Genomic DNA, 55,311 nt, shown 5'->3' on the forward strand with positions numbered 1-55,311 from the left:
ATTCGCGCAAAAAGGTCGCTTTGACAACTAGCAGCTGCTGTCCGCAGATTGGGTAGAGAAATCGACCAAGCTTCATCATCGCGGCTTGATGCACTATGAGCCGCCGATTTATGGCGGATACGGCTATCATTGGTGGCATTCGCCTGAAAGCCATAATGGGCGGTGCGAATGTTATTTTGCTTTTGGCCATGGCGGTCAATATTTGTTGATTGCCCCAGAGCAGGAGCTTGTCGTTGTCATCCGAAAGCAAGTGACGAAGCGCAATGATGCGATATGGTCGAGACAGCTCTTGTTCGAGCATATTATACCTGCAAGCATGGCTAATAAGCAGCCAAGCCAAGCGTAAAGTACGCCTAGCTTGAAAGTCGTAGGCATCGATCAATGATCGATGCCTTTTTTTGCGTATTCAATGTTATATATGTGTTAGGAATGGACAAAAAACAAGCTTTTGCATATAAATATTTCATGAAACGTCTTGCCTAACTTATCTTTCTGCATTATGATGTTAGATAAACTTACACATCGAAAGCGAAAGCGCGCATTTCCTTTCTGTTTGGCTGGATGGGCTTTCACTTGGTGAACAGATGCTTTAAGCGATTTGAGCGGAAAATCGGCGCATAAAGATAGATATGGAGCGTAGCTTTCGGGTAGTGCCATAAGTAATAGATCTTATGAATCCTTTTAAATATCAGAATATTTAGTTAATTAATGGGGCAATCAGAATGGATATATGCATGAGGGGGAGAGAGTTATGACGACGATACTTATTCAAAACGCCGTAGTGATGACGATGAATGCGGAGGATCACATTTTTACTGGCGATGTATTAATAGAAGGCAATCGAATTGCGCAAATGGGAGAGCGGCTGGAGACGAGCGGGGTTGATCGAATAATCGATGCGGGCGGCAAAGTGCTGCTGCCTGGCTTTGTACAAACGCATATCCATCTTTGTCAAACGCTTTTTCGCGGGAGAGCCGATGATTTGTCGCTTATTGAATGGCTTAAAGAAAAAATATGGCCGCTCGAAGCGGCGCATAGCGAGGATTCTGTTTATTACTCCGCCATGCTCGGAATTGGGGAATTGATTCGGAGCGGAACGACGACGATTTTGGATATGGAGACGGTGCATTATACGGAGTCTGCTTTTCAAGCGATTAAGGAAAGCGGCATTCGCGCTCTCTCAGGCAAAGTGATGATGGATCATGGTACCGAGGTGCCGCTTGCCTTGCAGGAAAATACGGAAAAATCGCTTCAGGCCAGCGTCGATTTATTGGAAAAATGGCATGGAGCGGAGAATGGAAGAATTCAGTATGCGTTTTGCCCGCGTTTTGTGGTTTCGTGTACAGAGGAGCTGCTTGTTGGCGTTCGTGATCTGTCCGCGGAATACGGCGTAATGGTCCACACGCACGCTTCGGAAAATTTAGGCGAGATCGCAATGGTAGAAGCGGAACGCGGGATGAGAAACGTTGTTTATTTGGATCATATTGGGCTTGCAAAGCCAAATTTGATTCTAGCGCACAGTATCTGGCTTGATGACGAGGAGAAACGGATTATTCGAGAGCGGGGCGTTAAAGTAACCCATTGCCCGGGCTCCAACATGAAGCTTGCGTCGGGCGTAGCCGAAATTCCGCTCTTGCTGGAGCAAGGAATAGATGTGGGGATCGGCGCGGATGGCGCTCCATGCAATAACAATCTCGATATGTTCCAAGAAATGCGATTGACTGCCTACATGCAAAAGGTGAAGCATGGACCGACGGTTATGAATGCCAAGACAGTGCTGCGGATGGCGACGATGGGCGGCGCTAAGGTCGTTGGTTTGGAGAAGGAGATCGGCAGCATCGAGATCGGCAAGCTTGCGGATTTGCAGCTTCTGGATCTTGAAGACTTTCACGTGTATCCGTCATTTGATGCCGACTGGTATTCAAGAGTCGTCTATGCAGCCACAAGAGGAGATGTCGATACCGTCCTAATCGATGGCCAAATCCTCATGGAGGGCAAGCTTGTAAGAACAGTCGATAAGAAAGTCGTATTAAAGGAAGCGGATCGTTCTTTGCGCAAATTAATTGAAAGACTTTAATAGGCGTTTCAACCTTGTTGGGCGATTGCTTGGGGAGGGATAACGGATGGATATGCATGATGTGTTGTCTGCGATAATGACTGACGGCGAGCAGGGCATGCTGGCGACGATCGTTTGCGTGGAGGGCCATTCTTACCGAAAAGCGGGAGCGGCCATGTTGTTTAGGCAAAGCGGTGAGCAAGTTGGGACGGTAAGCCCGGGCTGCTTGGAGCATGATCTGTTCGAGAGGGCTGCGACTGTTGCGGCTTCCGGCCAATTCGAATTTATCGACTATAACTTGAATTCGGAAGAGGATGTGATTTGGGGGGAGGCTGTCGGCTGCGGCGGGAAAATACGATTGCTGGTTGAGCCCGTAACTGGACGTTTGTTTTCTGTTCTAATGGAAGCAAAAGAAAAGAACGAGGCGGGCAAGCCGGTAAAGCTCATTCGAAGCTGGGATGAGCAAGCAATGCGTTATGAGCTGCTTGATGAAGAGGAAACAGAGCTCGAATCTTCTTGTGCGGAAGGCGACGAAACCAATTATCTGTCTATCTCGATTAAGCCAAAGCCAAGATTGGTGTTGTTTGGAGCCGGCAAGGATGCTGAGGCGATTTATTCACTTGTCAAAAGCTTGGGTTTCCATATCGTGGCAGCGGATTGGCGTCCCTCCTTATGCACGAAGGAGCGGTTTCCCGAAGCGCAATGCGTTATTGGTTCGCCGGGACAAATCGCGGAGCAAATCGGGCTTCGAGCCTCTGACTATCTAATCGTGTGCAGCCACCATTTGCAGCAGGACAAGGAAATGATTCGACTCGCGCTGCCGCTCCAGCTAGTTTATATCGGTATTATGGGCTCGAAGAAGCGGATTCGTATGCTGTTTGAGACGTTTCTAATACCATCGAATGTGAGGGCGCCTATCGGACTTTCAATTGGCGCGGATGGTCCCCTTGAAATAGCTGTTAGTGTCGCTGCAGAGCTGATCGCTATCCGTGCGGGCAATAAAATGGCTCCAAGGAGGGAGATGGTGAGGAGTGGTTATTTCGGCCCTTTATTTAGCAGCAGGTCTAAGCAAGCGGATGGGGATGAGGAAACAGGCACTTGAGCTGGGCAAAAACAAACCGATCGCAAGCATGGGACTTCATGCTCTTTTGGGAAGCCGTCTTAAGAGCGTGCTGGTCGTCGTGCATCCGGAGGATCCGTTAGAGTGGCTTCCGGAGCATCTGCGTGGAGCTGCTCCCCTTGCTAAGCCAGTCTATATCGAAGCGTGTGCCGACGCTTCGCAAGGGATGAGCCGTTCGATCCGTCATGGCGTTCAAAAACTTATGAGCCATGAAAAGGGGCTTGATGCTATTGTGGTTACGCTCGCGGATCAGCCCTTTATTACGTCTGCCATGGTAGATGAGCTTATTGCTTATTGGCTTGCGCAGCCGGAGCTCGACTTTGTTGCTGCAGCCTTGCAGGACGCAAAAGGCGGGAAGGTTGTGTGGATGCCTCCTGTTGTTATGTCTTCATCCATGTTCGAAGCGCTTCTGAAGCTGGAGGGAGATGCGGGTGCCCGGAAATTGTTCACCGATCCAAATTATAAAGGTTATGGATTGTTAGCAGTAGATGAAAAAGTGATGTTAGATGTTGACACTCCTGATGATTTTGAAACAGCGAAAAAACATTTTTTAGGCTTTTTTACGGAGTGTTAGATGAATTTAATGTTAATATATATGACACATAATATAGATATTTAGCGAAATTTCAAGAGATAAGCTATGCATATTCCACTATTTAACTAATTTGTGTTATATATATTGACGTAAAGGTAACGTGGATATATATTGAGATTACGTTATTGGTTTAATCCAAAACGAGCGAAATAGACAGATGCTTTTTTTTAGAGAAGGCATGCCGCAGTCATTTCGTGCCGAGTCAGCGACAGCGTACAATTGCTAGACTTGTACCTTGTCAGCTTTCGAGAAAAAAATAGAGAGTCGGGGAGGAACGGTATGAAAAAGCACAAAAAAGTATGGTCGGCAAGTTTGGCAATTCTCTTAGCACTTGTTTTCGTCATTAGCGGCTGCTCAAGCAGCAAAACAAACGATTCGAATGCGGGTACAGCAAGCCCGGCTACAGAAGCTCCAGCAGGTGAAGCAGCAACGGATGAACCGGCGAAGCTGCCGCGAGTCGCATTCGTTTATATCGGGCCTCCGGGTGATGGCGGTTGGACCTTCGAGCACGACAAGGGCAGATTGTACATGGAAGAGAAGCTGGGCATCAAAGCGGATACGGTCGAAAATGTACCGGAGAGCGCGGATGCGGAACGGATCATTACCGAGCTCGCGCAAAACCACGACATCATTTTTACGACAAGCTTCGGCTATATGGATTACACCCTCAACGTCGCTAAAAAATTTCCAAAAGTAAAATTTCTTCATACCGCAGGCTACAAAATAAACGACAACATGGGCACGTTCTTCGGTAAAAACTTCGATGCCAGCTATTTAAGCGGCATTGCAGCCGGGAAAATGACGAAGAAAAACGTCATCGGCTATGTTGGCGCATTCCCTATCCCAGAAGTGATTTATAACATAAACGCCTTTGCGCTTGGCGTACAAAGCGTCAACAAGGATGCGAAGGTCAGCGTCGTATGGACGAATACCTGGTATGATCCGACGACGGAGCGCCAAGCAGCGGTAAGCTTGCTCGATAAAGGAGCGGATGTGCTGCTCGCTTATCAGGATTCTCCGGCAACGCTGCAAGCAGCGGCGGAGCGGGGCGCAATGGCTGGCGGCAATGATTCGGATATGACGCGATTCGCGCCGGAAGCATACTTAACGAACCCGATTTGGAACTGGGGGCCTTATTATACGAAGACCGTTCAAGCCGTAATCGACGGCACTTGGAAGAGCGAACAGTATTCTGGCTCACTCGCTGACGGCATGGTTGATATTGCGCCGCTTGGACCAAGCGTGCCAGAGGACGTTAAGACTTTGGTCAACGACGCAAAAGCGAAGCTCATTAGCGGTGAAGTTAGCGTATTTACCGGCCCGATCACGGATGCGTCCGGTGCTGTAAAGGTTGAGGAAGGCAAAACGTTGACGCTTGAGGATATTTTAGTCATGGACTGGTTCGTAAAAGGGGTAGAGGGCACGATCCCGAAATAAGCGGCTTTAGCCATATGGATAAATCAACAAATCCCTGAAATTTAGGGATTTGTTGATTTATTCACAGCTATTTCGGTAAGCAACCTTAAGCCAATGCTTACGAAGTAGGTTGCTACGCAACCTTAAGCCAATGCTTACGAAGTAGGTTGCTACGCAACCTTAAGCCAATGCTTACGAAGTAGGTTGCTTCGCAACCTTTAAGGAGGGTCAAAATGAACGAAAAGTATTCGGTAGAAATGCGCCAAATCGTAAAGCATTTTGGCTCGGTCGTGGCGAATGACTTCGTTGATTTCCGAGCGAAGCGCGGAGAAATTCATGCGCTGCTCGGGGAGAACGGGGCGGGGAAAAGCACGATGATGTGCATGTTGTCCGGTGTATACCGTCCGACCAGCGGTGACATTTTTATTCATGGGGAGCCTGCGAAGATTCGTTCGCCGAAGGATGCCATGAAGCTTGGCGTTGGCATGGTCTTTCAAAACTTCCGGCTCGTTCAAACGTTAACCGCAGCCGAAAATATCGTGCTGGGCGAGAAATCGTCGTTTTGGCGAGGTGCGAGATGGATGAGCCGTAAACAGCAGCAAATTGAAGAGATCGCAGACCATTTCGGCTTGCCGTTTCCGGTTAACCGTCCGATCTGGCAGCTCTCGGTTGGGGAGCAGCAGCGAGTGGAGATCGTCAAAACGCTGTACCGCGGCGCGGATCTTATTATTTTGGATGAGCCAACCTCGGTGTTGACGCCCGGCGAGGCCGAGCAGCTGTTCGCGACGCTGCAGCGCATGAAATCGGAAGGGAAAACAGTCATTCTGACTACACACAAGCTGAAGGAAGTGATGGCTGCTTCGGATCATATCTCGGTCATGCGCAAGGGCAAGCTGATTCATTCCATGGCTAAGACCGAAACCAATGAACGCGAGCTTGCGAAGCTCATGGTCGGCAAAGAGCTTGGCGAAAGCCGTCCATTTCTCTCCCGTCCGCGGGGGAAGCGGCTGCTCGCCGTGCAGCAGCTTGATGTGTATGCCGACCATGGCAGAAAATCGCTTGATCATTTCTCGCTGGAAGTGAGAGAAGGCGAAATTGTCGGAGTTGCCGGAGTGGCTGGGAACGGGCAGAAGGAGCTTGCCGAGGTGCTTACGGGACTGAGGCCGTGGAAGCGCGGAACGATTCTTTTTAACGGCAAAGAGCTCACAAATGGATCCGTTAGGGCGGCGATCGAAATGGGCATCGCCCATGTGCCTGAAAATCGGATGAAGAGCGGTCTCGCCGGAAGCCTCGGCATCGTCGACAATTTATTGTTTAAATCGTATCGAAGCACGGAGCGCTCACGCTTTGGGTTCCTGCGGATCGGCGCCAATCGCACATGGTCGAATGAGCTGGTTAAACAATTTGATGTTAGAACGGCTGGCCTTGATACGCCTGTTCAGCAATTATCGGGCGGAAACCAGCAAAAGCTGCTTTTTGCCAGAGAGGTGAATCAAGAGCCTTTGCTTATGGTAGCTGTGCATCCGACGCAGGGCCTCGATGTTGGAGCGACGGAGGGCGTACATCGGCTCATGGCAGAGATGCGGGATTCCGGCAAAAGCGTTTTGCTCATTTCGGAGGATTTGGATGAGGTTATCCAGCTATCGGACCGTATTTTGGTTATTTTTAACGGTCAAATCGTAGGAGAAATGGCAAGGGAGGAAGCGGATCGGGAGAAGATCGGCCTGTATATGGCAGGCGTTCACGCTGCGGAGGAGGAAGCGGGATGAGCGAGAAAAAGCCTGTACTAACGAAAGGCGGGACGCTTTCTATCGAAGCCGTTCAAGCCTCTGGCAAATGGAAATGGCGATCCTACCGAATAGAGATCGATAATGCGAAGAAGGGCAGCTCGTGGTGGATTCCGTTTGTATCCGTGCTGCTGGCACTTGCAGTATGCGGCATTTTTATTGCAGCGAACGGAATGAATCCCTTTCCGGTGTATAAAAAAATGTTCACTGGCGCCTTCGGCACTTCCTACGGATTGACCGAAACGCTGGTAAAGACGATTCCGCTGCTGCTTTGCGGGCTTGGCGTTGCGATTGCTTATCGCATATCCGTCTGGAACATCGGCGCAGAGGGACAATTTGCAGCCGGGGCGATGGCCGCGACTGCGGTGACGATTTATTTTCCGAATATGCCCGGCATTCTCATTATTCCTGCGATGATCGTGTTCAGCGTCGTTGCTGGCGGCATATGGGGGCTGTTGACGGCAATTCCGCGCACTTATTTCCAAGTCAATGAGCTGGTCACGTCCCTCATGCTCAATTACGTTGCTTTGCTCGCGATGGATTATGTTGTGTTTGGACCTTGGAAGGACCCGAAGGGGATGAATTTTCCGGGGACGCCGATGTTTACGGAAGCACAATCGCTACCCGTGCTAGGTGACACAAGGCTGCATCTCGGACTATTATTTGGCATCATCGCGATCGTTCTGTATGGCATTTTCGTTAAATACACGCGCTGGGGCTATGAGCTGAGGCTGATTGGCGCCAATCCCGAAGCCGCCAAAAATGCGGGCATACGGATAAGCCGGCATATCCTGCTGGTTATGCTGATAAGCGGCGGCTTAGCTGGTCTTGCGGGAATGGCTGAGGTATCCGGCGTGACGCATCGCTTGATGTACGGCATCTCGCCGGGGTACGGATACACCGCTATTATAGTGGCATGGCTCGCTAAGTTGCATCCAATCGGTCTTGTCGTATCCTCATTTTTATTCGGCGGACTCATTGTTGGGGGCTATAGCGTACAAACGATCGGCTTGCCGTCATCGATCTCCGAAATGCTCCAAGGAGCGATCTTGTTTTTCCTGATTGCGGGCGGCACTGTCAGTAAATTCCGCCTTCGCAGAATTCGTTGAAAAGGGGCGTTTAAGCGATGGAAATCGTGTATCAAATGCTGCTTGCCGCCATATCCTCTGGTACACCGCTCTTGTTCGCAACGCTAGGCGGCATATTGATCGAACGCTCAGGCATCATCCAGCTTGGGGCGGAAGGACTTATGCTGATGGGCGCCGTTACGGCGTGCCTCACTTTCCTCCAAACCGGGAGCTTGGCGATTACACTGCTTGCCGTTTGCGGCATAAGTATGCTGCTTGGCGGCATTCACGCTTTTCTCAGCGTATCGCTGCGGGCGAATCAAATCGTATGCGGGCTGGCGATGACCTTGTTCGGTGCCGGATTGAGCGCTTATTTAGGCAAACCGATTAGCGGGCTTCCCGTGCCAAGAGCGGTACCGAAGCTTAATATGCCATGGCTTGAGAGCGTACCGTTCATTGGACGGATTTTTGCCCATCTTGATCTATTAACTTGGTTCAGCTTCCTGCTAGTTATTTGCCTACATCTCTTCATTCATCGTACATCGTGGGGGCTTCACCTGCGGGCAATGGGCGACAACCCGGCTACGGCAGATGTAATGGGCATACGCGTTCAAGCGTTTCGCTACGGCTGCATCATTGTTGGCTCGATACTCATCGGCATTGCCGGCGCTGATTTGCTGCTCGTATACTCGCCGACTTGGACGGAAGGGATGACGACGGGGCGGGGCTGGATCGCGGTTGCTTTAGTTATTTTTGCCAGGTGGAATCCGATTCGCGCGCTCTTATGCGCTTATTTCTTCGGTGCGCTCGACATGCTGGGCTTCCGCATCCAATTGATTGGCAGTGAAATACCTTCTTATTTCTTGAAAATGATTCCTTATGTAGTCACGATTCTAGTCCTCATGTTCCTTGGCTGGCGCAATCGCAACAAGCCTTCCGGCTCGCCGGAATCGCTTGGCGTACCGTACATTCGGGAACAACGGTTTTAACGATTATGGGAGGGGAGAACGATGGGCATGAACGTACAGGAGACCATGGCGTCTCCTCTTGTATGGCATCCTCAAACGGCTGCGGAGGCGTGGCAGCTTAAACAAACGTATGCAGCAGATAGCATTTATATTTCCGGCGGAACGCTGCTTCGCACTCACTGGGAATCCGGTATAGCGGCGATGCCAAAGCATCTAATCGATTTGAGCGCGGTACGAGGATTAAATGAAATGAGAATTGGCGAGACAGGGCTTCTCATCGGCGGTCAAACGAGCTTGCAAGCCTGCCGGACTAACGCTTTATTGCAGCGGCATTTTCCACTGGTGAGCGAGGCGACTCGTACGATAGCGGCGCCTTCGGTTCGGCACTTGGCGACACTTGGAGGGAACGTTGCTTCAAATATAGGCGATTCAATTGCCGCGCTGCTCGCTTATGATGCCGAAGTGCTCTGGTATAACGGGGTAACAGAGCAGCTGGCGCCATTATCGGAATGGTTAAGCGCCGCAAGTGATCAAGGTCGGTCAAATGAGCGATTGCTGCTGAGCATACAGCTTCCTTTCGAGTCAACGGAGGAAGAGGCGGCAAGGGATACGGATGATCGAACGGATTCGATTTTGAAAATGAAGCGTTTTGGCGCTTATCATAAAATTGGGCGCCGCGAAGCGTTCACCCCTTCTGTCGTAACGGCAGCGATTAAGGGGGCTATATCGAATAACGGCAATCTTGAACATATTCGAATAGCGCTTGGCGGCGGTCAGACGATTCCGCAGCGACTTGAACAGCTGGAAATGGAAATCGTCGGAGCAGCAGTGGATGCCAAGCTGCTGCAGCATGTTTACGACCGGATTCCAGAGCTATATGAACCGCGCGAGGATTTATTCGCATCAGCTGCATATCGGAAGGCCACGGCTGCAAATGTCATCGTTGCAGAGCTTTGGAAGGTTGCAAGACATTAATAGCAATCGGGGAGGATGAGGCATATGCTCTTAAACCGCGTAAGCAGCGCGGGACGATGGCGAATTCGTCCTGACGGGCTAGGCAAGGTAACTGGCAGCTTGGCTTATTTAACGGATATGGCTAGGGAAGATATGTTATACGGTCTTGTGCTGCGAAGCGAGCATCCGCATGCACGGATCGTATCCATCCAGACGGATGCGGCAAAGCAATTGCCGGGCGTTCATGCGGTGCTCACCTATCTGGACGTTGCAGGCTTGAATGCTTTTGGGATCGCTCACCCGGATCAGCCCGTTCTGTGCGAGGACCGCGTCCGATATGTGGGGGATGCGCTGGCGACGGTAGCGGCTGACAGTATCGCGATAGCCCAGCATGCGATTGAATTAATCAAAATCGAATACGAGATTTTACAGGTTGTTGATGATCCCGAGCAGGCGCTGCTAGCGGATTCGCCGCAGCTGCACCCTAAGGGGAATGCGATGCATCATACAACGTTCAGCAGAGGGAATGCGGAGGATGGATTCAAACAGTGCACTCATATTATAGAAGAAACTTATTATACGCCGCGTCAAATGCACACGTATATGGAAACGGAAGGCGGCTTGTTCGTACCTGAGGAAGATGGCCGGTTGACGGTCTACTCGCCGACGCAGCATGGCTTCATGGACCGGATGCAGCTATCCCGAATTTTGGCGAAGCCGCAGGAAGAAATACGAATCGTTTCAAGCCCGATCGGCGGCTCGTTCGGGGGCAAGGATGAATTGAATGTGCAGCCATACGGCGCGCTGCTGGCTATGCATACAGGAAAGCCTATTAAAATGCATAATTCCAGACAAGAATCGGTTCGCGCAGGCTTAAAGCGTCACCCTATGAAAATCAAGATGAAAACGGGCACGGATGCGTCAGGCAAGCTGCTCGCGCATCAAGTGAGCATTATTTCTGATACGGGTCCTTACTCCACGCTTGGCGCAGAGGTGCTTAATTTCGCGACGGAGCATGTCATTGGTCCTTACAGGTATGAGCATTTGGATGTAAAAGGGGTCTCCGTGTTCACGAATAACGGCATGTCCGGCGAGTTTAGAGGCTTCGGCGGCAATCAAGCGATCTTCGCGCTAGAGGGTCAAATGGATCGGCTTGCCGAGCTGCATGGCATGGAGCCTTGGCACTTTCGCAGACTGAACATGCGCCAGGTGGAGGATCTTGGACCGCTCGATCAGCCCATCGCGATGACGGACGGTGCCGAGCAGGTATGGGCAGCCATAGCCAAATGCCCATTGTGGCAGGAGAGAGCAAGCATGGCTGATGCAGGCTTGACCTGCGAAGAGCCTTGGATAAAGAGGGGGATCGGCGCTGCCTTCACGATGCATGGGGCGGGCCTTGGCGTTGGCATTCCTGATCCGGCCGGCGGACGCTTGGCGCTTGCGGCTGATGGGAAAATCGAGGCGGTATTCGGTTATGAGGAATTTGGCCAAGGCTTGATCGCGACGCTTACGCAAATGCTGATCGAGCAGTTCGGTTTGGCGGAGGAGGATATTCGAATCATTATCGGGGATACGGATGTCGTACCCGACAGCGGTTCAACGACGGCATCGCGCGCCACCGCCATGATGTGGAAATCGCTGCAACGATTGAAGAAGCCTTTTACGGAGCAAATGCTGCTGAAGGCAGGTGTTCGCCTTAAATGTTCGGAAGATCGGCTTCGGCTTGGCGAAGGCGGGATTCGGGAGACATCTAGCGGCGAGCTAATGCTAACTTATGAAGAGCTGGCAAGAGCGGAAGGCAGTCCCATCCGCTGCGAAACGTCTTTTGCGTTTCCCACATCGCCAACTGAACGCGTAGGCGCACATTTTATGTACACGTATTCTGGCGTTGCCGTCAAGGTTGAGCTGAACACGTTGACAGGGCGAGTCAAGGTGCTTCAGCAATATCACGCAGTGGCGGCTGGACCGGTCATCAATCCGCAGGGCTTTCTCGGACAAATCGAAGGCGGAAGCAGCATGGCGCTTGGTTTTGCCCTTATGGAAGATGCCCTTATGGATAAAGGCCATTATATAACGCGAAACTTGGACACGTATCTAGTACCAACGATCGTCGATCAAAGCGGCTTGGTAGAGGTCGAGGCGATTGAACAATTGCCTGAAAAGGATGACTACGGCCCTCGCGGCATCGGTGAGGTTGGTTCCGTGACGCTCGCTCCTGCTATTGCGGCAGCCATTCGGCAGGCAAGCGGCAAATGGGTTGCGAAACTGCCGGTAGAGCCTAGCTTTTTGCAGGAAGCGCCATTTTTTCTGACAAAGGAGTGAGAGGGAATGACGGATAGTGCTGCAAAGGCTGGAACGGGATTTGCATTGCAATGCTCCATAAATGGTGGAGAGAAAACGATCGAAGCAGCGCCATCAACACGCTTGCTTACGATACTAAGAGATGATCTAGCGCTGACGGGAACGAAACGCTCTTGCGAAATAGGACGGTGCGGCGCCTGTATGGTGCTGATGGATGGCAAGGCGGTCAATTCTTGCTTGACGATGGCTTACCAATGCTCAGGCTCACAAATTACAACGATTGAAGGCGTAGCGCCAGGAGTGATCGATCCGATCCAGCAAGCGTTTCTGGAGGAGGGGGGCTTTCAATGCGGCTATTGCACGCCGGGCATGGTCATTTCCGTCAAAGCGCTGCTCGATGAGCATCCAGATCCTGCCGAGGATGAAATAGCGGAGGCTTTGTCAGGCAATATTTGCCGCTGCACGGGCTATGGGGGAATATGGCGAGCGGTAAAACGAGCGATCGAAGGGAGGCGAGAAGCGAGATGACAAATACGGATAAGCATTTATTTTATTTATGGCGCAGCATTGAAGTGTCGCGGGAGGCGAGACAGTCGGGAAATACGCCATTTGGCGCCATTCTTGTGAATGCAGAGGGCGAGATTGTGCTTGAGCAAGGCAATGCGGAAATTACGGAATCCAATTGTACCGGTCACGCAGAAAGAACATTGATGGAGGAAGCCTCCAAACGTTACAGCAGAGATGAGCTTTGGCATTTTACGCTTTATACGACGGCCGAACCTTGCGCGATGTGCGCAGGCGCTATTTATTGGGGCAACGTTGGCACAGTCGTTTACGGCATTTCAGAGAAGCGATTAGCCCAGCTAACAGGAGACGATGAGCAAAATCCGACGTTAGATTTGCCTTGCCGCATCGTATTTGCGCAGGGACGCAAACCAATTCAAGTAATCGGCCCGTTTCCAGAGGTGGAAGAGGCGGCGATTGCGGTTCATGAGGGGTATTGGAAATGAAGATAACGATTGAACAAATAAATGAAAGCACCCGTGAGCAATTTGTCGAGCTGCTAGGCGAAATTTTCGAGCATTCCCCATGGATCGCCGCTTCCGCTTACGCGGCGCGTCCATTCGTTACGGTTGAAGCCCTGCATGCAGCTATGATCAATGTCGTTCGTGAGTCTAGGGTAGAAACGATAGTAGACTTGTTCCGCGCACATCCCGATTTAGGCACTCGGCTTGCCGTTGCCGAGTATTCCGCTCAGGAGCAGCAGGGAGCGGGGCTGAACCAGCTAACAGCCGAGGAATATAACCAGTTTTACGGCTTGAACCAAACGTATTTGAAAACCTTCGGTTTTCCGTTCATTTTAGCGGTGCGAGGCAAGAAGAAGGAAGACATATTGGCAGCGATGGAAGCTAGAATATGGCATACGGCCAGCGAGGAAGCGGAGCAGGCGCTGCTGGAAATCGAGAAGATATCCGGCTTTCGCTTAAAAGATCTCATCATAGAGTAGAGAAGGGATGGATGGTCATGCTAAAATTACGCAGTGGTCGAACGCTTTATTATGGTAAAGGGGATGTGCTCAGTTATCGAACTTACGCTGCCCCGCTTGTGGTCAAAGCGATACCGGAATCACCATATAAAGGCGATAGCAACGTTATTTTCGCCCATAACATAACCTTTTCGGTGAGCAGCGAGGTGCTCTTAACCTCCTTCACGGAAGGGGACAATACGCAGGTCGTAGCTACGGACTCGATGAAAAATTTTATTTTGCGCCAAACGGCAAATTATGAGGGAAGCACGACAGAAGGACTGCTCGCTTTCATCAGCCAAAGGTTTCTGGAGCGTTATCCGCATATCGATGCCATTGAGATTAGTGCCGATCGGCTGCCGTTTAGCTCAGTCACCGTAGCGGTAGGCAGCGAGTGGAGCGATAGTCAGCTCGTCTTCCGACGGTCGCATAATGAGCATGCCAGCGCAGCTCTGAAATGGATTCGCACGGCTGATGGCGCAGCGCTTGCTGAGCAAGAAAGCGCTTTGTCGCATATTCAGCTAATTAAGGTTAGCGGCAGCTCCTTCTATGGTTTCGTTCGTGATGAGTATACAACTTTGCCTGAGAGCTTTGATCGGCCATTATTTATTTTCCTTGATATTTTTTGGACGTATGCGGATGCAGAGGATGCTTTCGATAGCACGCGCGGCGCCTATGTGCCTTCCGAGCAAATTCATGATCTCGCACATACGCAGTTCCATTCGGAGAACTCGCCGTCGATCCAATATTTGATTTACCGAATTGGGAAAAGCATCTTAACGAGATTTCCGCAGCTTGCGGAGGTTCGCTTCGAATCGAACAATCGGACATGGGAGACGATCGTCGAGCCGGATCACGCTGCAGCAGCCGGCGTATACACGGAGCCGCGCCCGCCTTACGGGTTCCAAGGCTTCACGCTTACGAGAGCTGACCTTGATGAAGGGACAGAGCCGTCATGAGCGGGCGAATCACGACTCATGTTCTTGATCTGGCAGGCGGGAAGCCGGTTATCGGCATCGCGATTGAGCTTTGGTATTTGGGCGAGACAGCCGCAAATGCGGATGGCTTGCCAGCACCGAAGTTAATTGGAGCTTATAAGACAAATAATGACGGGCGCGTTGATCATCCTCTGCTTGAGGGAGACGATATTAAGCCTGGCATATATGAGCTGATTTTTGCGGCTGGCGAATTTTTTCGGCGGTCGGCGCATCTCGCTGCGATTGAGGGAAGCATCTTTGAATGGATTCCGATTCGTTTCCATATTAATGATGCAAACTCGCATTATCATGTTCCGCTGCTAGTCGCGCCAGGCGGGTACAGCACCTATCGCGGAAGCTAGCCTTCGCTTCATGCAAGATGTATACAAGCTATTACGGATGTGTATGATTAGGTATTATAAAGGGGGACTTGGCGATGACGTTAACAAATGAACAATCGGCAGCAGGAAAGGCGTTATTGCCGCAGCTGCCAAAGGTCGATTTGCATGTGCATCTGGACGGAAGCGTAAAGCCAGACACGTTAAAGGAGCTTGCTCGCGAGCAAGCGCAGCCTTTGCCAATAGGCTCGGATACCGAGCTGCAAGACCATATGCGAGTAGGAGAGCAGTGTGAGAGCTTAAAAGAATATTTAAGCAAATTCAGCTTCGTATTGCCTTATTTGCAGACGGGAGCAGCATTAGAGAGAGTGGCATTCGAGGTTGTTGAACAAGCCGCAATGAACAATGTGAAATATTTGGAGGTGCGCTTCGCGCCTCAGCTGCACCGCGAGCTAGGGTTATCCGCACATGAGGTTATTCATCATGTAATCGTAGGCTTGAAGCGCGGCGAGCAAGCCTTCGGAACGGCAGCGAGGGCGATCATTATTTGTTTGCGAAGCCATTCTTATGAATGGAATAAGGAAGTAATCGATGAAGCGGCCCTTTTTTATAAAAAAGGAGTCGTTGCGGTTGATTTGGCCGGTGATGAAGCATCGTTTCCAGCTAAGCTGTTCCGTCAGCTGTTCGAAAGCGCTCAGCGGCTTGGCTTGCCTGTCACCATTCATGCGGGTGAAGCCGCAGGCGCAGAAAATGTTCGCGAAGCGATTACGGCTCTTGGCGCCGTTCGAATCGGCCATGGCGTAAGAATGCTGGAGGACCCCGCTGTTGTAGCGCTTGTGAAGGAGCGGCAAATCCCTCTTGAGATGTGTCCGCTTAGCAATATTCAGACGAAGGCCGTTTCGGATTGGGATGCTTATCCGCTGCGCCGTTACATGGAGCTAGGGATTGTCGTTACGGTGAATACAGACAATATGACCGTATCCGATACGACGCTTCTGAAAGAGTATGAGCTGCTGATGGAGCATTGCGGCGTTACGCTGAACGAGATCGTGATGATCATTATGAACGGCGTTAAGGCAGCATTTGCGGAGGAAGCGGAGAAGCTGGCATTGATAGCAAGATTCGAGAGTGAGTTCGCAGCGCTTGGCATACAAATCTAGCTGCCGAGTGTGGCTTTGATCAATTAAAGGCTTTGCGCCTAGTCATAGGCGTGGAGCCTTTCTTTGTATTTATGCTGGTAATTCCTCTGAAATCAGGCGATGACGGGATGGATGATGTTTCCAAATGCTGCTAGCGTTGGTATACTGGTAGGAGCGATAGCCGATTTTACGCTAAAATGGAGGTTACCATACGATGACTAAAGTACGCGATGGTATACTTGGACTTTGCGTTGGAGACGCGCTTGGCGTCCCTGTAGAGTTTCGTTCCCGCAGTGCCTTGAAGAACAGCCCTTTGACCGATATGATCGGTTTTGGCACGCATTCGCAGCCGGCCGGCACATGGTCAGACGACAGCTCGTTAGTATTTTGTTTAATGGAAAGCGTTGCTGCGTTTCCTCAATTGGATCTTTATGATTTGGCCGAACGGTTTGTGCAATGGTTAAAAAAGGGGTATTGGGCCCCTCATGGCATCACATTTGATGTGGGGATCGCTACGGCAGATGCCATTAACCATTTTCGATATAACTGCATTCGGCCAGACTTAGCCGGCGGTTCCGATTTGTACAGCAACGGGAATGGGTCTTTAATGCGTATTTTGCCGCTGGCTTTCTTATTAAAGGAAGAAGCGATTGAGGATCGATTGACGCTTGTAACGCAGGTATCTTCGCTTACCCATCGGCATCAGATCTCCATTATCGCCTGCGTTATCTACGTGGAGCTTGCGATACATTTGATGAATGGCCTAAACTTGGAGGATAGCATCGCACAAATGAGACTAACCATTCATGATGCCTATCAGGATGCTGGTGCGGATGAGCATTTAAAACCATTTGATCGTGTGTTAAACGACGATATGAGCAAGCTTGCAGAAGAAGATATTCAGTCTTCGGGTTATGTAGTCCATACGCTGGAAGCGAGCATTTGGAGCCTGCTGACTACGGGCAGCTACAGCGAAGCGGTGCTGCGTGCAATCAATTTAGGCGAGGATACCGATACGACGGGCGCGGTAACCGGTGGATTGGCGGGTCTCTATTATGGCTTAGATGCGATTCCGGCAGGTTGGGTGAATCAGCTGGCAAGGCTTGAAGAGATTAACCATCTATGCAGCAGATTTGAAGCAGCGGCAAACCTATAATATTTACAGATCAAGGCGGCGATAAGTTGGATCAACAAGCACAAAGAGCAAAAGAGCTGCTCACCTCCTATTATGGGAGTTATTTTCAGATGCACCGTGATGGAAAGTACGAAGAATATAAAACCTACGATGTGGCAAAAGAAACCGAAACCGAATGGCTTGAGGAGTTAATTGTCAAGTTTGCCGGCGAGCTGTCCATAAGGAACTGGGATGCGGTTATCCAGCTATGGTCTTTAGCGAAAAACTTTCCGGACAGCCGGATTTTGGACCATGTGATCGCTTTTACGGACAGACATCTTATGTCTTCGGACAGCATCGTTAAGCTTATGTATGCCGAGCATATTATTTTGATCATTAAGCTGGTAAAAGATAAAAGTTCGACTGAGCAGCTGCACAACGCTTATAAAGTAACGGCACTCCTATTGGAGGACATTATTGCGAAGCCGCTCATTATCGATCCCGGACATGAGCTGCAGGACTTCCAGATCAAAGATAAAAAATCTTTGAATAATCGGGCGGCCAAGAGCATTGAATTGATCAAGGAGATGCTTCATTAAGCGAGATAGGGAGTGATTGGGATGAACAAGTTTCATCGATTATCCATTGCTTATTTATTCGTTGGCGTCGTATTTGTCATAGGCGGCATGTCGTTAAAATCAGCTCTGGCCTATTCGCCATTAATTGGGTGGATTTTAGGGCTGGCCTCTTTTCTCACAAGCACCTACTATGCATCTAAAGCAAAGAAGGACGAAGACTAGAAGAATTATAGATTTTGAGAATAGCATTGATTATGCGGAAAAGCTTTTTGGAGGATCTTATGAATAAGCGGAGTAAAATAATTTTTTTTATTGGATTGCTGGTCTTAATGCTGGCCTTTTTTAGATGGAATCATTATGCGACTTTAACAACGTCGCAGGTGAAGGTAATTGAGGTGAGTACGGATGAAATTGTCGTTGAGAAAATGAGCGGAGACCGCGAAACCGTCCAAATACCAAAGGGCATTTATAAATTGATCGAAGTAAATCAGGAATACTCAATCAAATACGAGCATCGAAAATGGGAAAAGCCGACACTGGTATCCATTGAGCCATAATGGGAAAATTGACTGTTTTAGGCGGAGTTTAAACTTACTATCATCTTACCCAACAAGAGGAGAAAACCATATGCAAAAGGTTACATTAAACGTCGTTACCCCTCAGAACGAGGATTTACAAATGCTGATCCGTAAGCTCGATGAGGATTTGCTGGAGCGTTATCCTGCGGAAGAAATTTTCGGGCTCGATTTTACGGATGAGAAGGTCAAGGACATTTTATTCCTCGTTGCTTATGATAACGAGATCCCGGTAGGCTGCGGCGCGATTAGACCGTTGGACGAAGAGTCAACAGAGCTGAAGCGTTTTTTCGTGGACGAAAGCTATCGAAATAGAGGCATCGCGAAGCAGATTTTATTCGAGCTTGAGGCGAAAGCAAAAGCGATGCATTTTCGCAGCATCAAGCTCGAAGCAGGGGAAGCGCAGCCGGAGGCGCTCAGCTTTTATCGGAAGCATGGTTATTCGTTGATTGATAGATTCGGCATTTATGTGGATAGCGAGAGCAGTGTCTGCTACGAGAAGCAGCTGCAAGAGTAAACAGGAAGGGGAGTCCCTTGTGGTCCGGAAGCCATTGAAATGAGGAATGTAAGCATGCTGTACCATTTTAGCGAAGAACCCGATATTGAACGATTTTTCCCACGCCTGCAAAAGGCTTATCCTCACCTGAAACCGGTCGTGTTTGCGATTAACGAGGAACAAGCGCTGCATTATTGTTTCCCAAGGGACTGTCCTCGGGTTATTTACTGGAAAGCAGAATGGAGCAGCGAAGAGGATATCCAGCATTATTTCGCAGAGACCAGCGTCGATAAAATCATCGTAGTGGAAAATGATTGGCTGGATCGTATCCGTCAAACCCCTCTTTATCGTTATACGTTTGCCGAAGATAGCTTCGAGCTATTTGACGAGGCGAGCACCGCCGGGTATTACATCTCTTATGCTGAAGCCGAGCCTGTGAAGGTTGAGCGCGTTTACGATCTTATCGGTCAAATCGTTAAGCAGCGGGTCGAGCTGAGATTTACGCCTAACCTGCATCCGATCAGAAACCGAATTATCGCGTCAACGCTGGACTTTTCCATTATACGGTTCCGTAATGCGAAGCCTTTAAATATTGGAGGAGTGTACGATGGAATCAATTGATAAGCAGGTTTTAGCAGCACGGCATTAAAATAGAGTAGTACAGAGAGACGAGGGGACGCTTATGAATCTACAGCCATCAAAAACGTTCGGTTTGGGGATCATGTCGAGCTCGGTCGTTCTTCTAAATGCCATCGTCCAGTTTACGATGATTTATGAGAATGGCGGTTCTGAGGTATTAGGCTTTTTCTTTTTTGCCGGAGGGTTGGTTATCCTTGCTTTCTTGATCATACAATTGATTGATGTGATTACGAAAAATCGATTTGTCATTCAAGCAAAATTGGTCAGCAAGTATAAAAATACCATATACATCCTAAGAGCGGATGGGAAGGTTAAGCGGATTAGAATTATTGTCCCTGAGATTATGGACCAGCTGGAATTGGATCAGATCGTAGAGATCACGTTCTCTTCGCTCGCTCGTGTCCCGCTACATATTGTTGCGGCCGGTCAACATCATCCGCCTGTGTCACTCAAAACCTTTGAACATGCCGCATGGGCTAACCGGCAGATTTTTGAACTCCTTCAGCAAGGCAATGAGCCAGCAGAGAAGCCTCTCGTTTTGTTTGGACATGTGCTCGCCGCGGAGCAGATATGGCTTGCCCGGATTAACGGGGAGGACGCATCGGCATTTCCCATATGGCCTGAGTATTCGCTTGAGAAGTGCGAGGAGCTTATGCAGCAGAATATGAGTGGTTATCAATTGTTATTCGCTAGACTGAAGGCCGTTGATTTTAACGAAAAAATCGCTTATCCAAATAGCAAAGGGAACCTATTTCATACCGCGATAAACGATATATTAACCCATGTTTCCTTGCACGGCAGCTATCATCGCGGTCAAATTGCTTCGTTGATCAGACAAGGCGGAGGTACTCCCATAAATACGGATTACATTGCTTTTGTGAGACAATTGGAATAGCGGTTGGAGTAGCCGAATATTTTTTGTTCGAAGAAATAGAAGTTGAATATCTTAAAAGTTATCGTTAGTATAGAACAGTGATGTGAGTTTGGAATCGAGGTGACGGTCGTGATCTTATGGATTAATGGCGCATTTGGGGCGGGGAAGACGCAGACTGCGCATGAGCTGCATCGAAGAACGGAAAACTCATACCTGTATGATCCGGAGAATGCGGGTTATTTCATAAGAAAAAACGTTCCGGCAGCGGTCCAAAAGGGTGATTTTCAAGATTATCCGATGTGGCGGGAAATGAATTACGCGATGCTGAAGTATCTCGATGAATCCTACGACGGGATGATCATCGCGCCGATGACCATTGTGAATCCGCAATATTTTGATGAAATTGTCGGACGCTTAAGGGAGGATGGAGTCGTTGTCCATCACTATGCCTTATGTGCATCGGAAGAGACGCTCATGAAGCGGCTTCGGGGCAGAGGCGAGCGAAAAAACTCGTGGGCGGAGCAGCAAATAAAGAGATGCGCGGCAGGTTTATCGGACGAGATTTTCCGGTATCATCTGGATACGGATCAAACGACCGTGGTGCAAAACGTGGAGCAAATCGCATCGATGTCGAATATTAGCTTATTGCCGGATCAAAGAGGCAAGTTCAAAAAAGCGTATGACCGCGTATTGACGCAGGTTAAACATATACGATTCTAATGATGGATGAACCAACTAGGAGGAACAGCATGTCTAACTTAATGGAAAACAAAGTAGTTGTCGTGATGGGCGTAGCGAATGAGCGCAGCATCGCATGGGGAGTGGCGAAGTCGCTTCATAACCAAGGAGCTAAGCTTATTTTCACTTACCGCAAGGAAAGATCTTTAGAGAAGCTGAAGAAGCTATTGGAGCAGCACCAAATAGAAGCTTTGCAGACGGTATCCTGTGACGTGCTGGATGATAGCAGCGTAACAGCAGCGTTTAACGAAATTCAGCAGGCGAATGGCATTATTCACGGACTCGTTCACTCGGTTGCTTTTGCCGATAAGGACGAGCTTCAGGGTGAATATGTGGATACGACAAGAGAAGGGTATTTGCTGGCGCAAAACTCAAGCGCCTATTCCTTCGTAGCCGTTGCGCGCGAAGCGAAACGTTTGATGACAGAAGGCGGCAGTATCGTTACCCAAACCTATATTGGGGCTGAACGTGTTGTGAAAAACTATAATGTTATGGGCGTAGCGAAAGCCGCGCTCGAAGCAAGCGTGATGTATTTAGCTGAGGATTTGGGGAAATACGGCATTCGTGTCAACGCGGTATCCGCAGGTCCGATCCGCACGCTTGCCGCAAAAGGCGTATCAGGCTTTAACGATATCATGTCCACCATTGAAGAAAGAGCGCCGCTTCGCCGCAACATTGACCAGGAAGAGGTTGGCGATGCGACGATGTTCCTACTGAGCCAATTGTCCAGAGGAATCACGGGCGAAGTTCTCCATGTCGACTCCGGATATCATATTCTGGGCTTGTAAGCGACTGAGCTGGTTTTGATAAATGAATGAGGAAAGGCCGTCTATGAAGGAATAGACGGCCTTTTTATGATGCTATTTTCCTGCTGCTAACGCGGCTTCGATTTGTTTGTTTACCGCTTTAACGTCTATGCTCTTAACGGGCGTATCGGCAAGCTGGTATTTTGCTTTAAGCTTTAAGATGCGATAAACGCTCTGATCAAGCATATCCTTCGGAATATCTCCATCCCGCGCGCTTTGCTTAAGCGCCTTGAGAACCGATAATTGTATCGCATTGTCATGTCCGATCAGAATGATATCGCTGCCAGCCTGAATCGACCGGACTGCGGCCTGGCCGACATTAAAATGTTCCGTAATGCCGCCCATGGTCATATCGTCCGTAATGACGACGCCCTCGTACCCTAAGTCGTCACGGAGCATATCTTTAATTATTTTTTTGGAAATGGATGCCGGATATTTCTCATCGATTTTCGGGATCAATAAGTGAGCAACCATGATGGCATCCGCATTTTGCTTAATCGCCCTGACGAAGGGGAGCAGCTCGAATGCTTCGAGCTGTTGCCTGGTTTTGTTGACGACTGGCAGATCGAGATGCGAATCAACCGAAGTATCCCCATGGCCAGGAAAATGCTTGACCACGGCTGCTACTTGCTTGGATTGTATCGCTTTCATCGTTTCCATTCCGTGCGAAATGACGGTATCAGGATCTGCCCCGAAGGAGCGATTGCCGATCACCGGGTTTTTGGGATTGCTATTAATATCAAGCACAGGGGCAAAATCCATGTTAAAGCCAAGCGCATGCACTTCTTCGCCAAGCGCCTCGCCGATTAGCTTCGTATAGGCTGCTTCATTTACCCGTCCCACATCTGCTGCGGGAGGCAGCTTTATAAATTGTTCAGGCATGCGGCTAACCTTGCCGCCTTCCTGATCCAGACTGAGCCAAAGCGGAGCGGTATTCGCTTCATTGGCAGCTTTCAGCTGATTAAGAAGCTTTAAGGTTTGGGCAGCGTCTGTCATATTATCTTTATATAAAATAAATCCGCCGATTCGATACTGCTCGATCATCTTTTTGGCATCATCTTGTATAGTAGTGCCTTCTAGGCCAACAAGCACCATTTGGCCAATTTTCTCATCCAGCGTCATAGCAGCTATTTGCTCTTTGATGGGATCAATGGTTTCTGTCGGTTCGGGTTCAACCGTCGGTTCCGTTGTTGGCTGCAAGCTTGGACTAACAATCGGCGCAGGTGAAGGAGCTTGATTGGTTGGTGCGTTAGCCTTGCTGCAGCTGGCGCAAATGATCAAAATTGAAAGGATGGCAACGATTTTTTTGGACATCAATTATTCCTCCTTTGTTGCAATATCCCCTTGAACGGTTCTTTGCATACCTTACAATGGTTTTTTATCCAGACGGCTTCCTGCTCCTTATAGTTGCAGATACGATTGTAAGGTCTCTCATAAGAGGAGTGGTAAAAACAACATATTGCTCGTTTCTCCATCATAAACTGTATAGGTTACGAAAGCTATCGTTACCTTATCCAACCTATGAGGAGGAGAATGATGGACAATTCGCCTCGGAACCAAAGCAGCTACGGCCATGTCCCGCAGCCGATCAGAAAGAGTGATGGCGCAGGCGGCGTTGACCTGGGACCCCGGGATATTATGCGCGACAAAGAAAATCCGAACATGTTCGTGCCTCCGGTTACGGACTCTGGCTTGCTGCCTAACATGAAGTTTTCCTTTTCAGATGCGCATATGCAGTTAAATCAGGGCGGGTGGTCACGCGAGATCACCGTCCGTGATCTACCCATTGCCACTACACTTTCAGGCGTTAATATGAGCCTGACGGCTGGCGGCGTCCGCGAGCTGCATTGGCATCAACAGGCCGAATGGGCGTACATGCTGCTTGGCAATGCGCGCATTACCTCAGTCGATCAGGCAGGACGGAACTTTATCGCAGACGTCAGCGAGGGGGATCTTTGGTATTTCCCGCCAGGCATTCCCCATTCGATTCAAGGCTTGGAGGGCGGCTGTGAGTTTTTGCTTGTCTTTGATGACGGCAATTTCTCTGATCTGAACACGTTATCCATCTCGGATTGGTTTGCGCATACGCCGAAGGAAGTGCTGTCTGCAAATTTTGGCGTGCCGGAGTCGGCTTTCGGCAATATTCCAACCGATCAGGTTTATATTTTTCAAGATGAGGTACCGGGCTCACTGGAGAGCCAGAAGGTACCATCACCCTATGGCACGATCCCGTTAAGCTTCACTCATCGTTTGCTGGCGCAGCCTCCATTCAAAACACCCGGAGGCAGCGTGCGAATTGTGGACTCCTCAAACTTTCCGATTTCGAAAACGGTAGCAGCGGCATTAGTCGAAATCGAGCCGGGAGGCATGCGGGAGCTGCACTGGCATCCGAACAATGACGAGTGGCAGTATTATCTCGCTGGCCAAGGCCGGATGACTGTATTTGCGGGAAATGGAGTTGCGCGCACCTTTGATTACCGAGCGGGCGACGTGGGGTATGTCCCGTTCGCGTTTGGACACTATATTCAAAACACGGGTGACCAGACATTATGGTTTTTGGAAATGTTCAAGAGCGATCGGTTCGTTGATGTATCTTTAAATCAATGGATGGCTTTAACGCCGCGCGAGCTGGTTGCGGATAATTTGATTGTCGGGCCGGAGCTGCTGGACGCGCTTCGCAAGGAGAAATGGCCGGTCGTGAGATATCCTGGCTTTGCCTATATACCGAAATAAGGCGACAAACAAAAAGAAGAATTTCCAGATTGCCGATCAGGCCAATCAGGAAATTCTTCTTTTTGTTATTTATTGAGGATGCTTTCTTCCAAGACGTCGTATTTGTTGCCATACACCTTAACGATATGATTTTCTCCCCAATTACAAAGGGAATCGAGTATGCTTTTCAAGCTTTGCCCGTATTCGCTGAGTTGATATTCTACCTTAGGGGGAACCTGATTATAGACGATTCGATTAATGATGCCGTCGTCCTCCAGCTCTCTAAGCTGCTGGGTAAGCATTTTTTGCGTAATATTCGGCATAAGCCGTTTTAAATCGCTCGTACGTTTCGTTCCATGGGTCAAATGACAGAGGATTACGCATTTCCATTTGCCTCCGATCACTTCGAGCGTCGCTTCTACGGAAATATTGTATTTCTTTTTGCTCATGTTTTTCTCTCCTATCTGAAGTTATAGGTACTTTTTAGTACCTATAGTACTTTTAAGTGCGTACTGGTCATTTCACCTTACATAAACGATAATAACATTCATCGGCCGATACAGCTACAACATTTTAATTGAACAACTGACCATACTTGAAAGAATAGGAGTGAAGGGGCATGGCTATAGAGAGAAAAAGAAGCACGCTTGCTTTGCTTGCATTAGCAGTCAGTGCCTTCGCAATCGGAACAACCGAATTTATAAGCGTCGGGCTGCTGCCGCTTATTTCGAAGGACTTGAATATATCAGTCACGACGGCAGGTTTGACCGTTACGTTATATGCGCTTGGCGTGACCTTTGGAGCGCCGATCCTGACTTCATTAACGACGAAAATACCGCGAAAAGCGTTGCTGCTATGGATAATGGTCGTTTGTATTATCGGTAACACGATTGCAGCAACTTCATCATCGGTCGAGATTCTGCTTATCGCTAGAATCATTTCAGCCTTGTCGCATGGGGTGTTCATGTCCATTGGCTCAACGATAGCAGCCGATGTTGTTCCGCCAAATCGGCGGGCAAGCGCAATTGCTATTATGTTCACAGGGCTAACCGTCGCGACGATCACCGGTGTTCCGATCGGCACGTTTATCGGACAGCAGCTCGGGTGGAGGGCTGCATTCATCGCAATCGTCATCGTGGGCGTCATCGCTTTTATCGCCAACAGTATTCTTGTGCCATCTGATTTGCGCAAAGGAGCACCCATTAAGATTTCGGAGCAGCTCAAGCTTTTTACAAACGGTCGGTTAGTGCTATTGTTTATCATTACGGCATTAGGATATGGCGGAACGTTTGCAGTCTTTACTTATTTAGCCCCTATGCTCCAAGAAATAACCGGCTTTAAAGCACAGCAAGTCACGATTATTTTGCTCGTATATGGTATCGCCATTGCGATAGGAAATGTTATTGGAGGCAAGCTTGCTAATAAAAATCCGCTTAGGGCATTATTCTATATGTTTGTCGTACAAGCTGTCGTGCTGTTCGTGCTTAGCTTCACGGCACCTTTTAAAATCGCGGCGCTGCTCACGATCATATTAATGGGATTGTTCCACTTCATGAATGTGGCAGGGCTCCAGGTTTATGTCGTAACGCTTGCCGAGCGGTTCATGCCAGGCGGTGTAGATGTCGCATCCGCGCTTAACATTGCTGCATTTAATGCCGGCATTGCTATTGGCGCCTACTTAGGCGGCGTCGTTACGGATTCAATTGGCCTGATCCATACCTCTTGGTTCGGCGGCATTATGGTCGTCGCTGCTGTCATCCTAACAGGCTGGAGCATGCGTTTGGAGCGCAAAGATAGCGGGAAAGAAGTTAATATCTAATCCTAATCCTATAATTTATTGGAGGAATAATCATGATGAATCATTTACAAGCTACTACTACATTGCATAACGGAGTGAAAATGCCTTGGTTTGGATTAGGGGTATTTAAAGTAGAGGAAGGCGATGAGCTGGAAAATGCAGTTGCGTCAGCCATTAAGAATGGCTATCGCAGCATCGACACGGCCGCTATTTATGGCAATGAAGCGGGCGTAGGCAATGGCATTCAGCAAGGTTTGAAGCAGGCGTCGCTTAACCGCGAAGATTTGTTTGTTACCTCGAAAGTATGGAATGCCGATCTGGGTTATGAGTCGACATTAGCTGCTTATGAAGCGAGCTTATCGAAGCTTGGCTTACAATATCTTGATCTTTATCTGATCCACTGGCCTGTGGAAGGCAAGTTCAAGGAAGCGTGGCGCGCTCTTGAGACGTTGTACAAGCAAGGTCGAGTGAAAGCGATCGGCGTGAGCAATTTTCAAATTCATCACCTTGAAGAATTGATGAAGGATGCTGAAATCAAGCCTATGATCAATCAGGTGGAATATCACCCGCGCTTGACGCAGCTCGAATTGCGTAGCTTCTGCAAGGAAAACGGCATTCAGTTTGAAGCGTGGTCTCCTCTTATGCAAGGGCAGCTGCTGGATAACCCGCTCCTAATGGAAATTGCTGAACGCTACAACAAATCCGTTGCACAAATCATTCTAAGATGGGATCTGCAAAACGGCGTCATCACCATTCCGAAATCGACGAAGGAAGCAAGAATTATTGCTAACGCTGAGGTGTTCGATTTTGAACTCTCTTCCGATGATATGGACCGGATCAGCGGGCTGAACGAAAATCTTCGAGTAGGGCCGGACCCGGACAACTTCGATTTCTAATAGCAAGAAGCAAAGCGACAAGACAAAGAGAAGCATTCTTTGTCTTTTTTGCTTTTTCATATGGTAAAATATAGCCTAGAAGATACAAATAGCGGGAGGTGCTGGGAAGTGGAGCGGCCGGCTTATGTTGGACATCTTGGCTGGATTGGCGTGAGGCTTGACCGTGATGCGGCGTGGGATGAGCTGGTAGGTGTCATACAAGAGGCGTATTTGACCAAAGCGCCGAAGAAGCTCATTGCAACGCTGAAGGTTTAAAAGAGCCCAAATGATTCAACACTTTGATTTGCGGAGGTCATGGAATGGATAAAAAAAGCGGCAGCATTCATGAGACGCAGGCATCTAAGACTGATACGGGAAGAAACGGATCGTTTGATCCCCTTTTTGAGGATGCGCAAAGAATCGAAGGCGGGGGTCCCCCGCAAAAAGTCATTTGGCATACGTTACCCAAAGGGATTAGAGTTATCGGATATTTTTTTGCAGCTATAGTAGTTGCTATGGTTGTATTTGCACTAAGCACTAATTTCTTTTGACATTGTAAACCAATAGGAGCGCATGGCATGCTGAAATATAATATTTGCTTCGTCAAACGAGGCGATGAGATTCTATTGCTCAACCGGGAAAAGGCAAGCTGGATGGGCTGCTGGAATGGAATAGGCGGCAAGCTGGAGCCTATGGAATCTCCGCGGGCAGCGATGATTAGAGAGATAGAGGAAGAAACGGGAATTGAGGCATACGAGCTGCATTTCAAAGGTTTGGTGACGTGGACCGGCGAGGATTTTGATTTTGGCGGCATGTATGCCTATGTGGCAGAGGTGCCCGAAAGCTATGATTATGTAACGCCGCGCAAAACGGATGAGGGCATATTGGATTGGAAAAAAATCGAATGGATCATGAATGAGGAGAACGTCGGCATCGTATCCAATATTCCGCGGACGCTTCCTTTTATGCTGAATGATGCTCATTGCTACAATCATCACTGCGTATATGAAAAGGGGCAATTGTTGAAGCTCATTCAAAGCCTCATTACGAGCGATATCGAGTCGAACGAAAAGGAAAGAGGGCAATATCTGCAAACGTATAGCGACTCATCGAAAATTTTGAATAGCTAAGGTTTTATGGCCGTTTGGGTTTGGGCTATGAGGTGCTGGAGAAGCATAAATTCCCGGATGCAACGGATCAATGATCTATCATGCGGAAATACGTTTTTTAGAAAGAGGAGAATGATTCCATTGATTAAAGCACTTGTATTTGACTTTGACGGATTGATCATCGATACCGAGACGCCTTCCTATCATGCGTTTCGACAAGTCTATCAGCAATACGGGGTAGAGCTTCCGGTTGCGCTATACGCCAAATGCGTAGGAACATCCTTGGACCATTTTAACCCCTATACCTATATTGCCGAATGCGTTGCGGACACGGTTGATTTGCAGCAATTCAAGGAGAAGTTTAAAGCAATCTATGCGGAGCTATTAAAGGAAGCAACGATTCGCCCTGGCGTGATTGCTTATTTGGAGGAAGCGAAGCGGCTCAACCTGAAGGTTGGACTCGCTTCCAGCTCGCATCTAAACTGGATTGAACCTTATTTGATTAAGCATCATCTGGCTGATTATTTCGATAGCTTCAGTACAGCAGATGAAGTGGCGAACGTGAAGCCTGACCCGGAGCTTTACTTGCTCTCATTGCAAAAGCTAGGCGTTGCAGCGGGCGAAGCGATCTCGTTCGAGGATTCGTTAAATGGTTTCCGGGCAGCGAAAGCGGCGGGCTTGAATACCGTTATCGTGCCAAATGAGCTGACGAAGGATTTTGAGTTCGCCGATTACGATCTATTGATTCCTTCCATGGCGGAAGTAGATTTAGCCGATTTGATAGACGTTTTAACAGGGAAATCGCAATCGGCAAAATAGATTGGCTGATTTAGTTGATTTATAGATGCCTTTTAGGTTATTTTTCTTATAAAGATATTCGTCCATAGATCATACAGAATAGAGGAATCAAGTTGAAGTTTAGACCTTGTATCGATTTGCATGATGGGAAAGTGAAACAAATCGTCGGTGAGACGCTTAATACTGAAATTATAGAAAACTTCGTGTCCAAGCAGGATTCAGCCTATTATGCCGATCTGTTTAAAAAGGATGCGTTAACGGGCGGACACGTCATTATGCTTGGCGGCGGGAATGAAGCGGCAGCTGTCAGCGCCCTGGAGCAGTATCCCGGCGGCTTGCAGATTGGCGGCGGCATCACTTCGGACAATGCATCGTTTTATTTGGAGAAGGGCGCATCACATATTATTGTAACGTCCTATATTTTCAAAGACGGTCAATTGAATGAACAGCATCTGGCGAAAATCGTGTCCGAGGTTGGCAAGGATCGTTTGGTCATTGATCTTAGCTGCAAGGAGAAGGACGGCAAATGGTTTGTCGTGACCAACCAATGGAAGCAGTTCAGCGACTTTGAAGTGAACAAACAAAATATAGCGTATCTTGAACAGTTTTGTGATGAGTTTCTCGTACACGCCGTAGACGTAGAAGGCAAGCAGCGCGGCATTCAGCAAAGTCTCGTAAGCGCGCTCGCCGACTGGGTAAGCATGCCAACCACTTATGCCGGTGGCGCAAGATCGATTGCCGATATGGATCAATTTAATGAGCTGTCAAACGGCAAGCTGGATATTACGATAGGCAGCGCGCTAGATATTTTTGGCGGCAATCTGTCCTACGATGAAGTGGTTGCGTACAGCAAGAAACTATAGTAAGGCATCCTGCTAGGAGACGTGCACTCCTTAAAGTAGACATTGGAAAAACCCATAGGGGAAACCGATGCTCCTTTAAGGAGTGCATTTTTTATGAGGCTGAAAGCGGGGATTTGAATTTAACAGGAATAGCTCCCGTTAATGATGTTAGCAGTAGCTTTAGTCCAAGGCTTATCTTGACCATGCTTAAGCTGCCATTTATACTTTACTTAAAAGAGGAAGCGGATTTTCAGGTGTTGTTTAACCATTTCGCCTTTTAGGTGGTGAACGAATTGGATGTTGAAGAATATTATTGCAGGCTGAGAAAAACGTTTGCTGACGTGCCGGAGAAAGAGAGTCTCTTTCTATCGATGGACCGAATTTGCGACATATTGTCCTGCACGCGCAGAAATGTTCAAATCCTTTTGACAAAAATGATTGAAAAGGACTATGTCGAATGGAAGCCTGGGCGCGGGCGCGGCAATTTATCGCAAATCATTTTTCTTATCTCTTATCGGGATGTGGTCCTAGGCAAAGTAAAAGGACTGGTTGAGAAGGGACGAATTACCGAGGTTTGGAGTATGCTCGAGACGCTGCAGGACTCATCGGTGAAATCGGATATCATGGCGTGGCTAACCGAGTTGTTTGGTTTGAAGCGGGACGAAGGCGAGAAGGACATTCTGCGGTTTCCGTTCTATCGTCCGGTATTGCGGCTTGATCCTGCGTACGTTTGCCGACGGACGGAAACGCACTGGATTGAGCAGATTTTTAATACATTGGTGAAATATTCACAGCAGGATTACAAGTTCCATCCGCAGCTTGCCCATTATTGGGAGACCAATGATGCAAAAACCAGTTGGACGTTTTTTTTGCGCAAAGGGGTTCGCTTTCACCATGGAAAGCTGTTGACCTCGCGGGATGTCGCGTACACCTTTAAGAGGCTTTTGACAAACTCACCCTCAGAATGGATAACATCCATGATCAAGGAGATTCGCGAAACGGGGAAATACAGCATCACATTTGAACTCAAGGAGCCGAATGTACTATTTCTTCATTTTCTATGCACGGAGCGGTCGATGATTGTACCTGAAATGCTGGATGGCACGGAGTCAGAGGATATATTTGAACGAATGCCCATCGGAACAGGACCCTTCAAGATGATTCAAAACAATGAATCGATGCTTGTAGTCGAAGCGAACGAATATTATTTTGAAGGCTGTCCTCATTTGGACCGCATCGAAATGTGGGTTTTTCCGAATTATGAGGATGACCATGGCATGCAGTTTTCTCAAGCGGATGAGCAGCTCGTCTATTTTGAAGCACAGGTCATGAAAACGTTAAGCCCGTCGCTAAGGCAAGTGGAGCAGGGCAGTACGATCCTTACGCTTAATGTGGCGAAAAATAACGTATTAAAGGATTTAAAGCTGCGGAAAGCGATTCACCACGGGATCAATCGGCAGCAAATGATCAATGATTTGGGCGGAATCAGGCATGAGCCATCAGCCGGCTTTACTTTGGCGGATTCAGCGCATTTATATGTTCAAGCCTTTGACAAGGAATACGCCGAGGAACTTGTAAAGGAATCTTTATATAACGGAGAAACGTTAACGTTATATACGTATCAAATGCCGGCTAATGAACAAAGCGCCAAATGGATTAAGGAAGCATGCGGAAGCATTGGAATAGCAGTAGAGATCGTTGTTTTGCCTATAGATGAGCTTGCCGTGCCCGCTGTCGTTGCGCAAGCTGACATGATCCTAACCGGAGAGGTGCTTAGCATACAGCCTGATATTTCGCTTATCGAGATGTATATGTCTAAAGTCAGCTTTGTTACGAATCTGCAATCGTTGGCGAATCAGGCCTATATCCGTGAACAAATTATGTTGTGTTTGAGAAATGACAATTTGGATGTCCGCATGCAGCACTTGCTGTCCATTCAAGAAGAGCTTAAGCGCAGCTACAGCATGTTATTCCTGTACCATAGCATGCAGCAGGTTGGCCACAATCAAGCACTGCAAGGCATTTCGCTTAATGCTTGGGGCAAAATCGATTATAAGGACGTCTGGTTAAGGAAGTAGCTTCGATGCAAGCATCGGTTAGGAGGAGATCGATTGAACGATGAGCGCTTATCCGAGCTTTTTATCAATGAAATTAGTCTGCTGCAGGGGAGCAACCGTATTTCAAAAATAAATAAAGGATATTCCTATGACCAAAAGTTTATCGTAGAGAAGGATAATCAAACGTATTTGCTGCGAAGCTTTGCTTTGAATGAGCTATCCGCCAAGCAGGCTGAATTTGCTGCTATCCGTCAAATGCAAAACTACGATGTCTTATGCTCAAAACCTATAGAGATGGGGACTTTGCCAAATTCAAATATCGGGTATATGCTCTTAACGTACATTGATGGTGATGAGGCAACGGACATCCTGCCAGCATACTCGCCTTCCATTCAGCAGGCAATCGGTTTGGAGGCTGGAAGAGAGCTGGCGAAGATGCATAAGCTGCTTGCGCCAGCAGCTATTGCGCCTTGGCATGAACGAAAGCTTGCGAAGCACAAACGGTACATAGAGCAATATTTGAACGGCGATGCGAGATTGAAGGGTGATACAGCGTTTTTGGCGTTCATTGACAGGCATCTGCATCTGATGGAGGGAAGGCCAAACGTTTTTCAGCATGACGATTTCCATGTAGGCAATTTGATCGTGAAGAACGGCAAGCTGGCAGGCGTCATCGATTTTAACCGTTTAGACTGGGGAGATCCTGTTCATGAATTTTTGAAGGCAGGGATGTTCAGCAGTGAGGTTAGCATTCCGTTCACGATAGGTCAAATTAAAGGATATCATGTCGGTCAAGAGCCGGATGAGCAATTTTGGACGTTATATTCGCTTTATTTGGCAATGACCATCGTCTCCTCAATCGTCTGGATATTGCAAGTCAGACCTTCAGAGCTTGGGATTATGACGCAAAAGCTAGAGCGAGTGCTTGAGGATCATGACCATTTTAACAACATTATTCCACGGTGGTATTTGGAGGAGCGCAGCTATGAGACCGGATCATTATAAGCTAATGTACGAATTTGTAAAATGGGCGGGGGAGCAATCGCATATTGCAGGCATTGCTTTGGTTGGCCCTTGCGCGGATGACGAGAATGAAGAGGACTCGAATTTGAGCTTTCTCCTTATTTCAGATAAGAAGACGAAGACGCTGGAAGCGATCCTTCATCAATTTCCATTCGAACCGATCGAGCAAGCGACGAAGGAAGAGTGGGGACTGCTTACTTCATTTCGAATCGAATATGCGAGCGGGATGGAAGTAGAGTATGGTGTCGCAGGCGAGGAGTGGCTGCGGCTGCCATTGGATCAAGAGATGGGCGATACGGTTATGAAAGGTTTTAAAGTGATTTGGGATAGGGAAGAGCTTTTCGTTCAAATCATAAGATATATGGAGACTCATCAATTTGAATGATATAAACAAACAATCTAATCGAGATAGCGGTATGGCGCTTGAGGTAACTGGCGGATCTGCTGCTGATGGAGCTCAGTTGGTTCGAGTAAACTATTCTTTTAAAATAATTAGGCGGCCTCTTTTGCGGAGGCCTTTTTATTTTTCAAGCAAAGGATTTAATAACCATGAATGAGCTTATGCTAGATGTAAGTTATCGTTTTATTAAGAAACGGACTATTCGGTAACTGCTGGAAGTTGTATAATCATGGAAATGAAGGGGGATTGGCTATGACGGATATAAAAGCGGTCATTTTTGATTTGGATAACACCCTATTAGATCGTACCCATACCTTTAAGTCGTTTGCTGCTTCGTTTCTAGGCCATTATTTCAGTCATTTGGAAGCGCATGAACAACTGCTTGCGCTCATTATTGAGCTTGATCAAGACGGCTACAAGGACAAACGGGAGCTTTTCCGAGAATTGCTGGAACAGCTGCCATGGGTGACAAAGCCAGAGCACCAAGAGCTAATGGAGTATTACAGCGTACACTATGTGCAAAATGCAGTCCTCTTCGATCAGGCACTTGATGTCATCCATCATACCAAAAGCAAATATAAAATCGGGCTCATCACGAATGGCCGGACCGAAATCCAATACGGGAAAATCGATCGACTAGGATTACGTGAGCATTTTGACTTTATCATCGTTTCTGAGGAAGCGGGAGTGAAAAAGCCGGATCGACGCATTTTTGAAGCGGCATGGACCGAGCTGAAGCTGAAGCCCGAGCAGTGCATTTATGTTGGCGATCATCCCGTAAATGATATTGAGGGAGCCTCTCTCGCAGGATTAGGCACGATATGGGTTCAGGTGAACCAGCCTTGGCGCGAGGATTTGACGGCAACGCCGCTTCACAAGATTAATAGATTAAACGAATTGCTAGCAATCATCTAAGAAGAAAGAAGGATTTATATGGACGAAAGGTATCCGATTGGTACATTCCATGCGCCAGGCGAGATTACATCGCTGCAGAGAGAGGCATGGATTCAAGAAATCGAACGGCTGCCGAGCCGTCTCCGCAGCAGCGTTGAAGGTCTAAATGAGCAGGAACTGAATACCCCTTACCGGGAGGGCGGCTGGAGAATCAAACAAGTTGTACATCATGTCGCGGATAGTCACATGAACAGCTACATCCGATTTAAGCTCGCATTGACGGAGGAAACGCCAACGATTAAACCCTATTACGAGGAGCGCTGGGCGGAGCTTGGCGATACGGTAAATGCGGACATCGAGCTTTCTTTAGCGCTAATTGACCATCTGCACAAAAGATGGGCTATTTTATTAAGGTCGCTAACGGATTCGGATTATAAAAAGCTGTTTTTTCATCCGGGCTCAAAGGAAACGTATGCGCTGGATTACACGCTTGGCAGTTATGCATGGCATGGCAATCACCATGTTGCTCATATTATGGCATTCCGAAATAAAGGGATGAAAGTCATGGAGGGCAACGATGATTCGATATCAGGAAGGTAAAGTTGTATCAGCGGCTGACCTATCCACTGTTTTTGCAAACTCGGGCATAAAACGTCCCTATCAAGATTTAGAGCGGATGCAAAAAATGATCGACCATGCAGATGTCATCATCAGCGCTTGGGATGGCGAAAAATTAGTCGGCATAGCTCGTGCTATCACCGATTACGCCTATTGTTGTTATCTTTCGGATCTGGCTGTCGACAAGGCCTATCAACGAAATGGCATCGGGAAGCAGCTGGTCGAACGGTTAAGAGAGTCATTAGGTGCGGAAGTATCGCTCGTATTGCTCTCTTCCCCTATTGCTGTCGACTATTATCCGCGTATCGGATTTACGCATTCCGATAAGTGTTACGTCATCGCTAGAGAGAAATAATGAGGCATTACAATAAGGGGGTTACCTATGTTTGTATCAGGCCTTGCTACTAATCAAGACGTTAATATTCATTATTTGGATACGTTGCGAGAGGCGGATCATCGGCTTACGCCGATCGTAATTTGTCCCGGTTTATCGGAAGCGGCGGAAGAGTATGAGGATTTGTTAGCCTATCTGCTGCCGCGAAGAGCGATTGTTCTCTCATTTCGCGGAAGAGGAAGAAGCGATACGCCGCGTGCCAAATATGATTTAGAGGATCACGTATCTGATTTGTCTGCCGTTATTCAAGAGACGGCAATCGGATCCTTTCATTTGTTTGGCAACTCCCGCGGTGTATCCTATGCGCTGGGGTATGCTCAAAAAAATGCCAAGCAGATCAAATCTTTAATTGTGGAAGACTACCCAGCCGAGCATAAGCAGATGACTGCTGAGTGGGCAGATGATTATATTAATCAGTATTTGATTCCTACAGGCCGGAACAAGCTCATAAGGCAGCAGGCTGTAAAAGGGATCCAACGGGATTCGACGCCGATCAAGCTCGATGGGAAGCTTGAGCTTCCTGCTTTGGTTATAAGAGGACTTCTTGAAGGATCATTGCTTAGCGAAGCGGATGTATTGCAATACGGTGACATGTTCACGACTGTTAAGGTCGAGGCGTTTGCTGATTCCGGACATAACATTCGCAATATGGAGCGAGATAAGCTCTATTTGACCATAAAGCAATTTTTGGATGAGCAAGAGGGCTAAGGAGAGGAGGCGTATTTTGAAAGCATTCCTGGTGACGGGCACTTCACGTGGTTTAGGCCTTGAAATTTGTAAGCAGCTCATTAAGCCAAGCCATATTATCTTCTCCATATCGAGGACTAATAATGAACGACTATCGGAGCTTGCGGCTGAGCAAGGCTGCAAATTTCATTTTATGAAATATGATTTGCAAAACGTTCAGGGCATTTCTCCTCTTATGGAGGAAATGCTTGAGCTAGTGGATCACTCCGAATTAGAATCGCTTACATTAATTAATAATGCTGCCCAAGTTTCGCCGCTTGGCGCAATCAATTGCTGCTCCTCTGAAGAAACGATTCGAAATTGCAAATCAACCTGTTAGCTCCTATGCTGCTCACTCAGTCTTTAATTAAGCAGACGGATCACCTCGAATTAAAAAGAATAATTGTCAATGTCTCTTCTGGCTCGGCAAATTATGCAGCAGCCGGTATGAGCGCCTACTGCGCATCGAAAGCAGCATTAAATATGTTCACATCATGCGTACAGCTTGAAGAGCATCGAGCCGTTACGGTCTATAAGGTCGATCCCGGTATGGTGGATACGGAAATGCAGGCAGAAGCGCGTCAGGTAGAGGGGCAGCCTGTTTTTGACTATTTTCGGCAGGCGAAAGAAGCGGGTTCATTAAAGACTGCCGAGAGCGTTGCGAAAAAAATAGTGAAAAGAGTCTTATCATCTTAGACGGGGATTTTAAGCAAGGGCTGCGGCTTGGACCCGCGGCTTTTTTTCACCCATGTGCTAGCCTGACAATATCGGAAAAGTGGAGGACGATATGGATAAAATAACGGTTCAGTTATGTGATCTGGACACAAAAGCGATCATTAACAATATGTATCCGCTTTATCTGCATGACTTGTCGGGCATTAGGGATGTTTTGCCAAATAAATTTGGCGTGTTTGAGGAAAGTGACGACTATAAAACGCTTCAGGACCAAATTGCGGTGTTTGATATTTGGTGGGAAAAAGAGGGCGTTCTGTTTCCGTTTTTGATCAGGGTGAACGATGTGCCTGCTGGATTTGCGTTAATTGCAACGCCGCCTTATGTTTACGGCGACTCGAATTATTTGATAAATGAATATTTTATATTGCGCCCCTTTCGCGGTAAAGGAGTTGGCGAGCATGCTGCAATCGAAATTTTCAAACGATTCCTAGGGAAATGGATGCTCTACACGACGGGAACGGAGAAGAATAGAAATGCGATTGCATTTTGGAGAAAAACGTTGCTCCGTTATACCGACAACCAATTCACCGAAGAAGATAAGGAGCTGGGCGACGTAGGGCTTTGCAAGGTTTTTACTTTTTCAAGTAAGGCAATGGATTAATTCTTTTACGATTCATGCTGAGCGTGGGAGGAAGTTTATTGGCGAGCAAAACACCTAAAAAGATTCATATTATTGGCTCTGTTGGGAGTGGAAAGTCAACGCTAGCTAAGCAATTATCAGTAAAACTCAGTATTCCATATTATGAACTGGACAATGTGGTATGGAGAAGGACGGAAAATGGAGACGTAAGAAATAGTAGCGAAGCAAGAGATGCGCAGTTAAATGGCATTATTGCCTCTGCTGAGTGGATAACGGAGGGCGTGCATTATAAATGGACCTCATCGTGTTTTGAACATGCCGAATTGATCATCTATCTCGACACGGCGATGTGGATTAGAAATTATAGAATATTAAAAAGGTTTATCGTACAAAAGCTTGGATTTGAAAAAGGGAATTACGAACAAACCTTTGATATGCTTAAGAAGATGTACATTTGGAACTACGGCTACCAGAAGCGGGATAGGCCAGTCATTTTTGATCTATTAGAACCGTACCAGGGTAAGCTATTGGTGCTGAAAGATAACGATAAAGTGGATCAATATGTGGATTTGGGTAATGAACAAATGAAGGCTGCCGGCGTGTAACGGTGGTGTTCCTTTCCATCCCAAACCACCAACTAAATCAGCTAAACTTCCAAATTCAGCACGATTTGCTCCATCATTAAACGCACCAGAAGGGTTATTTTTTAATTCTTCCAGTCTTAATCGTTCTCTTTTTTCTTCAGGTGTTTCTTTTCTGGAATCCATCTAACCGCCTCCTAATAAAAGCTTACCTTTATCACACTACGAGCAACCTGTTTTTCATTCATAATCAATGATATCCAAAAGCAATGGTATCCAAGGAATTAAATCACGCCAAATATGGAGTTAGTATTCCGATGGGATGCGGATAGGGCTGATACGATGTTATCCGGCATGCCTGCTTCCTTTAGTGTGATTGCCTACTTGCTGCTGATAGCTGGATTTGCCATCATGATGGCCTCTGTCGCTTTTGAAAGCGCAGGAAGGAACTCAAGCACTTTTTTGCTGCGGTTTATTAGATCATGGGGAGCATGGATGCCGATGTCTGCGATAACGGCTTTAAAGGCCGGAGTAAGTGATTCCTGCAGCTCCGGACTCGCGTCTGCGGCTAAAATGGTATGGCAACGAGCAAATGTCGCAACGATCCAAAAGATCGCTTCACGGTGAAGGCCGGCTCGAATGAGCTCATGGCTGCCGTCAATGGCGACCTTCCTTGCTTCTGCGGTAATGTCGCTGCTAAAGAAAAAGGGAGTTTTAGCAACTGCTGCTGCAGCATCGAAAGTCCGAGCAAGCTCGCCCAGATGATACTCGACTAGCTCCGGAGTCAGATGAGAGCAACCTAGCAGCTCTAACAGCTCTTCGTAAAGATTGGAAAATCCATATTCCAAAAGGACTTCGCGGGCAGCAACATAGCGCAGCCGCACAGTAGGATTCCGAAGCGCAGCCACTAGAATCATATGCGTAGTAACGCCAGTTGGAAATAGCCATGACGTTACTTGATCGTGCAACGGGGCGGAGTTGTTAATGGCAAGCAGCCCGTTTTCGATTTTTTGCCGAGCATTTTCACATCGACGGCGTACCCACTCCAGCTCAGAAAAATGGCGCGATACTTCACTTTGTAAACGACCCAGCTGTTTGGTGGGGTCAGCAATAATGGTGTTCATGCGGAAGCTTCCAGCCAAATGATAGGAGGTCAAAACTTCCCGGGCTGAGGATAGCTGACTCCATGTCATGTAAGTTACCTCTATTAAAGCACCATGGAATTCAAACTTACCGAGCTTGACAGGAGGCTCACGATGGGATGTGACAATGACGATATCGACATCCGACGCAGCCGGCATTTCCATATCATCTGGCATTGTAATAGTGGAACCGCTGAAATAAGCACCCATAAAATCAGGATGAAGGCTTGCATGTTCCATCACCCACAAAGCGGCTGCGGCCCGAGCATCTGCGACTTTCATATGAGTAAGACTCCTTTATCATAATGAATTGATAAATAAACATAATTGCCGATTCAACTTTATCCTTTAATCATACATCAAATTTGTTTAAAAATGGAATCATAAGAAATCATTATTATACGATTTCGTAGCCTATCAATGAATGAATCTATGCTTGCAACCTTCTGCGTTGAAGTTTCGTTTGGATCAAAGTAGGGTAATTTATTGAATAAAAGCAAACATCACAACTTTAGGTCAGGAGGACAAAGATAATGAACACAATTAAACTTAAGTGTGGACTTTTAGCAGCAGCGCTAGCAATTGGACTTACGTCGGCAGTTCCATTTACCCAGGCGGCGGCAGGGTCTACAGCAAAGGATCTATTCAGCGGGACTCCGGCAGGTGATTCGACATTCCATTTTAGCGATATTCAGTTTCTTAGCGGAACAACCGGACGGGCCGCAGGCAATGGATTCCTGATCGGAACCTCCGATGCAGGCGGTTCTTGGCAGTCTATTTATAAGGGAACATGGCAGTTTACTCAGCTTGACTTTATATCGAATACGACTGGCTTTGCTTTAGCGAAATCTTCAGCTGCCGGAACGAATGCACTGGTATATACGACGAATGGGGGGAGCACCTTCACGAAAATTCCAACAGGTGCACTCGCCCTTGAACGCATTCATTTTACGGATGCAAAAAACGGCTTCGGATATACACGGGCTTTTGCCTATAAAACGGCGGACGGCGGGAAAACGTGGACTAAAATTACGACTCCGGCAAATACTCGTTATGCGGAATTTACCGACGTGAAGCATGGTTGGGTGCTTACTTTAGTACCAGGCTTCGGTTATAAGTTATCTAAAACAACAGATGGCGGAGCGAATTGGGCGACCAAGCTGGACGTCAAATCAGATGAGATTATCGGCGGTGAAATCTACACGAGCGGCAGCCAAATTTGGGCTGAGTTTTATGGCGGAGCGGGTATGTCCCAGCAGTCATACTCCCTTTATGCATCCTCTGACAATGGATCAAGCTGGAAAAAAGTGATCAGCCAAAGCACGGCTGGAGGCGGACCGGCTCCCGGCGGCGCTGTCGGCATTGTGAAGGAAGGACCGGCTTCCCCTGGCGGCCATCCAAGCAACTTAGAACTGGTTGACGGCGCAGCGATTCTCGGAGGTTACTCGCCAGCGGGTGAAGTTATTGGAGTTGGCCGTTCATTAGATGCAGGAAAGTCGTGGAGCAATCTCAAAACCATTAAAGGTTTCCAGAGCGTTATTTCGTTCACTAGCAAGGATATCGGATGGATGGCTGATACAAGCTCGCTAAGTCCTGCGGTGTACAGAACAACGGATGGCGGTAAATCATGGTCCAAAAAAATCAGTATTCCAAGCGGAAGCAATTAAACGGCGACTTTGGTTCGGCAAAGTCATAGAGATGAATTAGACTGGTACCAGTAGGGTGCCAGTCTTTTATTATGTTAAAACGTGCTAGAAAACTAAGGCTTAGATAATGATTTTAAATATTCGTTGACAGGAATATTCCTCAGATGGTATATTGAGAACAAGAAAAAGAAAAACAAACGAAATGAGGTGAGCAGATATGAATGGATATGGAAATAGTGGTCTTGCAATCTCCGTTACAAAGTCTAATTCATTCATTAAAGGAAAATCTGCATCATGAACGCATCGACATTTAGCGCACTAGCTGAGCCCAATCGTTTACGGATTGTGGAGCTTTTGCAAGACGGTCCTCTAACCGTCGGTGAGATCGCCAATCGACTTCAAATCCGCCAGCCGCAAGCCTCAAAGCATTTAAAAGTTTTGCTCGACGCCGGACTAGTCGACGTTCAGGCTGACGCTAATCGGCGGAATTACAAACTTCGAATGGAGCCGTTCAAAGCATTAGATGAATGGCTTGAGAGCTACCGAAGCACTTGGGATGATCGGTTCGACAACTTGCATCATTACTTGCAGAAGCTGCAATTTGAAAAATCAACTAAAAATAATAACTAAATCTTAGGAGGAGTTTATAATGACAAACAAAATGATATCCAGAGTAGAGGGCCAAGAACTTATTTTAGAGCGTGTTTTCAATGCACCGCGCGAGCTTGTATTTAAAGCGTTCTCGGAGGCCGAGCATTTAAAGCATTGGTGGGGGCCTCGCGGTTGGACACTTACGGTTTGCAATGTTGATTTTCGTCCGGGCGGGATATGGCATTACTGCATGAAGTGTCAGGATAAAAACCAAGGGGATTTTTACGGAGTCGAATCATGGGGCAAAGCCATCTACCAGGACATTGTTAAAAATGAAAAAATCGAATTAGTCGACTTTTTCTCAGATGCCGAAGGAAATGAATTGGAGGGAATGCCTTCCTCACAGGTTACCATTACTTTCCTTGAACACGAGGGCAAAACAAAGCTTATTAACGTAGGCAGATACGCTTCCGCAGAAGCGCTCCAAGCCGTTATGGATATGGGAATGGAGCAAGGCATTTCTGAAACCTACGATCGCTTCGAGGAGCATTTACAATCGCTGCAATAAGAACATTCAACATAAAAGAGACTGCCCACGGGCAGTCTTTTCTTCTGTCTTAAGCTATAGATTAAGTGGAATAATAAAGCTCGCTTTTACTCCGTATGGTTGTTTTTTCATGGTTATTAGCTTTTTTGTGATCAGAATAGCTTTTGATTTTTACATTCATTGTATCATTTGGTTTATCACATGTGTTTTGTTTGTTAAAATTAGCAAGTAAAGAAAGAGGAGGCTATAAACTTGGCGAGGGTGAAGCTTGGACGGCCGAGGTGCGTGTTGAACAAGCGATAGGAGAAGAAAAGTATGAGATTAAGCTTAAATACAAAGGAAATCACATAGCGGATATCGAAACCTTTAGTTATTTTGTGGAAGCAAAAAATAACGGTGTTTTAAACTTTAACGCGGAGAAAGCTTCATTAGACAAAGAAGGCATATACTATAACAAATTGCTCATTGAAAATAGCCCATCTTCCCGCGCAGATGCAGAGTTAGTCATTAAATTAATAGGGAACGATACAAGTGAAAGCATAATTTTAATCGGTAAGTGATCGGCATCCATTAAAAAAAGCCTAGGAACAAGCCTTTGACTGCTCATTCCTCGGCTTTTTTACAGTTCAACTTATTGCGCAATCTGCAAAAATGAATACAGGACTTGGAAACTTAATTAAGGATAACCTTTACTTGAGAAGATACTACTCCGCCCTTCACCGTTTGAACAATATACCAGTATTGTTTTGTTGGATCTACAGAAGTCGTGTCATAGTGAGAGGTAGTTCCTTTCATCAAATCCTTTTTGTACACTTGGACCAAATTTGTTCTGTTTAGTTTAATAACCTTAATGGAATCATAGTCGGTCGTGGGATTCGTCCACGCAATGATGACCGGGGAAGTGCTCGTGAACTGAAGGTTAGTGACAGGGTCCGGCGTAGCAGCTGAAGTGATCGGCACTATCGAAAACAATAAAATGAAGCTTAAAACCATAATCCGGATCATGGAGCGTTCAGGCCATGTTTTCAACAAAGACATCATAATTCCTCCTTCAATATGGAAAAGATGAAACATAATTTACCGAAACCGATTGCTCCTCCTTTTCTTGGTCGTCAAGATAGACTTGTCTATCTGTTACTATAGTAACATCTTTATGTTAATAATGGTTAAATTTTCTTGTTTTTCTAACGGCAAGATTATGAATGATTTTACATAAGGAGTGTGGTTATTTGCTCGTTTTTATAACGTTAATCGTTCCATTACTGGGTACGTTGTGGTTTGCGAGTATGATAATGCTTCTAAAAAATCTGAAAAATAATAAAAGCATCCAAAGATCATTCATTGTAAGCTTATTCCTAACCTTTATTTTTATATTTTCAGCAATGTTCGCAATCATGGCGACCGTGCAATTCCATGTTTAAAGACTTGAGCAATTGTTTCTTTATTTACTTAGAAGAGGTGATCGCTTCCGATGAATGTGTTAAGAGAACAAAAAAATGTAATAGGTCTGCCGTTGCCAAATGAAACATGTTTAGTCATGGATGATGTTTTGCCGCGGCTTGAATTAATAACGGGCTCATTTGTATTAGCTTTTCAAGAAGACCAATTGTTGTTAACGAATTTGGCAGAAAGAGGATGGGACATTCCAGGCGGGCATGTTGAGGCTGGTGAAACGCCAATCGAAGCGATGAAAAGAGAGCTATACGAAGAAACCCGGGTTTTGGTCGAGTCTCCCCAGCTTCTTGGTTATGAACGCATCCGATTATTTACAAAGCCTAACAACTACAAGTATCCGTATCCAGATAGCTATATGGTATTTTATTGTGCGAAAATCATTCAGCTTGATCCTTTTGAAAGCACGATTGAAAGCAAAGGAAGAGGTTTATTTAAGCCAGAAGAAGCGTATAAGATCCCTTGGGTACAAGGAAACTCATTTTTTTACGAAGAGGCACGAAGACGCGTAATGGGAGGTTAACATGAAGATCCGTATGGGAACGATTGAAGATGTAACGAGTATCGCTCAAGTTCACGTTGCGAGTTGGCAGACCACCTACAAGGGAATCATCTCGGATGATTATTTGAACAATCTAAGCGTGGAGAGTCGTTTGAATAACTGGAATGGGGTATTTCAAAATCCGAAGCCGGATCATGCAGTGATTGTAGTCGAAAATGACGATGGAGCGATAGTCGGCTTTACACACGGCGGAAAATGCAGAAGCGAGCAATACAACTTTGACAGTGAAGTTTATTCGATATACTTGCTCAAAGAATACCAAGGACAAGGTTATGGAAAAGCTTTATTTTCCACATTGATCAATCATTTGAAGCTGCACAACTATCATTCGTGTATGTTATGGGTATTAGCTGATAATTCGGCGAAAGCCTTCTATTCCAGTTTGGGAGGCAAGATTTTTGCTGAGAAGGATATCCAAATCGGCAATGACATATTGAAGGAATTAGCTTTTGGCTGGGATGAGCTAGTTTAATTATATTGAGGCAGCCATTGCCCGCTAAGTACACTCGGCTGCGGCCAATACATTCAGGCGCTGTACCTACGCAACTTTACTTCACTGGCAATCGCTGATTTCCTACTCGGAAGCATCTCTCCCGATGCGATTCATCCCACGTCATTAGCGAACTTCTCCGCCAGCATACCGTATGCCGGGATTTCAAAAGCAAAATCTCTTATGAACAGATTGAAAATGAGCGCGGCTTATACAATATGGACACGGATTATGGCTGAGGAGGCTGCACTGGTTTAACGATACGACGAAAGAACCCCGCATAGAACCGTCTTATCTAACTGAGGAATTTGTTCGGCAGTTTGTGGAGGATACTTCTCGTTGGCTAATCCGGTTATTTGAGAAAGCTGAATATTAAAGCCGAGTTCCCTCGTGATTATGTAATGTGGTGTAATTTATTAAACCGCCATTGACAATGAAAATGATAATTGTTATCATTAGTTGTCTTTGAGGTGGATGAGATTCACTTCAACAAAAAAACAGTCATACAGGGGGAACTATCGTGTTTATGCGCAATAAGAAAAAATTCATACTGGTACTTATGAGTCTAATGGTGATGTCGCTTTGGCTTGCTGCTTGTGGAAGCAACAGTAACAACGAACCTGCTGCAACTGAGGCACCGACTGCTACAGAAGCATCTACTGAGCATAAATTAAAGGATGCGCTTGGAAACGAAGTAACGATTCCTGCAAACCCGCAGCGTATCCTTGCTTCTTATTTGGAAGATCATCTAGTTGCTTTGGGTGTTAAGCCGGTTGCACAGTGGTCCGTACAAAACGGAACACAAGATTATTTGAAAGATTCGCTTGAAGGCATTCCAACGATTGCTTATGATCTTCCGTTTGAAGCGGTGACTAGCTTTAACCCTGATCTAATTATTATGGGTGGAAATAGTGCGGTTGAGGGCGATAAATATGCACAATACTCGAAGATCGCTCCTACTTACACGCTGGGCGATGAAATCAACGCTGACTGGCGCAAATCGCTTTTGAAAGTGGGCGAAGTTCTAGGCAAGAGCGATGAGGCTCAAAAAGTACTCGATGCCTATGAATTGAAAGCAAAGGAAGCAAAAGAAAAACTGCAAGGCGTAGCAAAAGGCGAATCTGCAACAGCGATTTGGCTGGTTCAAAAAAGCTTCTTCGTCGTTAGCGACAAGTTGTCGAGCGGCTCTGTCCTCTACAATGACCTCGGCCTTGCTGTACCAGAAGTCGTGAAAGAAATTTCTGCTGTGGGAACAGGCAACTGGAACGCCATTTCTCTTGAGAAGCTGGCTGAGATGGACGCCGATCATATTTTCCTCATCAACAGTGATATGGACTCCGGCTCGGAGGCATTGAAGGATCCGATCTGGCAAGCGATTCCTGCAGTTAAAAACGGCAAGGTTTACGAATTCCCAAATACGACGGCTTGGTTATATTCAGGTGCCATTGCTAACTCGCAAATTATCGATGACGTGCTTAAGAGTGTCGTAAAATAATAGTGTAAAGATGAACAAAGGGCTGTATCTGGATGCGATGATCGCAAAAGGGTATCGTCCTTTTTCCTTTCCGCAGCCTTCCGTGCCGCCAGAAATGGATGTATAATCAGATGGATATAACACTGGAGAGGGATGTGAGAAACGATGACTTTTCATATGAAGCGTACGGTGCCGATCCTTCGTTTTTTTGATGAATCGAAAGCAAAAGAGTTTTATTTCGATTTTTTAGAATTCAAATGTGATTGGGAGCATCGCTTTGATCCAGACGCACCACTTTATATGCAAATATCGAACGGCGACTGCATCATCCATTTATCCGAGCATTACGGTGATTGTTCGCCAGGCTCCGCCGTACGCATACAGGTAGAGAATGCCAAAGGATTGCAGCAGCACTTGCTAAGTAAAAAATATAAATTTGCACGGCCGGGCTTTGATGACGAATGGAACCAAGTGAGCATCACCGATCCGTCCGGCAATCGTCTCCATTTCTATACAGATATATAAAGGAGTAACTAGAAATGGGATTCATTTCATTCTTTTTGCGAAAATATTTTATGGAAAAACCACCCATACTCATTGATTCCGATGAGGCTGCGGCGTATGAGCGTCTGCTCGCGCAGACAAACCCGGAAGCGGGAGCGATCGAGTACGACTGCCCTTATCCTAAGTATAGGTTCATCGCCTATATGACTGAGCAAAAAGCTATGCTCGTTCATGGTTCCAACCATACTGCGATCGACCGATTTGAAACGAGGCGCCAGACGCTTTATAACGGTAAATATGTGGAAGCAGTATTTGCTACATCGGATGCTATTTGGCCGATCTTTTATGCGGTGTTTAATCGGAGCAAGCTGTATGGGAATTTTCGCAACGGATGCATTCGGGTCAAAAAGAACGTGAATCGCTTCTATTTTTTCTCGCTGACTGAAGCGACGATGAATAATTTCCCTTGGACAAGCGGAACGGTATATTTTCTGCCAAAGGAATCGTTTGCCAGATCAAGTAGCGGCTTCGTATATTTTGACGAATGGATAAGTAGAGAGACGGTTGCGCCTCGTTATAAACTAGCGGTATCGGCAGAAGACTTTCCTTTCATAGAAGCGGTGTCTAGTCATCGCAGCGAGGAATCGATTATGAAAACTTGGCTGCTCTATAAACGGAGAATCAGAGAAAAGCTTGCGTCGAGGCAGGATTGACAAGGTTAAATGGAGAGCGGGGGGCAGAACAATTGGATCAAATGATTATGAATAGCGCTAGGGAAGTGGCGATAGCCGCAGCGTATGAAGCGGGACGGCTCACGCGTGAGCGCTTTGGCGATCTGGATCATTATGAGGAGAAGGATGATCACGGCGATATCGTAACGGAAGTGGATCATTTGGCTGAAGCTGTTATTTTGAATAAAATTAGGCGCGTATTCCCAGGCCACAAAATTCGTTCAGAGGAATTTGGCGAAAATGACGTTCAAAGCGAGTGGATGTGGCTGGTTGATCCGCTTGATGGAACAAATAATTTTGCGATTGGGCTGCCCTTGTTTGGCATATCGATAACGCTTATTTATGAGACAAAACCTGTGCTAGCGGTTATCTACGAGCCGATGACGGACCGATTATATGTTTCAAGCGAGAATGAAGGCACTTCATGCAATACGAAGCCGGTTCGTATGGGCGAAGCAAAAGCCTTTAAGAAAGCTAGAGTAGGCTGGATTCAGGGGCATGCGGTTCAAAATGAACCTCAAGCGGTAAAGCTTAGGCATTACATAGACGTAAGTACGAAACGAATGATGCGGCTTTGGGCGCCAACGCTGCAATGGACGATGTTGGCAAGAGGCGATTTGGACGCGATTATCGTATATAACTCGGAAGGCGAGGATTTGTATTCAGGCCTCCTTATGGCGAAGGAAGCGGGAGGCATTATCGTTGATTTTGACGGCATACCATTTGCTGGCATGAATGGACAGCCATATTTGATCGCATGCCATCCCGAGCATCAGAATTATTTTATAAACCTTGTCAAAGAAGGCTTACTATAGTTTAGGACCGTTATGCGGTAGACAAAAAGAGTGGTGAATGGTTTGGTAGAAGTAACGACGAGCATCATGATTAAGGCACCGATTGAACGCTGCTTTGATCTGGCGCGCGACATTGACGTCCATACGAGAACGGTTTGGAAGCATACGCGCGAGCAGGCGGTAGCAGGAGTCACGACAGGCTGTATCGGGGCGGGTGAGCTGGTTACGTTTGAAGCGACGCACTTTGGGATAAGACAACGGCTTACTTCGAAAATAACGGATTTTAACGCTCCCTATTTATTTGTTGATGAAACGCAAAAAGGCGCATTCAAGTACTTGAGGCATGTTCACATGTTTGAGAGGCACGGAGAAGGCACGCTCATGACAGATACGCTGCGGTTCGAGGCTCCGCTTGGATGGTTAGGGTGGATCGCCGAGCGGCTCGTTTTGAAGTCTTATATGACTAAGTTTTTGGAGCATCGGAACGAACAATTAAAGCTATTAGCCGAAGCTTAGCTTGCAATGGACTTCTTTTCCTATCTCTATTTTTTTCAATAAGCTTGGTATTTGCCTCATGAATTGATTACAATGAACGTTAGTAGAAGGAGGAGTTATGAGATGTCGAACATAAACAGAATGCTGCTTGACGTAGATACAGGCATTGATGACGCCTTAGCCATTTTATACGCCCTGTTGTCTCCTGAGATCAAAGTAGAGGGAATTACGACGGGATTCGGGAACATTGACGTGGAACAAGCGACTGAAAATACGCTGCGCGTCATTCAAGTCGCCAATTGCGGCTATGAAGTTCCGGTAGCCAAAGGTGCTTCAGGCCCACTTAGCCGTGTATTCCCAGGAGCCGTACACCATATCCATGGTCATAACGGAATAGGTGATGCGGTTTTGCCGGCATCTCCTCAGCAGCTATTAGAGGAAACGGCGGCGCAGTTCATCGTTCGAAAAGTGAATGAAAGCCCCGGTGAGCTTACTTTAGTTACCGTTGGCCGGCAAACGAACTTGGCTCTCGCTTTGCAGCTTGATCCTTCGATTGAAAACAAATTCAAGAAGGTCGTTATTATGGGAGGCAGCGTATTCGTGCCAGGCAACATTACGCCCGTAAGCGAAGCTAATTTTTATGGCGATCCGGAAGCCGCTGCCCTCGTATTTGAATCGAAGCTTCCGATTACGATAGTTGGACTTGATGTGACCCAGCAGACAAGGCTAACGAAGAAGCATATGGCCTATTTGTCACGCGAGATTGCCGAAGATAAGCAAGAGATATTAGATTTTCTAAATGTCGCATTAGAGCCATACTTTGATTTCTATGCATTCTCCAATCATTTTGACGGCGAATGCGCGATGCATGACCCGTTAGCTGTCATTGTAGCTATTAACCCGTCACTCGTGCGTATCGAATCGATGAACGCGGTAATCGACTGCGGAACAGGTTATACGGCAGGGATGATCATCACTGACCGTAGAGTGCGCTCAACCGTCGGCCGCCCAGTTGATTTCTGCTTAGAGGTAGATCGGGAGAAAGCCATCGCGCAGTTATTATCCGTTTTTACTAAAGGGGAACAATAGTCGATGGAACAAAGGTATTCACGCGAATCCAAATGCTACAAAACGGCAAGGGTATTTCCACCGGACGTCAACAACCACAATACGTTGTTCGGCGGCAAACTGATGGCTTATATCGACGATATCGCTTCGATTGCAGCAACCAAGCATTGCAGGCGCTCCGTCGTGACTGCCTCAACGGATTCTGTCGACTTCCTTCATCCCATACGGCCTTCCGATTCGGTTTGCCTTGAATCGTTCGTTACGTGGACAGGCCGTACTTCAGTAGAGGTATTTGTTAAGGTCATAAAGGAAGATTTGCTCAGCGGCGAGCGCAGGGTTGCGGCAACTTCTTTCTTAACCTTTGTTGCGCTTGATGAGAACCGCAAGCCGATTCCCGTGCCAACTGTCGTTCCTGAGACGGAAGAGGAGCTCAAGCTGTTCGAGACTGCACCCCACCGGGCTGAAATGCGCAAGATTAGAAGAGACGAGAGTAAGAAGTTCGCCAGTTTTTTGACGGTAAAGCATCCTTGGGACTAATTTTGTCCGGAAATAGAAGACCGCAACGGCAGCTGCTGCCGTTGCGGTCTTTTGGTTATGCCAGATGTTGCTTATTTTATTTTTAGCTCATTCAAAAATTGATTTAGAATTTTCACTTGGTATTTGACGCGATCGGCAATAGGCAAACCGATAGATGTCTCTACCGTCACAGCTTTTGCCTTTAAGTAGAGATGGACAGCGGTGCGGCCGGAACCAGGCAATTGATGCAGCCGCGTAGAAAACTTTCTTTTTTCTAGCGTAATAGAACGATTCATATGGCCGACGACACGCCTTACGGCCGGAATCGCCTCACTCTTGGGATTCGTGATGAGAGTCTGGCCAAGAGAGCGCGGATTTAGTTTGAATAAACCGTCTGCCTCATGAAGATCAAGATACCAGCTAGGCTGAAATTGCTTCGCTAATTGAAATAACGCGGCCGAAAGCGGATGCCTAGCAGTACGATTATGCGCACGCGGAAACGTTCGATTCAAATCAGGCTTTCCCCGGCTGCGTGTTTTGTAAGCCTGTTGATTGACAATAGGAACAATAATGAGAACCCCTCTTTTGATAAAGAGTGTCCGCATTTGTAATTGGTTCAAAAGCTGATTCGCCCCATAGATGCTTCCTCGCTCGCTCCCATGCACGCCTGCTGTTACCATTACCGTATTCCCTTGCAAGTCACCCCGGACAATATAATAGGGCGTCTCGTATTTTGTGTTTTTCGCTAATCGATGCCTGGTTATATGCATATTGAGATCACCTCCACCATTATCCACAATATGATCTAAACCGAGGGATAGTAACGGACAGGTACCTACAAGATATGCCATTCCCATCATTTAGGGCGTTTAGCCGGTACAGTGAATGAAATAATCGGATATCCATGGGAGACATTAGCATATTAGCACAATTCAAGAGTAACGAAGCGACGTATATTATAGGGAGTTACTGCAAGATAAGAAGCTCAGAGGGAACGTACCGATGACTAAAAGATACAGCAATCTTACGTTAAAATCGATGCTAGTTAGCTACAGGATGGTATACGTCAAACCCAATACAGGTACGGGCGGAAGCGGCGTTGATCCAGCGCGGCATTCATTTATTGAAATATAAGGGGCGTTTAATTGATCTAAGAGTTATGGTGCAGAAAAACGTAAAAGGAAAATGGGAGCCGACAGGCGAGATTGGTCGTATAGGCCATCATGCCAAGTTCGTGACCAACGTCTGCAAGGGCGGCACTTCAAAGCCCGTTGAATTGCTGCTGGAGACAAAGGTAGACGATAGGAAGGCGTTTAAACAGAAGCTCAGACGCTTAGGTTTGCAAACAGCCTACCAACTGAACAGAACCTTTAAATCACTAAACGAAATTGGTATGGATGTTGGGGTGGATCGCAATCTCAAATTATGGATTATTGAAGTAAATACTCGTCCTGCAATCTATGGATTCAAGTCATTAAGAGATAAGTCGATATATAAGAAGATTAGTAGGTATCAAAAGAGATATGCGAAGCGCTGAACGACGTTTTTATGGGCGAAAATGCTCAAAATGCGAGTAGAGAACAAATGTTCTTATTTTGTGAGATGGAAGGCAGCCCGCTAGCAACGGACTGCCTTCGCTGCATGTTAGCAGCTTTTGCCATTGTTATTGTTAGCTTTCTTCGGCGTTTCTTCAGCATTGCGGCTAAGCTTGTCACCAAATTGATCGAGACGAGAGGGGCTTGCTGTCGGACCATCATTATCTGGCTTGTTGTTTCTTCCTGTCATTGTTATCACCTCCAGCTCCTATAGAGTGAGCAGAATATGCCCATTTCATTCGAATGAGACATTTGTAGGCAGATGTATCCTCTTGAAATGCCATTTGTGCTACACTATAATATGTAGTGGAAGGAGCGGTCCATGGATATTAAAAATTTTAAATATGGCGAAGTAGGCTTAAATCGATTTTTCGGTTCCTTGGAGGCCAAAATTATGGACATACTCTGGGCTGCGGAGGAGCTGAGCATTAAGGACGTGCAGCTCCGTTTGGAAAAGGAGAAGCCGGTCAATTTTAACACGGTCATGACCGTCATGAATCGATTGTTAGAAAAGGGCATTTTGGAAAAAAGGCTGCAAGGCAGACTTTCGTTATTTCGTCCTACTGAATCAAAAGCGGATTTTATTGAGCAGCAGTCAAAGAAATTAACAGAGAACCTTCTGGATGAGTTTGGCGGCGTTGTCATTACCCATATGATTGATGCGCTAAAGGATGTTGACCAATCCTTGCTTGAGAAGCTGGAGCATAAAATTCAGCAGCTCAAAAAGGATAATCAAACATGAGATGGCAGCGCAAGTCCTCATTGGTGTTGGCGCTTAGTCTATTCATTGCGCTGCTAGTATGGAGTCAGATGGGGATGTATATCGTCCATCTCATTTTTGGCGTCAATGTGAAAGTGAACTTCTTTAAGTTTTGCATAAGCTTGTTTAGGGAAAATACGCTGTATTACTTTATCGTTATTACGTTTTTGAACTCCCTCGTTGCGTACGCGATATTGATTACGCTCATTAAGATTACGCAGCAGTTTGTTCTATCTAGACGATTTAAAACTAGACTGATGTCGCTACGGAACATCAACTTGACCGCTAGGGTCATTCAACAATTCAAGCCAATGAATCAGAATATTATTGTCATCGATCATAATCAAGCAATGGCGTTTACCGTTGGATTCAGAAGACCGCTCGTCGTGCTTTCAAGTGAGCTAATTGAAATGTTGGATCACAGTGAGCTGGAAGCCGTTATAGAGCACGAATCCTTTCATCAAAGCCACCATGATTCGTTGAAAATATTTATGCTTCAGCTCATTTCGCAATCGCTCTGGTTTATTCCGATCACCAAATGGACGTACCATAACTATAAGCTGATGAGTGAGCTGCTTGCCGATGAATATGCCATTAAGAAGACGGGCTCGGAGCTCGGCCTTGGCAGCGCATTGCTTAAGCTAATCAAAAAAGGCTTTAGCGATAATCCTACGCCTGTCTTGGTTTATTTTACAGACGGTGTCGTAAATTATAGATTGCAGCAATTAGTCGATCCTGGCCATGACATTCCTGTAAGGCTGGGTACGACCTCCATAGTGATTTCTATTTATGTCTTGCTGCTGTTTATGGGCATGATTATTATGGCAATCACTTAATTTTTTTGAAAACGAACACTACATAAAGTAGTGCAAAGGAGCGTGTAAATGAGTTTATGAATGAGCATATGGGTTTGCATCAGCAATCAGGATCTTCTTATTTTTTGTTATATACGGCGGGTATTATTTTGTTGTTAGCGATCATGAGCTATTGGTATGCCGCCAAATGGAACAAGGAAAATACAAGTCGTTTGAAAAAGGATCAAAAAGCTGCTATCAAGCAAAAAACGAAAAAAATGCGAGTAGCTGCACATTTGCTGCTTAGCTTGTCAGTTATCGTTGCAATCATTCATTTTGCCAAAGACTTGGGTAAGGAATATGATATGAACAGCTTGAATGTAAAAGCAGCAATCGAAGTAACGGATGATAAATATTACGGGGCGGAACATTCGGATGAGCCGGTTAAGTATGAGATGAAGATTCCTACGTCAGGCACACATAGCCCGCATGATTTGAAATTTGGTTTCTATAAGGAAAAGCCGCCGTATGAAATGCTTGTTCATAATTTGGAGCACGGCGACATTATTATTTATTACCATACGGACGCCGATCCCAAAATCATCGAGCAGCTTAACTATTTTGTGAATTTTAGAGAAGCGGGAGCGGGAATTTTGGCTGTTCCGAATGAAGATATTCCAGCTGACAAAGACGTGGTTGTAACGGCTTGGACGAAAACGATGGGGCTAAGCGACTATGATGACCAAAAAATCGCTACCTTTATTTATAAATATATCAACGAAGGCCCTGAAAAGATTCCAGCTTCCATTCGCCGCGGAGGCGGAACAATGTAAAAGAAGATCTATATGCAGAAAAGCTTGGTATGCTGGGAAAGAGTTTTCCTGAACCCGAGCTTTTTTTTCGTATATATTGCTCTACTCTATAAAAAACAACAAAAAGTTGCGATGAGGATGTAGATTAATTAATACGAACAATGTATTATCTCAGGAGTGATTGATGCCGAATAAACTTTTGCCTATGTTGCCAAACTAATATAAATACATATATTTGGGGATCAAATTAAAGAATAGACAATGGAGCGTGCTATGGTTTGAATTTTTCATTCGTTTTTTCCCGTGCATTTTTGTTGAGTTTAAGTGGCGCAATTGGATTTGCCTTGATTGCGATTTGGGTTGGCGATAAGCGAATTGACAACTTTGATCGAATGATCATTAGTAAGATTCAAGGCGCAGAATCTGCTGGCCTTACTGCCTTAATGAAACTATTTACCTTTATCGGATCTGGAGTTATTGTGTCGGTCCTCGCTATCGCTATGCTGGTTGTATTAATAAAATTGCATGAACGAAGATTGCTTCTCTTTTATGGAGGTGTCCTTATCGGATCGGCTTTGTTGAATAGCGTGTTAAAGTCGATCTTTCATCGGTTAAGGCCAACTCTGCATCGGATTATCGAAGTGAATGGATATAGTTTTCCGAGCGGGCATTCAATGGCCGCCTTCACGTTCTATGGAATAATCACGTTCCTTTTATGGAAGCACATCCCAAACGTGTATGCGCGCGTTGCACTTATTGCAGTGGGGTCTATCTTAATACTTGCTATCGGGATTAGCCGTATCTATTTAGGCGTTCATTACCCAAGCGATATCGTTGGCGGATATTTAGCAAGCGGCACATGGCTGGCTGCTTCGATCGGTTTATATCAATACATACTCGAGAGACGACAACGCAAGATAAAAGTTAGGGCATAACAGCCATTTTATAATTAATCGTTCTCTCATGATTTTTTAATCTAAATCACCCAGTAATCTCAGACGTGTTCTATACAATTGGTTTTGTAACAAAAAAACCATTAGGAGGAACAGATAATGAATAAAAAGCTTATGTCGTTTGCCCTTGCGGCTGCTCTCATCGGAGGTGGATTGGCAGGTGCTGCGCTTCTGCCGTCT

70 protein-coding genes and 1 pseudogene (2 of these 71 only partly in view) are annotated in these 55,311 nt (G+C 46.7%); 64 read left to right on the forward strand and 7 right to left on the reverse strand.

Features of this window, described 5'->3' with window-relative positions; genetic code table 11:
- From A7975_RS03780 to fabI, 26 genes are all read left to right on the forward strand, one after another.
- On the forward strand, positions 1-31 hold the final stretch of the coding sequence (locus tag A7975_RS03780; RefSeq protein WP_065384162.1) for a serine hydrolase domain-containing protein. 608 nt of this gene lie to the left of the window's left edge; the window shows 31 of its 639 coding nt (coding positions 609-639); its start codon lies off the left edge, out of view; it ends in the stop codon at positions 29-31.
- A gap of 57 nt (positions 32-88) precedes the next feature.
- Positions 89-346, forward strand: coding sequence for a hypothetical protein (locus A7975_RS03785; protein WP_065384163.1), 258 nt, complete (start codon positions 89-91; stop codon positions 344-346).
- 405 nt (positions 347-751) lie between these two features.
- Complete coding sequence (locus A7975_RS03790; RefSeq protein WP_065384164.1) at positions 752-2,077, forward strand: 5'-deoxyadenosine deaminase; 1,326 nt, start codon at positions 752-754, stop codon at positions 2,075-2,077.
- Between the two features lie 46 nt (positions 2,078-2,123).
- Positions 2,124-3,158 carry an XdhC family protein gene (locus A7975_RS03795; protein ID WP_065384165.1) on the forward strand — a complete coding sequence of 345 codons (1,035 nt, stop codon included), beginning with the start codon at positions 2,124-2,126 and terminating at the stop codon, positions 3,156-3,158.
- Complete coding sequence (locus A7975_RS03800; RefSeq protein WP_176707661.1) at positions 3,139-3,750, forward strand: NTP transferase domain-containing protein; 612 nt, start codon at positions 3,139-3,141, stop codon at positions 3,748-3,750. The genes A7975_RS03795 and A7975_RS03800 overlap by 20 nt, the downstream gene beginning before the upstream one ends.
- A gap of 300 nt (positions 3,751-4,050) precedes the next feature.
- On the forward strand, positions 4,051-5,208 hold the full coding sequence (locus tag A7975_RS03805; protein WP_053375873.1) for a BMP family ABC transporter substrate-binding protein: 1,158 nt from the start codon (positions 4,051-4,053) through the stop codon (positions 5,206-5,208).
- 212 nt (positions 5,209-5,420) lie between these two features.
- Positions 5,421-6,956 (forward strand): ABC transporter ATP-binding protein, encoded by a 1,536-nt coding sequence (locus A7975_RS03810; protein WP_065384167.1) that lies wholly within the window; start codon positions 5,421-5,423, stop codon positions 6,954-6,956.
- Positions 6,953-8,083 carry an ABC transporter permease gene (locus tag A7975_RS03815; RefSeq protein WP_065384168.1) on the forward strand — a complete coding sequence of 377 codons (1,131 nt, stop codon included), beginning with the start codon at positions 6,953-6,955 and terminating at the stop codon, positions 8,081-8,083. Before A7975_RS03810 ends, A7975_RS03815 begins: the two co-directional genes overlap by 4 nt.
- Before the next feature lie 17 nt (positions 8,084-8,100).
- Positions 8,101-9,030: an ABC transporter permease gene (locus tag A7975_RS03820; protein WP_065384169.1), complete on the forward strand. Its 930-nt coding sequence runs from the start codon at positions 8,101-8,103 to the stop codon at positions 9,028-9,030.
- 21 nt (positions 9,031-9,051) lie between these two features.
- Entirely contained in the window at positions 9,052-9,984 is a 933-nt protein-coding gene (locus tag A7975_RS03825) for an FAD binding domain-containing protein (protein WP_082197957.1), read from the forward strand.
- A 24-nt stretch (positions 9,985-10,008) separates the two neighbouring features.
- Positions 10,009-12,285: a xanthine dehydrogenase subunit D gene (pucD, locus tag A7975_RS03830; protein WP_065384170.1), complete on the forward strand. Its 2,277-nt coding sequence runs from the start codon at positions 10,009-10,011 to the stop codon at positions 12,283-12,285.
- Positions 12,286-12,291: 6 nt separating this feature from the next.
- Positions 12,292-12,792 (forward strand): (2Fe-2S)-binding protein, encoded by a 501-nt coding sequence (locus tag A7975_RS03835; protein ID WP_065384171.1) that lies wholly within the window; start codon positions 12,292-12,294, stop codon positions 12,790-12,792.
- Complete coding sequence (locus A7975_RS03840; protein ID WP_065384172.1) at positions 12,789-13,274, forward strand: nucleoside deaminase; 486 nt, start codon at positions 12,789-12,791, stop codon at positions 13,272-13,274. Before A7975_RS03835 ends, A7975_RS03840 begins: the two co-directional genes overlap by 4 nt.
- On the forward strand, positions 13,271-13,771 hold the full coding sequence (uraD, locus tag A7975_RS03845) for a 2-oxo-4-hydroxy-4-carboxy-5-ureidoimidazoline decarboxylase (RefSeq protein WP_065384173.1): 501 nt from the start codon (positions 13,271-13,273) through the stop codon (positions 13,769-13,771). The genes A7975_RS03840 and uraD overlap by 4 nt, the downstream gene beginning before the upstream one ends.
- Positions 13,772-13,788: 17 nt before the next feature.
- Positions 13,789-14,748, forward strand: a complete 960-nt coding sequence (gene pucL / locus A7975_RS03850) for a factor-independent urate hydroxylase (protein ID WP_065384809.1) — start codon at positions 13,789-13,791, stop codon at positions 14,746-14,748.
- Positions 14,745-15,128 carry a hydroxyisourate hydrolase gene (uraH, locus tag A7975_RS03855; protein ID WP_065384174.1) on the forward strand — a complete coding sequence of 128 codons (384 nt, stop codon included), beginning with the start codon at positions 14,745-14,747 and terminating at the stop codon, positions 15,126-15,128. Before pucL ends, uraH begins: the two co-directional genes overlap by 4 nt.
- 74 nt (positions 15,129-15,202) lie before the next feature.
- Positions 15,203-16,264: an adenosine deaminase gene (gene add, locus A7975_RS03860; RefSeq protein ID WP_065384175.1), complete on the forward strand. Its 1,062-nt coding sequence runs from the start codon at positions 15,203-15,205 to the stop codon at positions 16,262-16,264.
- A gap of 193 nt (positions 16,265-16,457) precedes the next feature.
- On the forward strand, positions 16,458-17,399 hold the full coding sequence (locus A7975_RS03865; protein WP_065384176.1) for an ADP-ribosylglycohydrolase family protein: 942 nt from the start codon (positions 16,458-16,460) through the stop codon (positions 17,397-17,399).
- 26 nt (positions 17,400-17,425) lie between these two features.
- On the forward strand, positions 17,426-17,956 hold the full coding sequence (locus A7975_RS03870; protein WP_065384177.1) for a hypothetical protein: 531 nt from the start codon (positions 17,426-17,428) through the stop codon (positions 17,954-17,956).
- A 21-nt stretch (positions 17,957-17,977) separates the two neighbouring features.
- Positions 17,978-18,157, forward strand: a complete 180-nt coding sequence (locus tag A7975_RS03875; RefSeq protein WP_053375885.1) for a hypothetical protein — start codon at positions 17,978-17,980, stop codon at positions 18,155-18,157.
- Positions 18,158-18,216: 59 nt separating this feature from the next.
- A complete protein-coding gene (locus tag A7975_RS03880; protein ID WP_141680190.1) occupies positions 18,217-18,492 on the forward strand; it encodes a hypothetical protein in 276 nt (91 codons plus the stop codon).
- A gap of 70 nt (positions 18,493-18,562) precedes the next feature.
- Positions 18,563-19,027: a GNAT family N-acetyltransferase gene (locus tag A7975_RS03885; protein WP_065384179.1), complete on the forward strand. Its 465-nt coding sequence runs from the start codon at positions 18,563-18,565 to the stop codon at positions 19,025-19,027.
- Positions 19,028-19,066: 39 nt separating this feature from the next.
- Positions 19,067-19,627, forward strand: a complete 561-nt coding sequence (locus A7975_RS03890; protein WP_255314150.1) for a DUF6886 family protein — start codon at positions 19,067-19,069, stop codon at positions 19,625-19,627.
- 61 nt (positions 19,628-19,688) lie between these two features.
- On the forward strand, positions 19,689-20,540 hold the full coding sequence (locus A7975_RS34655) for a DinB family protein (protein ID WP_255314151.1): 852 nt from the start codon (positions 19,689-19,691) through the stop codon (positions 20,538-20,540).
- 108 nt (positions 20,541-20,648) lie between these two features.
- The gene (locus A7975_RS03900; protein WP_176707662.1) at positions 20,649-21,239 is read left to right on the forward strand and encodes an AAA family ATPase; all 591 of its coding nucleotides are present in this window, start codon (positions 20,649-20,651) and stop codon (positions 21,237-21,239) included.
- A gap of 29 nt (positions 21,240-21,268) precedes the next feature.
- Positions 21,269-22,045 carry an enoyl-ACP reductase FabI gene (gene fabI / locus A7975_RS03905; protein WP_065384182.1) on the forward strand — a complete coding sequence of 259 codons (777 nt, stop codon included), beginning with the start codon at positions 21,269-21,271 and terminating at the stop codon, positions 22,043-22,045.
- A 72-nt stretch (positions 22,046-22,117) separates the two neighbouring features.
- Here fabI and nagZ read toward each other — a convergent pair whose 3' ends face one another.
- Positions 22,118-23,377, reverse strand: a complete 1,260-nt coding sequence (gene nagZ, locus A7975_RS03910; protein WP_053375892.1) for a beta-N-acetylhexosaminidase — start codon at positions 23,375-23,377, stop codon at positions 22,118-22,120.
- A 219-nt stretch (positions 23,378-23,596) separates the two neighbouring features.
- Between nagZ and A7975_RS03915 the strand changes: the two genes are divergently transcribed.
- Entirely contained in the window at positions 23,597-24,796 is a 1,200-nt protein-coding gene (locus tag A7975_RS03915; RefSeq protein WP_065384183.1) for an oxalate decarboxylase family bicupin, read from the forward strand.
- 65 nt (positions 24,797-24,861) lie between these two features.
- On the opposite strand, the gene A7975_RS03920 is transcribed toward A7975_RS03915, so the two are convergent.
- Complete coding sequence (locus A7975_RS03920; RefSeq protein WP_053375894.1) at positions 24,862-25,224, reverse strand: winged helix-turn-helix transcriptional regulator; 363 nt, start codon at positions 25,222-25,224, stop codon at positions 24,862-24,864.
- Between the two features lie 170 nt (positions 25,225-25,394).
- On the opposite strand from A7975_RS03920, the gene A7975_RS03925 reads away from it, so the two are divergent.
- The 18 genes from A7975_RS03925 (at position 25,395) to A7975_RS04010 (ending at position 38,229) form a co-directional block, all read left to right on the forward strand.
- Positions 25,395-26,594: an MFS transporter gene (locus A7975_RS03925; RefSeq protein ID WP_065384184.1), complete on the forward strand. Its 1,200-nt coding sequence runs from the start codon at positions 25,395-25,397 to the stop codon at positions 26,592-26,594.
- Between the two features lie 32 nt (positions 26,595-26,626).
- Entirely contained in the window at positions 26,627-27,469 is an 843-nt protein-coding gene (locus A7975_RS03930) for an aldo/keto reductase (protein WP_065384185.1), read from the forward strand.
- 108 nt (positions 27,470-27,577) lie between these two features.
- Positions 27,578-27,724, forward strand: a complete 147-nt coding sequence (locus A7975_RS03935) for a hypothetical protein (RefSeq protein WP_255314154.1) — start codon at positions 27,578-27,580, stop codon at positions 27,722-27,724.
- A gap of 44 nt (positions 27,725-27,768) precedes the next feature.
- Entirely contained in the window at positions 27,769-27,999 is a 231-nt protein-coding gene (locus tag A7975_RS03940; RefSeq protein ID WP_053375897.1) for a hypothetical protein, read from the forward strand.
- Positions 28,000-28,026: 27 nt separating this feature from the next.
- Positions 28,027-28,578: an NUDIX hydrolase gene (locus tag A7975_RS03945; protein ID WP_065384186.1), complete on the forward strand. Its 552-nt coding sequence runs from the start codon at positions 28,027-28,029 to the stop codon at positions 28,576-28,578.
- A 120-nt stretch (positions 28,579-28,698) separates the two neighbouring features.
- Complete coding sequence (locus A7975_RS03950; RefSeq protein WP_065384187.1) at positions 28,699-29,376, forward strand: HAD family hydrolase; 678 nt, start codon at positions 28,699-28,701, stop codon at positions 29,374-29,376.
- Positions 29,377-29,468: 92 nt separating this feature from the next.
- A complete protein-coding gene (hisA, locus tag A7975_RS03955) occupies positions 29,469-30,218 on the forward strand; it encodes a phosphoribosylformimino-5-aminoimidazole carboxamide ribotide isomerase (protein WP_065384188.1) in 750 nt (249 codons plus the stop codon).
- Between the two features lie 272 nt (positions 30,219-30,490).
- A complete protein-coding gene (locus A7975_RS03960; protein ID WP_065384189.1) occupies positions 30,491-32,275 on the forward strand; it encodes an SgrR family transcriptional regulator in 1,785 nt (594 codons plus the stop codon).
- A 33-nt stretch (positions 32,276-32,308) separates the two neighbouring features.
- Positions 32,309-33,259: an aminoglycoside phosphotransferase family protein gene (locus A7975_RS03965; RefSeq protein WP_082197959.1), complete on the forward strand. Its 951-nt coding sequence runs from the start codon at positions 32,309-32,311 to the stop codon at positions 33,257-33,259.
- Positions 33,240-33,662 carry a hypothetical protein gene (locus tag A7975_RS03970; protein WP_065384190.1) on the forward strand — a complete coding sequence of 141 codons (423 nt, stop codon included), beginning with the start codon at positions 33,240-33,242 and terminating at the stop codon, positions 33,660-33,662. The genes A7975_RS03965 and A7975_RS03970 overlap by 20 nt, the downstream gene beginning before the upstream one ends.
- Positions 33,663-33,929: 267 nt before the next feature.
- Positions 33,930-34,592: an HAD family hydrolase gene (locus tag A7975_RS03975; RefSeq protein ID WP_053375903.1), complete on the forward strand. Its 663-nt coding sequence runs from the start codon at positions 33,930-33,932 to the stop codon at positions 34,590-34,592.
- Positions 34,593-34,610: 18 nt separating this feature from the next.
- Positions 34,611-35,171, forward strand: a complete 561-nt coding sequence (locus A7975_RS03980; protein ID WP_065384191.1) for a YfiT family bacillithiol transferase — start codon at positions 34,611-34,613, stop codon at positions 35,169-35,171.
- The gene (locus tag A7975_RS03985; RefSeq protein ID WP_065384192.1) at positions 35,149-35,544 is read left to right on the forward strand and encodes a GNAT family N-acetyltransferase; all 396 of its coding nucleotides are present in this window, start codon (positions 35,149-35,151) and stop codon (positions 35,542-35,544) included. Before A7975_RS03980 ends, A7975_RS03985 begins: the two co-directional genes overlap by 23 nt.
- A 27-nt stretch (positions 35,545-35,571) precedes the next feature.
- Positions 35,572-36,291 carry an alpha/beta fold hydrolase gene (locus tag A7975_RS03990; protein WP_065384193.1) on the forward strand — a complete coding sequence of 240 codons (720 nt, stop codon included), beginning with the start codon at positions 35,572-35,574 and terminating at the stop codon, positions 36,289-36,291.
- A gap of 16 nt (positions 36,292-36,307) precedes the next feature.
- Positions 36,308-36,649, forward strand: coding sequence for an SDR family NAD(P)-dependent oxidoreductase (locus tag A7975_RS03995; RefSeq protein ID WP_065384194.1), 342 nt, complete (start codon positions 36,308-36,310; stop codon positions 36,647-36,649).
- The gene (locus tag A7975_RS04000; protein ID WP_065384195.1) at positions 36,631-37,005 is read left to right on the forward strand and encodes an SDR family NAD(P)-dependent oxidoreductase; all 375 of its coding nucleotides are present in this window, start codon (positions 36,631-36,633) and stop codon (positions 37,003-37,005) included. The genes A7975_RS03995 and A7975_RS04000 overlap by 19 nt, the downstream gene beginning before the upstream one ends.
- Positions 37,006-37,096: 91 nt before the next feature.
- On the forward strand, positions 37,097-37,645 hold the full coding sequence (locus A7975_RS04005) for a GNAT family N-acetyltransferase (protein ID WP_065384196.1): 549 nt from the start codon (positions 37,097-37,099) through the stop codon (positions 37,643-37,645).
- Positions 37,646-37,683: 38 nt separating this feature from the next.
- Entirely contained in the window at positions 37,684-38,229 is a 546-nt protein-coding gene (locus A7975_RS04010; RefSeq protein WP_255314155.1) for a P-loop NTPase family protein, read from the forward strand.
- Here A7975_RS04010 and A7975_RS32795 read toward each other — a convergent pair.
- Positions 38,149-38,391, reverse strand: a complete 243-nt coding sequence (locus A7975_RS32795; protein WP_082197961.1) for a DUF6366 family protein — start codon at positions 38,389-38,391, stop codon at positions 38,149-38,151. The genes A7975_RS04010 and A7975_RS32795 overlap by 81 nt on opposite strands.
- 194 nt (positions 38,392-38,585) lie before the next feature.
- The gene (locus A7975_RS04015; protein WP_065384198.1) at positions 38,586-39,629 is read right to left on the reverse strand and encodes a hypothetical protein; all 1,044 of its coding nucleotides are present in this window, start codon (positions 39,627-39,629) and stop codon (positions 38,586-38,588) included.
- A 251-nt stretch (positions 39,630-39,880) separates the two neighbouring features.
- Between A7975_RS04015 and A7975_RS04020 the strand changes: the two genes are divergently transcribed.
- From A7975_RS04020 to A7975_RS04035, 4 genes are all read left to right on the forward strand, one after another.
- Positions 39,881-41,014, forward strand: coding sequence for a beta propeller repeat protein (locus A7975_RS04020; RefSeq protein ID WP_065384199.1), 1,134 nt, complete (start codon positions 39,881-39,883; stop codon positions 41,012-41,014).
- A gap of 273 nt (positions 41,015-41,287) precedes the next feature.
- Positions 41,288-41,623: an ArsR/SmtB family transcription factor gene (locus A7975_RS04025; RefSeq protein WP_065384200.1), complete on the forward strand. Its 336-nt coding sequence runs from the start codon at positions 41,288-41,290 to the stop codon at positions 41,621-41,623.
- Positions 41,624-41,642: 19 nt separating this feature from the next.
- Positions 41,643-42,152, forward strand: a complete 510-nt coding sequence (locus tag A7975_RS04030) for an SRPBCC domain-containing protein (RefSeq protein ID WP_065384201.1) — start codon at positions 41,643-41,645, stop codon at positions 42,150-42,152.
- A gap of 191 nt (positions 42,153-42,343) precedes the next feature.
- Positions 42,344-42,691, forward strand: a complete 348-nt coding sequence (locus tag A7975_RS04035) for a hypothetical protein (protein WP_141680191.1) — start codon at positions 42,344-42,346, stop codon at positions 42,689-42,691.
- A 112-nt stretch (positions 42,692-42,803) separates the two neighbouring features.
- Here the strand turns inward: A7975_RS04035 and A7975_RS04040 are convergent, their stop codons facing one another.
- Positions 42,804-43,172 (reverse strand): hypothetical protein, encoded by a 369-nt coding sequence (locus A7975_RS04040; protein ID WP_141680192.1) that lies wholly within the window; start codon positions 43,170-43,172, stop codon positions 42,804-42,806.
- A gap of 430 nt (positions 43,173-43,602) precedes the next feature.
- Here A7975_RS04040 and A7975_RS04050 point away from each other — a divergent pair, with 430 nt between their 5' ends.
- The 9 genes from A7975_RS04050 (at position 43,603) to A7975_RS04090 (ending at position 50,238) form a co-directional block, all read left to right on the forward strand.
- On the forward strand, positions 43,603-44,106 hold the full coding sequence (locus tag A7975_RS04050) for an NUDIX domain-containing protein (RefSeq protein WP_065384205.1): 504 nt from the start codon (positions 43,603-43,605) through the stop codon (positions 44,104-44,106).
- A 1-nt stretch (position 44,107) separates the two neighbouring features.
- Positions 44,108-44,617, forward strand: a complete 510-nt coding sequence (locus tag A7975_RS04055) for a GNAT family N-acetyltransferase (RefSeq protein WP_065384206.1) — start codon at positions 44,108-44,110, stop codon at positions 44,615-44,617.
- A 544-nt stretch (positions 44,618-45,161) separates the two neighbouring features.
- Positions 45,162-46,130: an iron-hydroxamate ABC transporter substrate-binding protein gene (locus A7975_RS04060; RefSeq protein ID WP_065384813.1), complete on the forward strand. Its 969-nt coding sequence runs from the start codon at positions 45,162-45,164 to the stop codon at positions 46,128-46,130.
- A gap of 144 nt (positions 46,131-46,274) precedes the next feature.
- On the forward strand, positions 46,275-46,634 hold the full coding sequence (locus A7975_RS04065) for a glyoxalase superfamily protein (protein ID WP_231637513.1): 360 nt from the start codon (positions 46,275-46,277) through the stop codon (positions 46,632-46,634).
- Between the two features lie 14 nt (positions 46,635-46,648).
- Positions 46,649-47,326 carry a hypothetical protein gene (locus A7975_RS04070; protein ID WP_065384207.1) on the forward strand — a complete coding sequence of 226 codons (678 nt, stop codon included), beginning with the start codon at positions 46,649-46,651 and terminating at the stop codon, positions 47,324-47,326.
- Positions 47,327-47,367: 41 nt separating this feature from the next.
- Complete coding sequence (locus A7975_RS04075) at positions 47,368-48,159, forward strand: inositol monophosphatase family protein (RefSeq protein WP_065384814.1); 792 nt, start codon at positions 47,368-47,370, stop codon at positions 48,157-48,159.
- A 42-nt stretch (positions 48,160-48,201) separates the two neighbouring features.
- Positions 48,202-48,654, forward strand: a complete 453-nt coding sequence (locus A7975_RS04080) for an SRPBCC family protein (protein ID WP_053375919.1) — start codon at positions 48,202-48,204, stop codon at positions 48,652-48,654.
- A 102-nt stretch (positions 48,655-48,756) separates the two neighbouring features.
- Entirely contained in the window at positions 48,757-49,722 is a 966-nt protein-coding gene (locus tag A7975_RS04085; protein ID WP_053375920.1) for a nucleoside hydrolase, read from the forward strand.
- 3 nt (positions 49,723-49,725) lie between these two features.
- The gene (locus A7975_RS04090) at positions 49,726-50,238 is read left to right on the forward strand and encodes an acyl-CoA thioesterase (protein ID WP_065384208.1); all 513 of its coding nucleotides are present in this window, start codon (positions 49,726-49,728) and stop codon (positions 50,236-50,238) included.
- 71 nt (positions 50,239-50,309) lie between these two features.
- Here the strand turns inward: A7975_RS04090 and A7975_RS04095 are convergent, their stop codons facing one another.
- Positions 50,310-50,987, reverse strand: coding sequence for a M14 family metallopeptidase (locus tag A7975_RS04095; RefSeq protein ID WP_065384209.1), 678 nt, complete (start codon positions 50,985-50,987; stop codon positions 50,310-50,312).
- Between the two features lie 232 nt (positions 50,988-51,219).
- On the opposite strand from A7975_RS04095, the pseudogene A7975_RS04100 reads away from it, so the two are divergent.
- Positions 51,220-51,754, forward strand: a pseudogene (locus A7975_RS04100) (YheC/YheD family protein).
- A gap of 107 nt (positions 51,755-51,861) precedes the next feature.
- On the opposite strand, the gene A7975_RS33970 reads toward A7975_RS04100, so the two are convergent.
- Positions 51,862-52,002, reverse strand: coding sequence for a hypothetical protein (locus A7975_RS33970; RefSeq protein ID WP_176707664.1), 141 nt, complete (start codon positions 52,000-52,002; stop codon positions 51,862-51,864).
- 132 nt (positions 52,003-52,134) lie between these two features.
- On the opposite strand from A7975_RS33970, the gene A7975_RS04105 reads away from it, so the two are divergent.
- From A7975_RS04105 to A7975_RS04125, 5 genes are all read left to right on the forward strand, one after another.
- Positions 52,135-52,554, forward strand: a complete 420-nt coding sequence (locus tag A7975_RS04105; RefSeq protein ID WP_053375923.1) for a BlaI/MecI/CopY family transcriptional regulator — start codon at positions 52,135-52,137, stop codon at positions 52,552-52,554.
- Positions 52,551-53,408: a M56 family metallopeptidase gene (locus A7975_RS04110; protein WP_065384211.1), complete on the forward strand. Its 858-nt coding sequence runs from the start codon at positions 52,551-52,553 to the stop codon at positions 53,406-53,408. Before A7975_RS04105 ends, A7975_RS04110 begins: the two co-directional genes overlap by 4 nt.
- A gap of 56 nt (positions 53,409-53,464) precedes the next feature.
- Positions 53,465-54,199, forward strand: a complete 735-nt coding sequence (locus tag A7975_RS04115) for a thioredoxin-like domain-containing protein (RefSeq protein ID WP_065384212.1) — start codon at positions 53,465-53,467, stop codon at positions 54,197-54,199.
- Between the two features lie 257 nt (positions 54,200-54,456).
- Entirely contained in the window at positions 54,457-55,113 is a 657-nt protein-coding gene (locus A7975_RS04120) for a phosphatase PAP2 family protein (RefSeq protein WP_065384213.1), read from the forward strand.
- A 117-nt stretch (positions 55,114-55,230) separates the two neighbouring features.
- A protein-coding gene (locus A7975_RS04125; protein WP_065384214.1) for a PepSY domain-containing protein crosses the window boundary here: on the forward strand, positions 55,231-55,311 show its 5' portion. The gene runs 399 nt beyond the window's last position; 81 of the gene's 480 nt are visible here — the first part of the coding sequence; its start codon is at positions 55,231-55,233; its stop codon lies beyond the right edge, outside the window.

It is taken from the genome of Bacillus sp. FJAT-26390, assembly GCF_001682865.1.
Lineage (GTDB): Bacteria > Bacillota > Bacilli > Paenibacillales > Paenibacillaceae > Pristimantibacillus.

What these genes read in the sequence shown, in the direction of transcription:
- A7975_RS04025 (WP_065384200.1), top strand. Translation starts at nt 41,288, where the DNA reads ATGAACGCATCGACATTTAGCGCACTAGCTGAGCCCAATCGTTTACGG.
- A7975_RS04075 (WP_065384814.1), top strand. Translation starts at nt 47,368, where the DNA reads ATGATTATGAATAGCGCTAGGGAAGTGGCGATAGCCGCAGCGTATGAA.
- A7975_RS32795 (WP_082197961.1), bottom strand. Translation starts at nt 38,391, where the DNA reads ATGGATTCCAGAAAAGAAACACCTGAAGAAAAAAGAGAACGATTAAGA.
- A7975_RS04085 (WP_053375920.1), top strand. Translation starts at nt 48,757, where the DNA reads ATGTCGAACATAAACAGAATGCTGCTTGACGTAGATACAGGCATTGAT.
- A7975_RS04095 (WP_065384209.1), bottom strand. Translation starts at nt 50,987, where the DNA reads ATGCATATAACCAGGCATCGATTAGCGAAAAACACAAAATACGAGACG.
- A7975_RS03835 (WP_065384171.1), top strand. Translation starts at nt 12,292, where the DNA reads ATGACGGATAGTGCTGCAAAGGCTGGAACGGGATTTGCATTGCAATGC.
- pucD (WP_065384170.1), top strand. Translation starts at nt 10,009, where the DNA reads ATGCTCTTAAACCGCGTAAGCAGCGCGGGACGATGGCGAATTCGTCCT.
- A7975_RS04030 (WP_065384201.1), top strand. Translation starts at nt 41,643, where the DNA reads ATGACAAACAAAATGATATCCAGAGTAGAGGGCCAAGAACTTATTTTA.
- A7975_RS04065 (WP_231637513.1), top strand. Translation starts at nt 46,275, where the DNA reads ATGACTTTTCATATGAAGCGTACGGTGCCGATCCTTCGTTTTTTTGAT.
- A7975_RS03885 (WP_065384179.1), top strand. Translation starts at nt 18,563, where the DNA reads ATGCAAAAGGTTACATTAAACGTCGTTACCCCTCAGAACGAGGATTTA.
- A7975_RS04115 (WP_065384212.1), top strand. Translation starts at nt 53,465, where the DNA reads ATGAATGAGCATATGGGTTTGCATCAGCAATCAGGATCTTCTTATTTT.
- A7975_RS04020 (WP_065384199.1), top strand. Translation starts at nt 39,881, where the DNA reads ATGAACACAATTAAACTTAAGTGTGGACTTTTAGCAGCAGCGCTAGCA.
- A7975_RS04040 (WP_141680192.1), bottom strand. Translation starts at nt 43,172, where the DNA reads ATGATGTCTTTGTTGAAAACATGGCCTGAACGCTCCATGATCCGGATT.
- A7975_RS03790 (WP_065384164.1), top strand. Translation starts at nt 752, where the DNA reads ATGACGACGATACTTATTCAAAACGCCGTAGTGATGACGATGAATGCG.
- pucL (WP_065384809.1), top strand. Translation starts at nt 13,789, where the DNA reads ATGCTAAAATTACGCAGTGGTCGAACGCTTTATTATGGTAAAGGGGAT.
- A7975_RS03815 (WP_065384168.1), top strand. Translation starts at nt 6,953, where the DNA reads ATGAGCGAGAAAAAGCCTGTACTAACGAAAGGCGGGACGCTTTCTATC.
- A7975_RS03945 (WP_065384186.1), top strand. Translation starts at nt 28,027, where the DNA reads ATGCTGAAATATAATATTTGCTTCGTCAAACGAGGCGATGAGATTCTA.
- A7975_RS03980 (WP_065384191.1), top strand. Translation starts at nt 34,611, where the DNA reads ATGGACGAAAGGTATCCGATTGGTACATTCCATGCGCCAGGCGAGATT.
- A7975_RS04050 (WP_065384205.1), top strand. Translation starts at nt 43,603, where the DNA reads ATGAATGTGTTAAGAGAACAAAAAAATGTAATAGGTCTGCCGTTGCCA.
- A7975_RS04055 (WP_065384206.1), top strand. Translation starts at nt 44,108, where the DNA reads ATGAAGATCCGTATGGGAACGATTGAAGATGTAACGAGTATCGCTCAA.
- uraH (WP_065384174.1), top strand. Translation starts at nt 14,745, where the DNA reads ATGAGCGGGCGAATCACGACTCATGTTCTTGATCTGGCAGGCGGGAAG.
- A7975_RS03795 (WP_065384165.1), top strand. Translation starts at nt 2,124, where the DNA reads ATGGATATGCATGATGTGTTGTCTGCGATAATGACTGACGGCGAGCAG.
- A7975_RS03930 (WP_065384185.1), top strand. Translation starts at nt 26,627, where the DNA reads ATGATGAATCATTTACAAGCTACTACTACATTGCATAACGGAGTGAAA.
- A7975_RS03890 (WP_255314150.1), top strand. Translation starts at nt 19,067, where the DNA reads ATGAGGAATGTAAGCATGCTGTACCATTTTAGCGAAGAACCCGATATT.
- A7975_RS03925 (WP_065384184.1), top strand. Translation starts at nt 25,395, where the DNA reads ATGGCTATAGAGAGAAAAAGAAGCACGCTTGCTTTGCTTGCATTAGCA.
- fabI (WP_065384182.1), top strand. Translation starts at nt 21,269, where the DNA reads ATGTCTAACTTAATGGAAAACAAAGTAGTTGTCGTGATGGGCGTAGCG.
- A7975_RS03865 (WP_065384176.1), top strand. Translation starts at nt 16,458, where the DNA reads ATGACTAAAGTACGCGATGGTATACTTGGACTTTGCGTTGGAGACGCG.
- A7975_RS04105 (WP_053375923.1), top strand. Translation starts at nt 52,135, where the DNA reads ATGGATATTAAAAATTTTAAATATGGCGAAGTAGGCTTAAATCGATTT.
- A7975_RS03990 (WP_065384193.1), top strand. Translation starts at nt 35,572, where the DNA reads ATGTTTGTATCAGGCCTTGCTACTAATCAAGACGTTAATATTCATTAT.
- A7975_RS03825 (WP_082197957.1), top strand. Translation starts at nt 9,052, where the DNA reads ATGGGCATGAACGTACAGGAGACCATGGCGTCTCCTCTTGTATGGCAT.
- A7975_RS03985 (WP_065384192.1), top strand. Translation starts at nt 35,149, where the DNA reads ATGATTCGATATCAGGAAGGTAAAGTTGTATCAGCGGCTGACCTATCC.
- A7975_RS03840 (WP_065384172.1), top strand. Translation starts at nt 12,789, where the DNA reads ATGACAAATACGGATAAGCATTTATTTTATTTATGGCGCAGCATTGAA.
- A7975_RS03880 (WP_141680190.1), top strand. Translation starts at nt 18,217, where the DNA reads ATGAATAAGCGGAGTAAAATAATTTTTTTTATTGGATTGCTGGTCTTA.
- A7975_RS03915 (WP_065384183.1), top strand. Translation starts at nt 23,597, where the DNA reads ATGATGGACAATTCGCCTCGGAACCAAAGCAGCTACGGCCATGTCCCG.
- A7975_RS03805 (WP_053375873.1), top strand. Translation starts at nt 4,051, where the DNA reads ATGAAAAAGCACAAAAAAGTATGGTCGGCAAGTTTGGCAATTCTCTTA.
- add (WP_065384175.1), top strand. Translation starts at nt 15,203, where the DNA reads ATGACGTTAACAAATGAACAATCGGCAGCAGGAAAGGCGTTATTGCCG.
- A7975_RS03800 (WP_176707661.1), top strand. Translation starts at nt 3,139, where the DNA reads ATGAGGAAACAGGCACTTGAGCTGGGCAAAAACAAACCGATCGCAAGC.
- A7975_RS03975 (WP_053375903.1), top strand. Translation starts at nt 33,930, where the DNA reads ATGACGGATATAAAAGCGGTCATTTTTGATTTGGATAACACCCTATTA.
- A7975_RS03785 (WP_065384163.1), top strand. Translation starts at nt 89, where the DNA reads ATGCACTATGAGCCGCCGATTTATGGCGGATACGGCTATCATTGGTGG.
- A7975_RS04060 (WP_065384813.1), top strand. Translation starts at nt 45,162, where the DNA reads ATGCGCAATAAGAAAAAATTCATACTGGTACTTATGAGTCTAATGGTG.
- A7975_RS03810 (WP_065384167.1), top strand. Translation starts at nt 5,421, where the DNA reads ATGAACGAAAAGTATTCGGTAGAAATGCGCCAAATCGTAAAGCATTTT.
- A7975_RS33970 (WP_176707664.1), bottom strand. Translation starts at nt 52,002, where the DNA reads ATGACAGGAAGAAACAACAAGCCAGATAATGATGGTCCGACAGCAAGC.
- A7975_RS04015 (WP_065384198.1), bottom strand. Translation starts at nt 39,629, where the DNA reads ATGAAAGTCGCAGATGCTCGGGCCGCAGCCGCTTTGTGGGTGATGGAA.
- A7975_RS34655 (WP_255314151.1), top strand. Translation starts at nt 19,689, where the DNA reads ATGAATCTACAGCCATCAAAAACGTTCGGTTTGGGGATCATGTCGAGC.
- A7975_RS03940 (WP_053375897.1), top strand. Translation starts at nt 27,769, where the DNA reads ATGGATAAAAAAAGCGGCAGCATTCATGAGACGCAGGCATCTAAGACT.
- A7975_RS03875 (WP_053375885.1), top strand. Translation starts at nt 17,978, where the DNA reads ATGAACAAGTTTCATCGATTATCCATTGCTTATTTATTCGTTGGCGTC.
- A7975_RS04090 (WP_065384208.1), top strand. Translation starts at nt 49,726, where the DNA reads ATGGAACAAAGGTATTCACGCGAATCCAAATGCTACAAAACGGCAAGG.
- A7975_RS04110 (WP_065384211.1), top strand. Translation starts at nt 52,551, where the DNA reads ATGAGATGGCAGCGCAAGTCCTCATTGGTGTTGGCGCTTAGTCTATTC.
- uraD (WP_065384173.1), top strand. Translation starts at nt 13,271, where the DNA reads ATGAAGATAACGATTGAACAAATAAATGAAAGCACCCGTGAGCAATTT.
- A7975_RS03970 (WP_065384190.1), top strand. Translation starts at nt 33,240, where the DNA reads ATGAGACCGGATCATTATAAGCTAATGTACGAATTTGTAAAATGGGCG.
- A7975_RS04070 (WP_065384207.1), top strand. Translation starts at nt 46,649, where the DNA reads ATGGGATTCATTTCATTCTTTTTGCGAAAATATTTTATGGAAAAACCA.
- A7975_RS03920 (WP_053375894.1), bottom strand. Translation starts at nt 25,224, where the DNA reads ATGAGCAAAAAGAAATACAATATTTCCGTAGAAGCGACGCTCGAAGTG.
- A7975_RS04005 (WP_065384196.1), top strand. Translation starts at nt 37,097, where the DNA reads ATGGATAAAATAACGGTTCAGTTATGTGATCTGGACACAAAAGCGATC.
- A7975_RS03820 (WP_065384169.1), top strand. Translation starts at nt 8,101, where the DNA reads ATGGAAATCGTGTATCAAATGCTGCTTGCCGCCATATCCTCTGGTACA.
- nagZ (WP_053375892.1), bottom strand. Translation starts at nt 23,377, where the DNA reads ATGTCCAAAAAAATCGTTGCCATCCTTTCAATTTTGATCATTTGCGCC.